We start from the raw sequence: 57,671 nt of genomic DNA on the forward strand, positions 1-57,671 counted from the left end.
CTGCTCGACGCCCTGCCGCTCTCGCCCAACGGCAAGCTCGACGCCCGCGCCCTGCCGGACGGGGATGAGGCCGCGCCCGCCCCACACGTCGCCGACCCGCCGCGCGGCGAGACCGAGACGCGCCTGGCCGCGCTCTGGGCCGCGGTCCTCGGCCTGCCCGAGCCCGGCGCCGTCGCCCGCTCCGACAGCTTCTTCGAGCGCGGCGGCGATTCCATCCTCGTCATGAAGCTCGTCGCCGCCATCCAGGAAAGCCTGGGCCGATCTCTGCCGCTCCGCACGGTCTTCAATCATCCGACGCTGGCGGGCCTCGCCGCGCAGCTCGACGGCACCGACGCCCGGCACGGGACGGCCGATCTCACCGACATGGACCGCTGGCTCGACGAGATCGAGACGTCGGCGGCAGGAGCGACGCGGACATGACCCTCCAGGCCACACAGATCGCACACCGTTTCGCCAAGCTCGCGCCGGAACAGCGCAGGATCTTCCTCGCCAAGCTCGCCGAGAACGGAATCGACTTCGCCACGCTGCCGATCGTCCCGGCGGACGACCGGACCGCGCTGCCGCTCTCGGCGGCGCAGCGCGGCCTGTGGCTGACCTGGCAGCGCGAACCCCGGAGTCCAGCCTACAACCTGACCGGCCTCGTCGAGATCGCGGGCGCCCTCGATCCCGACCGCCTTCAGGCTGCCGTCGACGATCTGGTGCGGCGCCACGAGCCGCTGCGCACCACCTTCAGCCTGGATCCGCAGGGTGAGCCACGCCAGCGCATTCACCCGGCCGCCACGGTTCCGGTCCGGGTCCGCGACGGGCTCGATGCCGGGCGCAGCGAGGCCTTCGCGCAGGCCCTGGCCCGCGCGCCGTTCGATCTGGAAGCGGGTCCCCTGCTGCGCGTCGAGCTGCACCGTCTCGGGGACGGCACCGACCGGATCGTGCTCGGCCTGCACCACATTGCCGCCGACGGGCCGTCGATCCCCCTCCTGCTGCGCGACCTCGACGCCCTGTACACGGCCCGGTCAGGGCAGGCGCAATCCGACGGGCTGCCGCCGCTGACGGTGCAATACGCGGATTACGCCCTCTGGCAGCACGGCCGCCTCGAGGCCGGGGAGGCCGAGCGCCAAGCCGCGTACTGGCGCTCGGAACTGGGCGCGTCTCCGGCCGAGACGCCGCTGCCCCTCGATCGGCCCCGTCGCGCGGAGCGCGGGGCTTCGGGCGGGATCCACGCGTTCCGGATCGCGCCCGGGGTGAGCGCGGCCCTGCGGAGCCTCGCCCGCCGCGAGGGCGCGACGCCGTTCATGGCCGCGCTGACGGGTTTCGCGCTGACGCTGACGCGCTACGGCGACGGCACGGATGTGCGCATCGGTCTGCCGCTCGCCGATCGCGCGCGACCCGAGACGCGAGGCATGGTCGGGCACCTGACGAATATCGGGGTGCTGCGGGCCCGCATCGACCCGCGGGACGGCTTCCGCGCCCATCTCCGGCAAGTCCGCGATCGGCTGCTGGCCGCCCAGGCGCATGCCGATCTGCCCTTCGACCGGATCGTCGAGGCGTCCGCAACGGAGCGCCAGCCCGGATTGCATCCGCTCTTCCAGGTCAAGGTCACCGAGCAGGCCGCACCCCGTCCCGAAGCCCGGTTCGCCAATCTGCCAATGCGGCTGCGCGGCCTCGACGGGGGCGACGTCCACTTCGACCTGAGCCTCGATCTCGTCGATTCCGCCGACGGTCTGGACGGCTGTCTCGCCTTCGCCCGCGACCTGTTCGACCCCACGACCATCGCGGACTTGGCCGCGACCTTCGCGACGCTTCTCGCCGAGGCCGTCGCCGAACCCGACCGCCCGGTCTTCGCGCTGGCGAGCCCCGTACCGGAGGCTGCTGCTCCGCCAAACTCATCCGCGCCCGACGTGCTCGTAGCGTGGCGCGCCCGTGCGGCCGAGGCGCCGGAGGCGCCTGCCCTGCGGCAGGGGGACCGCTCGTACACCCGCGCCGAACTGGACTGCGCCTCGGATCGACTCGCCGCGCAGCTTGCCGCCCATGGGGCCGGTCCGGACACGCGGGTGGCCCTCCATCTCGGCCGCTGCCCTGACTGGGTGCTCGGCCTCCTGGCGGTCCTCAAGTCCGGCGCCGCCTACGTGCCGATCGATCCCGGCCTGCCGGCCAGCCGCCGCGCCGCACTCGTGGCCGAAAGTGCGGCGTGCCTCGTCCTGGGCGATCCGGTCCCCGGTGACCGACCCGATCGGCCGGTGATCGCCGCGCGCTTCGATCCGGCCGCCGACGCGGCGGCTCCGCCCTTCGCGGCCGCGGCGGCGCATCCCGCCTCCGCGGCCTATATCCTCTATACCTCGGGTTCCACGGGGCGGCCCAAGGGAGTCGTCGTGACCCGCGGCGGCCTCGCGCATTACGTGGCCGGGATGCTCGCGCGCGTCAGCCTACCCGCCGGCGGCCGCCTCGCAATGGTGTCGACCGTGGCGGCCGACCTGGGCAACACCGTGCTGTTCGGGGCGCTGTCCGGAGGCGCGGAACTCGATCTCCTTGACCTCGAGACCGCCCTCGATCCCGACCGCTGCGCCGCGGCTGTCGCGGGGGACGCGGCCGAGGGCCGGAGGGTCGATGCCCTGAAGATCGCGCCGAGCCATCTCGGCGCCCTGCTCCAGGCGGCCGAGCCCGCGGCCGTGCTGCCCGACAAGCTCCTCATCCTCGGCGGCGAAGCGTTGCGCTGGCCCCTGGTCGACCGGATCGCCGCGCTGAAGCCCGGCTGTCGGGTGGTCAACCATTATGGGCCCACCGAGGCGACGGTCGGTGCGCTGTGCCAGGAGGTCCTCGCGGGGGCGGGGCAACATGGCCTGGACCGTGGCCAGGAGGACGGGGCCGGCCGGTGGGCCGGCGGCGTCCCCATCGGGACGCCGCTTCCGGGCGTCCGCGCCTATGTGCTCGACGATTTCCTCACGCCGGTCCCGTCGGGCGCCACGGGAGACCTCTACCTCGGCGGACCTCAGCTCGCGCGCGGCTATCTCGACCGGCCCGGTCTCACCGCCGAGCGGTTCGTCCCGAATCCGTTCGCGGGCCCCGGGGAGCGCCTCTATCGGACCGGCGACCGGGTCCGGCGGCTCCGCGACGGCAGCCTCGCCTTCGTGGGACGGTCCGACGACCAGGTAAAGATTCGGGGTCATCGGGTCGAACCCGGCGAAGCGGCCGCGGCCCTGCGCGGCCTTCCGGGTGTGCGCGATGCCGCAATCATCGCGCTCGCCGAGCCAGACGGTGATGGGAATGACGGCCTGCGCCTGGCCGGCTACGTCGTGGCCGATCCGGACCTCGACCTCTCCGCACTCGCCGCGCAACTCGCCGCGCGGCTGCCGGCGGCTCTGGTGCCGACGAGCCTGACCCGGCTCGACGCGCTGCCGCTGACCCCCAACGGCAAGCTCAACCGGCGTGCTTTGGTATCCCTTGCTGTGGGGCGCGGAACGGATGGGAAGGATCCGCCCCGGACAGGCACGGAACGGGTACTCGCCGCTCTCTGGGCCGATCTCCTCGGCCTGGATACGGAGGCGATCGGCCGCAACGACGCGTTCGCGGACCTCGGCGGCGACTCGATCCTCAGCCTGAAGATGCTCGCCCGCATCCGCCGGCACGGCATCGAGGGGGGCAGGACGCTCACGCTCGCCCAGATCCTGGGCGCGAAGAGCTTGGCCGACCTCGCCGAACGCGTCGCACCGGCGGCTTCGCGCGGACCGGAGGTCGTGCATCTTCGCAGCGCGGGCTCGCGGAGCCCGCTCTATTGCATCCCCGGATTGATCGCCAACGCGACCGAGTTCGCCGACCTCGCCGCGCATCTCGGTCCGGAGCGGCCGGTCCACGGCTTCGTGAGCCACGTCTACACGGAGGCGCGCTGGCAGGGATTCGACGTGGCCGCGCTGAGCGGCGCCTACGCGGACTTCATCGCCGCGCACACCCCGGGCGGCCGCTGCGCGCTGGTCGGCTGGTCGTCCGGCGGCGATCTTGCCTTCGAGACCGCGCGCCGCCTCGATGGACGCGTGCGCGTCGACTTCCTCGGGCTCGTGGACGTGTTCGAGTCGGTGCATCTCGCCGCGTCCCGGGTCCTGGACGCGGACGAGCGGGCGCTGGCCGCGCAGCGCCTCGCGGGCTGGCTCGGCGGCTCACGGATGGCCGAGCAATGGCAGGGGCTGATCGCCCGCATGGATACGTCCGAGCGGGAGGCGCTCGATGCCTATCTCGTCGACAACCCGGACTTGCCGTCGGACGGACCCGACCTGACGGCGCGCGAGTTAGAGTTGTGGGCCCTCCTGGACAAGCGCGTGCAGGCCAAGCGTCACGCCTTCGCGCCGCTGGCGCGGCCCGTGCACGTCTTTCAGGCCGCGGATTCGTTGACGCGAACGGAGCGCCTGCGCGACTGGAGCAAGCTCGCGCCGGTCGCCGCCCTGGAGATCATCCCCGGCGCGCGACACCTCGATATCCTGCAGAGCACCGCGTTCCAGGAGGCGATCGCCCAAGCCCTCGACGCAGCCGGCGCCTGACCCGAGCGCGGGCCTTCCGAGAGAGGGCCGCTGCCGATTCCGTTGAGACGGCGGCTCCGCAGCTGCGTTCGGCGGGGTCTGATTCTCGCATGCGGACGTGGTGCGTCGCGCGTGAGAACGGTCAGCGACGGCTCGCTGGTTCATGGCCGTTGATCTGCGCCGTCATCGGATCCGGGGCGACGGCGAGCCCGGGCCTGATCGCCGCCGTCCGTGCATGGCCTGGGCGCGGCGGCCCAAAGGCGCGCGGCTACGCGCCCGCCTTGGGCGTCGGCCTGAAGCGCGAAGCGCGCTCCGTGTCCTGAGCGGGTGCGGAAGCCGGCGAACCGCTCACCACCGGTATGAGAGCGTGCCGAACACGTTGCGCGGCTCACTGTACCGGCAGCCGTTCACCCCGACGCAGGTGACGTAGGAATGGTCGAGGACATTCCGGGCATTGATCTGGGCGCGCCATCCCTTCAGGCTCGGGTCGGCGACGCCGAAATCGTAGAGCGCGACGAGGTCGAACAGCGTGGCCGCGCGCGTGTCGAAGGTCGCGCCCGAGATGTTCGAGCTGCCGACATAGCGCACGCCGCCGCCGAGCCGCAGGCCCGGAATGCCGAACGTGCCCATGTCGTAGGTGCCGAACAGGCCGGCCTGGTTGTAGGGTACGAGGTCGATGCGCTGGTTCAGGTTCGCCGCCACCGTCGTCCGCGTCTGCCGGGCATCGGTGTAGGAATAGGATGCGACCGCCTCCAGGGGTCCGAAATTCGTCCGGGCCTCGGCCTCGAAGCCTTGGGAGCGCACCTGCCCGGCCTGCGTGCTGAAGACCGGGTTGACCGGATCCGGCACCAGCGCGTTCGTCTGGTTGATCCGGTAGAACGCGGCGCTGAGCAGGGTGTCGGCCCCCGGCACCTCCCAGCGCAGGCCGCCCTCGTATTGCTCGCCCAGCGACGGCTGGAAGGGGTTGCCGTTCCGGTCGGTGACCGCGAAGGTCTGGAAGGACTGGCTGTAGGAGACGTAGGGCGCCAGCCCGTAATCGCCCAGATAGAGGAGGCCGAGCCGCCCGCTGAAGGCGCTGTCGTTCTGATCGAGCCGCGCGCCGGTGCGGTAGGTGAGGATCTGCGTGCGCGCGAAGTCCTGACGGCCGCCGGCCAGGAAGACGAAGCGATCGAACCTGACCTGATCCTGCGCGTAGATGCCGACTTGCTCGAGCAGGCTCTTCGACCCAGTGTTGATCGCGTAATTGATCCTCGGGTAGGTGAGGCCGTAGACTGGGGCATATACGTTGAGGTTGCCGACGGTGCCGTTGGTATACCGCTCCGAATTCAGGAAGCTGCGGTAGTAGTCGATGCCGGTCAGCAGGGTGTGGGCGGTCGGGCCGATGACGAACTTCGTCTCGAGCGAGGTGTCCGACGCCACGCCCGTCGCGTTCTCGTTGCGCATGCTGATGCCGCGCGTCGCGACCTGCCGGTTCGCCAGCAGCCCGTTCGGAGTCAGGTAGTCCCAGTCGACCCCGGACTGGAAGTAGCGCAGGGCGTGGCGCAGCCGGACCGAATCCGAGAAGGCGTGGTCGATCTGGTAGCCGATCGCGCCCGATCGGGAATCGTACCGGTCGAAGGCGGGCTCGCCGTAGAACCGGTCGATGGCGAACCGAGGGAATTGTCCGTTGGGCAGCAGCGTGCCGACCGCCGGGAGCGGCGGCGGGAAGCGCGTGTGGATCTCCTGATAATAGCCGAGCAGCGTGACCGAGGTCGCCGTTGACGGTCGCCACGTGATCGCGGGCGCGATGTAGCGCTTGTCGTCGGGCGTGAAGGCGAGATAGCTGTCGCTGTTGCGGATCAGCCCGGTGAGCCGGTACGACCACGTGCCGTCATCCGTGAGCGGCCCGGTGAAATCGCCCGACACTTCCTTGCGGTTGTACTGACCGAAGGTGACGTTCATCTCGTTGAACGGCGTCTGAAGCGGATGCTTGCTGACGGCGTTGACGATGCCGCCGGGCGAGAGCTGGCCGTACAGGATCGAGGCCGCGCCCTTGAGGACTTCGAGGCGCTCCAGCCCGTAGGGCTCCTGCGTCCCGTCATAGACGCCCGATTGCAGCTTCAGACCGTCGCGCAGCAGCCCCGCATTGCCGGTTTCGACGGGAAAGCCGCGGATCGTGAAGCCGTCGGAAACCTTGGCGAAGCCACCCACGGCCTGGCTGCTCAGGCCGGGCGTGTAGGCCAGGGCCTCGGCCAGCGTCGTGGCACCTTCATCGCGGATTTGACGGGCGCCGACGACGTTGATCGTCTGCGGCGTTTCGAGGATCGGGGTGTCCGTCTTCGTACCGGACGCGCTCGCCTTGGCGACGTAACCGTTGACCGGCCCGGTCGCCGTGCTGGGCGAAGGTCTGCCCTGCCCGACCACCTGGATCTCGTCGAGGGTGACAGACGTCTCGCCCCCGCTCAGAGGCTGTGCGGCCAGTTCGTCGGCCGGCAGCGAGAAGCCGACGGCAGCGGACAGCAAGAGCGGCCCCCAATACAGAGTGCGCCTCTGTGGTCGATCGGAATAGGCGGAAGCGATCTCGACGCACATGCAGTGAACTCTTGGGCGCTGCAGCCGCCGCGATCGGATTCGGCTGCGAGGCTTCCATCTGCGGGGTGGCGACTTACGAACGCAATAGGTTGCAGCGGCGTGCGAGCCTATAAGATCAGTTCAGTTGCAGATGAGCGACAATATCAATATGTAATAATTCTAATTTGCCAGATTTTCCCGGGTCTCACCCTCGCACCGCGACAAGAAAAATGGACCTGAAAAGCATTGCGCACAACCGCAAGATTGCGCGTTGCTGTCGCTCGCACGAGGATCGAAGACTGAAATGACCCCACCTCATGGCGCGTCGAAGGAGGCCTGCGACGCGGGCGAGAACGCCTCAGCGCAGGCGGCAACGGTCCGCCCCACCTTGGGCCTCCCGTAGAGACGCGCGATGATTGTGCCGTGGATGCTGCGCCACGAGCGGGCCTCTCCGACCGCAGTCGTGCCGATTGCGATCGACCTGCCGGCCGACGAGAGCGGCGGAAGACGCGTCGGCGTGCCCTCGCTCGGCCCGGGGCTCGCTCCTCAGATCGCCCAGTCCGCCGCCAACGCCGCGGCCGCGTATCGGGCGCGGGCGGCGGCGTCGCGCGGGAGGCCGGCGCGCTCACACCACGCCGTGAAGATCTCCGGCTCGATCGGCACGCGAACGACCTCGACGCCGCTGCGCTGCACCTCCCGCTCCATCTGCTCGGTGGCGACGCGCCAGGTCTCGTATTCCGGCGGCAGCTTGGCACCGTCCGCGAGACAAGCGCGCAACGCTTGATAATGCTCCGGGGGGTACCAGGGCAGGCCGACGCGGCGGGGACGGTCCATCAGAACTCTTCGAACGGTCACGCTGAACAACCATCAACGGCCAGAGGCGGCCTCTGGTTCGACGGGCGTTGGCAGCGCGGCGCCCGTCGGTGCGCAAGCCCGGGCCCTGTTGAGGAGAAGTCGTGCGTCCGGCGGACCCGAACGGGATCGCCGCCCACGGCCCAGAGGTTGTGACCGTTGATGGCAAAAAGGGCCGGCCCGGCAGGATGGCGGCGAGTTCGGCCCGATTGCCTCCCGGCGGAAACATGTCGACGCACCGGCCGAAGCCGCGGATCGGTCCGGTCGGATGCACGATGGCGTTGCCGCGCATCGCGACCGCGTCGGCCCAGGGTGCAGGCCCCGCCATGGTTCAGACGGGACCATTGTGGAACACGACGTCGGCCGGCGCCGCGGCTGCCGGAATGCTCCTGCCCTGGTCGGCACGAGTCCGTCGGCAGCAAGTCCAACGGCAGGGCCGTCGCGGTTCTGGCCGCGCCCGACCGCAGCACGGACCGGCGATCGAAACCCTCCTCCGCTCCCGAATTCTTGGAAATGGGGCACCCAATCGCACGCGCTTTACACACAAGCCCCGGAAAAACAGCATTTTATCGGCAAAAATTGTTTTTATTGTTTCAGAGATTTTGCTGAGCTTTCTTAGCGATTAGCCAATGCTTGACCGGCTAGCTTTCCACCGGCCGATCATGACGTTCAGCCTGAACCGACCGAATCGGCGGCGAGGTTGGCATACGCGCTCAGACCAGAGCGCGACGACATCAGCGTTTAACCGAGGCGCGAAGGGCGTCACGAGCGATCCGCGCACGCGCGCCCGCCGACCCACTGGAATTTCTGCGCGAAATCGAAACAGTATCAGTCAGCCAGATTGTGGTGGCTCGTAGAGTCGGCCTGATCAAATCTGGGCACCAAGGGCACCGGCCAATGACGGATGCCGCCGCAACGTTTCACGCGCTCACGACGACGGGAGGTACCATGACCCGAATCCGCTTTCGCCCCGTAGGCTTGGCCCTGCTGAGTCTGGCCGTTCCCGCCGCGCTCGCGGCACAGCCCCTGGCGCCCGACCAGACCGGCACCGGCGGCGGCCCGGCCTCGACGATCACGGCGCCGAACACCAACAGCCTCGGCGTCACCAAGCCGCCCGGTACGTCGCTGGGCCCGGGCGAAGTACCGCCGCCCGCCGTGCAGCAGCGTGAGCGCGCCCGGCTCAACAAGATCGAGAACAGCATCTGCAACGGCTGCAACTGAGCGCGGCCAAGGCGGACAACGTCACAGGGGATAGCGCATGGCCACGTTGCAGCGGGCATAGCGTCGGCCGAACCGGTCCATGATCTCCGGGTCGTGCCGGAACCCGACCTTCTCGTACAGGTGCACGGCGGCCTCGCACTGGGTGTTGGTCAGCAGGTAAAGCGTCTCGATCCGCATGGCCTCCGCACGGGCCAGCACTGCCCGCAGGAGATGTTCGCCGGCCTTGCGTCCCCGGGCCCGCTCGGACACGGCCATCTTGGTCAGCTCGAAGCAGCCCTCGTCCATCCGCATCAATGCGCAGGTGCCGACGATCCCGAGCCCCTCCGCCTCCACGAAGAGGATGAGGCCACCACGGTCCAGGATCTGGCCGCTTGGATCGGAGAGGATCCGGCGGTCATTCTCCTCCAGCGAGAACATCGCCTCGATCCATTCGGCGTTGATGTCACGGAAGCAGCCTGCCAGCGCATCCGTGTACTCACGGATCGTCAGGGCCGTCGCTGCATCGCCGGCGTCGGTTTCGTGCCGGATGCGGGCCGCGAACGGGACGGCGTCGAGCCGGCGTTCCAGCGCGCCGATCTGCTCGAGCAGCGGTCCCGACAGACCGGCGCACAGGCTCGACACGACCTTGTCGACGCGCGGCCAGAGCGTGGCCTTGGCTTGCCCCATCAGGTCCCTCCCGGCGACGCTGAGCGACAGAACCTTTTGGCGAAGGTCGGTATCCGACCGCGTCTCGTCGAGAAGTCCGAGTTCGACGAGGCTGGCCGCGGTGCGGGTGGCCGCCGGCTGGCTGACCCCGAGGGCCGCAGCCGCATCGTTGATGGTCAGGGGGCCGTAGCGGTCGATGGCGGCAAGGAGCGGGAATTGCGCCGGTTGGATGCCGAGCCCCTCGTCGCGCAGCACCCTGGCGGCGTCCGCCTGGAAGCGGTCAGCGAGGCGCTTGAGCCGGCTGCCCAGGAACAGCGGTCCGAGTTCGTCGAGGATGTCCGCGGCCATGTCGTCCTCCCGGAACGCAGTTGTATAACACGTTATGTTTCGCGCAAGCCCTCAGCGGCTTCCCTTCGTTGAGCTCTCGGGCCAAGCGTCGTTGATCAACGGCAGCCGGTCCCGGCCGTCCCATGGACGCCGGCAACTCGCACTTGCGGGACGACGCTCGTGCGCGATCGCCGATTGTGTCCCCGCGGGAACTGCCTGGAGGCGCAACGTGAGGTAAAGTTACCGGCCAACGTGAAATCCCGTGATGCCGTGACCTTCGTAGCCCGGTCCCTCTTCACAACCGATGCCCTGCCCGAGCGCGACCGCTTCGCCGCGTGGCGCGCGCTGTTCTCCGCCCATGACCTCGATGCCGACCCGCAGGGATTCTCCGGCCGGATCGAGACGACCCTGATCGGCCCGATGGCCCTGCGCGTCATGGACGCGGCCCCGCAGGGGCCTGCCCGGTCCAGGTCTCAGATCCGGCGCGACGGCCAGGACGGCTTCGTCCTGCATCTGAGCCGGCACCCCTACAGCGTCGAGACCGAGCAGGGCGTCGTGGAGGTTCCGGCGGGCGCCGTGAGCCTCAACGATCTGTCGCAGCCGTATCGCCGCAGCCGGGTGTCGGAGACGCATTCGCTGATCCTGGCCGTCTCGCGTGCGTGCATGGCCACCGTGCTACCCGATGAGGATTCGATGCACGGGCTGATCCTGCACGGCGGTGCGGGCCGTCTCCTTGCCGACCACATCCGGAGCCTGGCCGCGCACAGCGACGCGATCACCACGGCCGATGCCGCCGCTATTGCCCAGGCCACGCTCCACATGGTCGCAGCCTGCGCGCGCCCGAGCCTGGAGGGGGCCGCACGCGCCGCCGCACCGCTCGATGCCGCCCGGCTCAGGGCTGCGAAGCGGCTCCTGCGCCACCAGCTCTCCGCGCCGCCCCGGATCGACGCGATGGCGCGGACTCTCGGCATGTCGCGCTCACAGCTCTACCGCCTGTTCGAACCGGAAGGCGGAGTGGCCCGCTACCTCGCACGGCAGCGCCTCGCCGCGGTGCGGGCGGCCCTCGACAATCCCCTCGATGGGCGGTCGATCAGCGCGATCGGTGAGGCTTACGGCTACGGGAGCAGCGCCCACCTCAGTCGTGCGTTCCGGGAGGCCTACGGCCTGAATCCGCGCGACTACCGGGCATCCGGCGGCGTCTGAAGCGATCGGGGACGCGACCGCGAACCGCGTCGCGCGATGCCCGGATCGCGGGCCGGCTACGTTCCGGAGGCCGACGGGCCCGGCGGCTCGCGTCGGCGAGGGTCGGCATACCCCGCGACATTCGGACCCACGTGCTGACACGTGCGGCCTGAGCTGTACAGCCGCGCAGCGGACGGTTCAGGCCCGAGAGGTCCCCTATGCCGGCTCCGGACGCGACAGGCCGAGATGCGCGCGCAGGGTCGTGCCCGCATATTCCGTCCGGAACAGGCCGCGCTCCTGCAGCAGCGGCACGACCTCGCGCACGAAGTCGCTCAGGCCGTCGGGGAAGAAGGGCGGCATCACGTTGAAGCCGTCGGCGGCGGCGCCCTCGAACCACGCCTGCATGCGGTCGGCCACGTCCGCCGCCGTGCCGACGATCATGTGGTGCCCGCGCCCCGCAGCCACCCGCAGGGCGAGTTGGCGGATGGTCAGGCCCTCCCGACGGGCCAGCGCGGTGAGGAGTTCGGCCCGGCTGCGGAGCTGGTCAGAGACCGGCAGGTCGGGCAGGGGCCCGTCGAGGTCGTAGGATGCGAGCGAGTGGCCGAGGCGCTCCTCCAGGAGCGGCATCGCGCTGGCGATGGGGGTCCACTGGTCGAGCTCGATCAGCTTCGCGCTCGCCTCCGCCAGCGTGCGGCCGATCACCGGCAGGAAGCCCGGCATCACCGCCACCGTCGCCGGATCGCGCCCGAAGCCGGCGGCCCTCTGCTTGAGGCTCGCGTAGAAGCTCTGCGCCTCCGCGATGTCCTGCTGGGCGGTGAACACCACGTCGGCCCGGCGCGCCGCGAGGTCCTGCCCGGGGCCCGACGAGCCGGCCTGGATCAGGATCGGATGGCCCTGCGGCGAGCGCGGGATGTTCAGCGGCCCCTTCACGCGGAAATAGCGGCCCGCGTGATCGAGGATCCGCACCTTGGCGGGGTCGGCGTAGACCCCGCGGGCCTTGTCCTTGACGAAGGCGTCGTCGTCCCAGCTGTCCCAGAGGCCGCAGACCACGTCCACGAACTCCTCGGCGACCGCGTAGCGCTCGTCGTGCGCCGGGTGCTCCTTGGAGAAGTTGTTGGCGGTGCGGGCGTAGGAGGTGGTGACGACGTTCCAGGCCGCCCGGCCGCCGCTGAGGTGGTCGAGCGACGCGAAGGCGCGGGCCACATGGTAGGGCTCGCCGTAGGTGGTCGAGGCGGTCGCCGCGAGGCCAATCCGCTCCGTCACCATGCTGAGCGCGCTGAGCAGCGTCAGCGGCTCGAACCGGGCGATCATGGACGGGTGCGCGTCGACCGCGCTGGTGAGCCCGTCCGCCAGGAAGACCATGTCGAACTTGGCGGCCTCGGCCATCTGGGTGACCCGGCGCAGGAGGTCGAAATTCTCGCTGCCGGCTTCCGCGCTCGGGTGGCGCCAGCCCGAGACGTGGTGGCCGGCCCCCTGGAGGAACAGGCCGAGATGCATCTGGCGCGGCGCAGTGGCGTGCGTGGTCCGGTCGGTCGTCATGGGGCGGCTCACGGCTGGGCGAGGAGCTGGAGGAGGCGCGCGAGATCGCCGGCATCGCGCATGCTGCGCACGAGATCCGGCACTCCCTCGAGGATGTCGGAGCCCGCAGCGGCGTCCCGGAACTTGGCGTCGGCGTCGTCGAGCCCAGGGAGGCCGTCGACGCGCCGTCGCGCGGTGCGGCCCTGCGCGTCGGCGATCTCCACCACCACGAACCGCGTCGCCGGATCGGAGGACAGGCGGGGCGCGGATCCGTCGTGCCGGCGCGCGACTCGCGCAGCCATCACGGCGAGGTCGGCGCGGACCGGACGCGCGTCGAAATGGTCGAGGCGGACCGCGCCGTCCACCAGGGCGGCGGCCAGGATGTATTCGGGGCTGAACCGGGCCTCGATGCCGGTGCGCGGCGTCCGGATCACCAGGGCGGCGTCGCCCCCCGGCGGGAAGGTGATCGTCGCCCGCGTCAGGTCCCGGAAGCCCTCGCGGTGGAAGGCGAGGCCGGCCAAAGCCACCGGGTGGGCCGCCGTGCAGCAGGGAAACGCCTTCAGGGTCAGGCCGGGGCGGAGGATCTGCCAGGGCGCGCCCCAGCCCTCGAGGACGCGCTCGCGCCGCGCCTCGCCGAAGCCGTAGGCCTCCAGGAAGCCGTTCGCACCGTCGAGGCTCTCGGGTGCGCCGGACAGGCCCGCCTCGGCGAGGCGGGCGGCGATCAGGCCGTTGCGGGCGGCGAACCCGGCATGGAGCGGCTTGGCGTCGAAGCCGAATTGCAGCCGCAGCCCGGCGGCCTGCGTGGCACCGAGGCCGAGGGCGATCCCGGTGGTCTCGGCCGAGAAGCCGCGCAGATGCGCGATCGCCGCGGCGGCACCGAGCGGACCCAGCGTCGCGGTGGCGTGGAAGCCGCGCTCGTAATGGGCGGGCCCGATGGCGCGGCCGAGATGCGCCATCGTCTCCAGGCCGACCAGATAGGCGGCGAGGAAGGCCTCGGCGGAGGGCGGCGCCTCAGGGTCGAGGGCCGCCAGAAGCGCCGGCACGATCACCGTGGTGGGATGGCCGCGCACGCTCGCATGCACGTCGTCGTAGTCGAGCACGTGCCCGGCATAGCCGTTGAGGAGGGCGGCAAGCTGCGGATCCGCCGGCCGGGCGGACCCGATGACCGGGGACCGGCCTTGCGTGTCGCCCAGGGCCGCCCGTAGGATCGCCACCGAGGGATCCCGGCTGCCCGCGAGTGCGCAGGCGAAAAAATCCACGCAGGCGAGGCGCGCGGCCGCCATCGCGGCGGCCTCCGCGTCCGGACGGGATGCCACGATGGACTCCGCCAGCGCGGCGGTGAGCGAATCCGGCATCAGATGCCCTCCCGGTCCTGCACCGCGTCCCGGAACCCCTGGAAGCCGCCGATGAATTGGCGGATGCGCGGATTGTCCGATCTGTAGAACAGCTCCGCGGGCGGCGCCTGCGCGACGATGCGGCCATTCTCGGTGAACGCGATCGTGTCGCTGATCTCCTCGGCGAAGCGCATCTCGTGAGTGACCAAGATGCTGGTCAGTCCCTCGCGGACGAGTTCGCGGATGACCGCGAGCACCTCGCCGACCATCTCGGGATCGAGGGCCGAGGTGACCTCGTCGAACAGCACGAGCTCCGGCCGCATGGCCAATGCCCGGGCGATGGCGACGCGCTGCTGCTGGCCGCCGGACAACGCGCTCGGATAGGCCGACACCTTGTCGGCGAGGCGGACCCGGGCGAGCAGGTCCCTCGCGTGGCGCTCCGCCTCGGCGCGGGGCACCTTGAGGATCCGGACCGGCGCGAGGGTGATGTTCTCCAGCACCGTGAGGTGCGGGAACAGGTTGTATTGCTGGAACACGACCCCGATGCGCTTGCGCAGGGCGATCCGCTCGGCCTCGCTGCGCAAGGCATCGACCCGGATACCCGCCACGGTGATCCGGCCCGCCTGCGGCTGCGCGAGCCCGTTGATACAGCGCAGGATCGTGGACTTGCCCGATCCGGACGGGCCGATGATCGAGACGGCGTCGCCCTTGGCCACGGTGAGGTCGATGCCCTTGAGCACCTCGACCGCTCCGAAGGACAGGTGGACGTCCTGGAGATCGACGAGGATCGGGCGGTTTGCGGGGTTCTCGGCCATGGGCCTTCGGTGTCAGAGCGTCGCGAGGCGGCGTTCGAGCCGCCGCGTCAGGCGCGAGATCGGATAGCAGAACAGGAAGAAAGCCAGCAGCACGGTCAGGTAGATCGCGACGGTGAAGTCGTCGCGCCGCACGGCGGTGCTGGCATCGGTGGCGGCGTGAAGCAGCTCGTGGACGCCGACCAGGGAGGCGAGCGCCGTGCTCATCGTGATCGACGCGGCGAGGTTCATCCAGGGCGGCAGCGCGCGGCGCAGACACTGGGGCAGGATGATCCAGCGCAGGGTCTGTCCCCGCGACAGGCCGATGCCCTTGGCGGCGTCCCACTGTGTCGTCGGGACGGACAGGATCGCGCCCCGCGCGATCTCGGCCACGTAGGCGGCGGCGGGAATGGCGAGCCCGAGCACCGCCTTCAGCCAATCGGGGAACGGCAGGTAGTTGCCGGCCACCACGATCTCGAAGGGGAAGATGTAGGTGGTGGCGAAGATCAGCACGAGGTGGGGCGCATTGCGGAAGACCTGCACGTAGGCCACGGCCGGGGCGCGTACGAGACGCGCGGCGGACAGCTCCATGGCGCCGAGGACGACGCCGCCCAGCGTCCCAAGCGTCATGGCGAGGACACTGATCACGACGTTCATGACGAAGCCCGAGGCGAGGTAGGGCAGCCAGTCCAGCAGGTCGCGGGTGAGCCGCGCGTCGAGGAGCAACCCGAGCAATCCGGCCCCGCAGGCGGCGGCGAGCCACGGCCAGGCCGCGCGCAACGGCCCGCGGGCCGGGAGCGCGGCGGCGCTCATACGCCGTATCCCACGCCGTATCCCGGTACGGCGAGGCGGCGCTCGACGGCGCGGCCGATCCGCGACACGGTCAGGTTGATGAGCCCGAAGAACAGCAGGATCACGATCATCAATTCGAGCACGTTGTCGCGCTGCGTCCAGATCATGATCGACGCGTAGGTCACCTCGTTGACGGCGACCGCCGAGCCGATGGTGGTCAGCTTCACGAGGTTGACGAGGTTGTTCACCAGGGCCGGCAGCGCCGTGCGGAGCGCCAGCGGCAGCGTCACGTAGCGCAGGATCTCCAGGCCCGAGAAGCCGGTCGCCTGGGCGGCCTCGACGAGGGGCGCCGGCACGGCCTCGATCCCGCCGCGCAGGGCCTCCGCGTGGAAGGCCGCGACGTGCAGCCCCGTCACCGCCACCACCCAGAAGACGGGACTGAACGGGTTGTGCGCCGCGCCGCCCAGCGCCCGGGACAGGAGCATGTTGAGGGCGAAGAACGCGAACATGAGCTGGACCAGCGTCGGCGTGTTGCGCGTCAGCTCGACATAGGCCCGCACCGGCCCGGCGAGCCACGGCCGGCCGGACGTCAGGGCCGCCGCGAAGGCGGTCCCGGCCAGGAGGCTCAGCGGGATCGCCAGGACGACGAGCAGCAGGGTCATGGCCATGCCGGCCAGCCAGGAGCGGACCTCGCCGCCGCTCAGCAGGAAGTCGTAGTGCAGCCCCAGGGCGGCCGCGCCGGCGATGAAGCGCTGCAGGGCCGCGTCGATCATGCTGTGTGCGACCGGGTCACGACATCGATCACGGCTTGGCCTGCGCGGCGAACTTGCGCTGCTCCTCCTCCAGGAAGGTCGGATCGACCAGCCGGTTCGCCTTGGCCATGGCCAGCATGGCCCCCGCGCCGTGCAGGTCCCGCACCGCCGCGTCGAGGGCCGCCGCGGCGTCGCGCTCGCCCTTGCGCAGCCAGATCACGGAATCGGCCGGCTCCAACTCGGTGGGGATGACGATGGCGTAGTCTTTCCAGTCGTCCGGCCGGTCGGCGAGCAGGAGCTTGAGCGTCGGCGCCACGTGGACCGCCACCACGCAATTGCCGCCCTGGAGCGCCAGCATCGACTCGGGCTGGCTCGGGATCCCCTTCACCACGGCGCCGTAGGTGTCGGCGAGCGGCTGCGCGTAGTTCGAGCCCTGCGAGATGCAGACCGGCTTGCCCTTGAGGTCTGCCCAGTCGTGGATGCCGCTGTCCTTGCGGCCCAGCGCGGCGCCCCCGGCGCGGTCGTAGGGCGTCGGCACGTGGTCGAGGATCTTCGCGCGGTCCGCCGTGTACTGCATGTTGGCGATCAGGATATCGACCTTGCCCTGCTGCAGGAACTGGACGCGGTTCGGCGGCGTGACCGTCACCAGCTCGACCTTGACGCCGAGCTTGTCGGCGAGCGCACGGGCGAGGTCGATGTTGAAACCCTTCTCGGCGCGGGTCTGCGGGTCGATGTACCCGAACGGGGCCCCCGACAGGATGATGCCGACCGTGAGCTTCTGGCGGCCCTTGATCCGGTCGAGGGTCGCGTCCGCCCGGGCCACCGTCCCCACGACCAGGCTGAGCGACGCCAGCGCGAGCGCGCCGAGGCAGGATTTCAACGAGGGGGTGCGCGCCATGACAGGTCCGGTGCAATCAGCGAAGCGGGCTCCTCCATACGGGGCGCCGGCACGCACGGGAAGCCGGATCAACCCGCGGTGGAACCCTCGCGCCGGAAACGGGAAAGCCCGAAGGTCGGAACCGTCCGGCGATCGTGCGGCCCTCAACCCGGGCCGGCGTGATCCGGATGAGCCCGCGCGTCGTCGCCCTCGGGCATGATGAGGTGCAGGTGGCCGTAGCGGACGCCGCGCTGCGTGACGACGGCGTCGGCGTAGCTCAGGGCCCCCGTAGCAGACCTCCGATCCAGTCCCGGCGGCGCGGGTGGGCACCAGGGCCTCGCGGACGATGTCGCGCACCGCCTCCGAGCGGCTGCCGTAGCCGCGCCGCGCGCTGAGACCGTCGACCGTCGTCAGCAGGGCGTCGTCGGTGGTGATGCGCTGCATGCGCGCCCAGCCGCTTCCGTGGCCTTCCGGTACGGGGACGCGGGGGCCGTGACCAGCCGCAGGGCCCACATCCTCAGGGGCGGAACGGTGTGAGCTCAGGCAACCTCGGACGATCCGCCGAGGCCGGCGCAGCAGGAAAAGAGCCCCGAGGGCCGCACCCCGGGGCTCAAGTTCTGGATCTCGGGGATATGTCCAGCGTGCGCTTGGGATGGACCGCGCTGAAACGCCTGGGCCGAAGGATCAAGGGCGTGAAAATCGACGACGCAGGCGCGACCGACTCGTATGCCGGCCAATCCATTCTGCACAGATGCAGTCGAAGCGCATCCGATATATGTCAGACTCCGAGAAATATTTTGAATTAATTCGTCGCACCTGGCTCCGGATACCGGTTCAATTTTATCATATCGGCTTGCGATCTCCCGGTATCCGCGTACCGGACCGGGCCTGATCCTGCCGGGCATGCCCCACGATCGGGATCCCAGCGGCCTTCGCGGGGCCGCGGGACGCTCCGCCGCGCCGCGCGGTCGTGCGGACCGCGACGAGGAGAAGGGCGGCGAGCGCCAGCATCGCGCCGTCGAAGGCGAGGAAGACCGGCTCGACCGGCGCGTCCCCGCCGAGCCGGCGCGCGACGAGGCGCCCGACATCCGCGGCCGCGACGGCGCCGAACAGCCCGGCCGCCGCCGTCAGCGTCTCCGGCCAGACCCGGCCGGCCGGGCGCAGGAATGCCGCCACGGCGACGAGCAGCCAGACGGCGAAGAAGCCCCCGACCTCCCAGTCCGCCCGCGCGGGCAGCGCGGCGGGGAGCAGGCGGTTGGCCAGGAAATAGGCGGCGACGGCCGCGGGCAGGCCGGCGATCGTCGCGACGTTCAGCCCCTGGACGAGGCGCAGGCCGAGGCCGCGGGACGCGCCCCCCTTGGGCAGGCGCGCCACCGACCAGAGCAGCAGCCCGGTCGCCACCATGGCGCTGCCGGCGAGGCCGCACAGGAAGAACAGCACCCGCAGGGCGGGCCCGGCGAAGTGCGCCTCGTGCAGGCCGACCATCGTGGTGAAGGTCTTGGTCGCCGGCTGCAGGCCGCCCGCGCGGACCTCCAGGACCGCGCCCGTCACGCCGTCGAAGGCGATCTGCGGATGCTCGTGGGAGAGGCCGTGCGGCTCCTCGAACACCGCCACCGCGGTGGCGTGCGCGTCCTTCGGGTTGACGATCGTGATCCGCTCCAGGGGCTCCGGCCGCATCGCCAGGGCGCGGACCACCAGCGGCCCGACCGGCGCCAGCGTGCCGGGCTGGCCGGCGGGCGGGCGCGGCGCGGTGATCTGGCCGGATTCGGCGAAGTAGCGCTGGCTGTCGCCGCGATAGGCCGTGCTCAGCCCCCAGGGCACGTACATCACCATGAGCGTGGCGAGCCCGGTATAGGTGATCATCAGGTGGAACGGCAGGGCGAGGACGCCCGTGACGTTGTGCGCGTCGAGCCAGCCCCGCTGGGCGGACTTGTCCCGGCGGAAGGTGAAGAAGTCGGCGAAGATGCGCCGGTGCGTGACGACGCCCGAGATCAGCGCCACCAGCATGATCATCGCGCAGGCGCCGACGATCCAGCGGCCCCAGAGCGGCGGCAGGTTCAGCTCGAAGTGGAAGCGGTAGAGGAAGTCGCCGCCGCGCGTCGCCCGCACCGCCGCCGGCGCGCCGCTGTCGGGATCCAGGAGGACGTGGCCGGGCGGGCGGCCCGGCCCCGTCCGCCAGAACAGTTCCAGCACCGGCCTGTCCGGCCGCGGCAGCGCCAGGAACCACGTCCGCGCGCCGCCCGCATGGGCCTGCAGGTAGGCGACGCCGCGCTCGGCCGCCGCCGCGAGATCCGCCGGCGCGAAGGCCCGGTCGGTGCGCAGTTCGGGCCGCATCCACTGCGAGATCTCGGCCCGGTAGTAGCTCGCCGTGCCCGTCACGAAGACGGCGAACAGCACCCAGCCGACGACGAGGCCCGACCAGGCGTGGAGCCACGCCATCGACTGCCGGAAGGTCTTGCCCACGGCGACCGCCTCACCAGCGGTAGCGCAGGGTCGCGTAGACCGTGCGCGGCAGGCCGTAATAGCAGCCTGAATAGGTGAAGCAGCCGGTCACGTAGCGCTCGTCGAGCAGGTTCTGCACGTTGATCTGCGCCGTGAGCCCCGTCAGCCGCGGGTCGAGATGCTTCATGTCGTAGGAGGCGACGGCGTCGAGCAGCACGCTCTCCGGCACCTTGAAGGTGTTGGCCGGATCGCCCCAGGACGGCCCGAGATAGCGCACGCCGCCGCCGAGGCCGAGGCCGAGCAGCGCGCCCTCGGTGAAGCGGTAATCGACGAACAGCGAGGCCGTCGTGTCCGGCACCTGCACCGGCCGCAGGCCCTGGAGCGGCACCTGCCGGCGGGTCAGGTCGTTCGCCGTGAAGCCAGTGTCGCGGACGTTGCGGATGTCGAGGAGCGAGAAGCCGCCGATCAGGCTGAGGCCCTCGGCGAGGGTGGCCCGCGCCTCGAACTCGACACCCTGCACGCCGACTTCGCCGGTCTGCACGACGAAGCCGGGATTGACCGGGTCGGTGGTGGTCGCGTTCGAGCGGCGGATGTCGAAGAACGCGGTGGTCAGCAGGATGTCGGTACCGGGGGGCTGGTATTTGATGCCGGCCTCGTACTGGTTGCTGGCGATCGGGACGGGGATGCGCCCGGCCGAGCCGAAGGCCGCGTCGAAGATCCGCCCGTTGACGATCGGCTCGAACGCCTCGCTGTAGGAGACGTACGGGGCGATGCCGCTGTCGAACAGGTAGAGCAGGCTGGCGCGGCCGGTGAAGGCCTCGGCCGGCACGTCCTGGATGGTCAGCCCGTTCGGCGCGAAGGTGCGGGTCGGGCCGGTCTGCCGGGCGGTGTCGTAGCGGCCGCCGAGCGTCAGGATGAAACGGTCGACCTTCGCCTGATCCTGGAAGTACACGCCGGTCTGCTGCGCGTCGATCCGCGCGGTCGACGTGAAGGCAGGGAACCGGATCGGCAAGTCGTGGTCGGGGGCGAGGGCGTTCAGGCCCGTCGTCGCCGGGAACGGCCCGGTGACCGACCGCGTGCTGAAGGTCCGGTGGTCGACGCCGAGCAGTGCCGTGTGGGCGATCGGGCCGGTGTCGAAATCGGCGATGAAGTTGTTGTCCATCGTGTAGGCTTCGATGTCGACCTGGGTGCCGCCGACCGAGCGGCCGATGGCCGGGCCGCTCGTGTACGGCCCGTTGACGTCGCCGAAGGTCGTGAACACGCTGCGGTAGTCGCCGTTCGAGCGCAGGTAGCGGCCGGCCGAGTGGAAGCGCAGGTTCTCGGTGATCCGGTGGTCGAACAGGTATTCGACGGAGGCCTGGGTGCGGTCGGAGCGCTCGATGTTGCGGTCGCCGTCGTAGAAGTTCACCGGCAGCCGGCCGAAGACGCCGTTGCCGAAGTTGCGCGGGAACACCGTGCCGACGGCCGGGAAGCCGCCGTAGAAGCCCGAGAACGGGTCGCGCTGGTAGTTGGCGATGATCGTGAGCGACGTGTCGGCGGAGGGCCGCCACGTGAGGCTCGGGTTGATGAAGGCGCGCTCGACCTTCGTGGTCACGGCCGGCCCGTCGCCGTTCCAGCCGAGGCCGATGACCCGGTAGGCGAACTGGTCGGCGAGCCCCGGGATGTCGGATTCGATCGGCCCGCCGATATCGAAGCCGCTGCGGACTTCACTGAAGCCGCCGCCCTGGACGAAGATCTCGCCGTGGCGAACGAATTGCGGGACCTTCGAGACGAGGTTGACGAGGCCGCCCGGACCGGACTGCCCGTAGAGGACCGAGGCCGGCCCCTTGATGATGTCGACCCGCTCCAGGCGGTAGGGATCGACGCTGGGGAAGGCGTCGCGGTTTGAGGGCAGCGCCATGTTGTCGAGGAAGATCGGGGCGGTGAAGCCCCGGATGTAGAACTGCTCCAGGCGCGTCGAGCCGGCGCCGCCCCGCTGCTCGGTGGTGACGCTCGGCGTGTAGCGCAGCGCCTGATTGATGCTCAGCGCGTTCTGATCCTCGATCTGCTGGCGCCCGATGACGGAGACCGACTGCGCCGTCTCGACGATGGGCGTGTCGGTCTTCGTACCGACCGTGCTGCGGCTGGCGACGTAGCCGGGAACCGGTCCGGTCGGTCCGCCGCGCCCGTAGAGATCGCTGTTCAGGCTGCGCCCACGTGGCTCGCCCATGACGCTGAGTTCGGAGAGTTCGATCTCCGTGACCGGCGCTGGTTGGGCGATCGCGGCCGCCCCCAGGGCAAGTAGAGATGTCGACGATATATACCCGACTCGGATTAGCCTCTCCGCATGATCGGACGCGCAAGACGCGAACCGGCCATCAACATATCTCGACATTACACTGACTCTAAACTGGAATTACTAGGCGAAGATACGTGCCAATTCCCAGCTATCACGGATCCGTGAGCGGTATGTGCCTCTAATGACACATCCTCCAGAATCGTATTTTGGTATTGATCTAATGAAAATATGTGACGCCAAGCGGGGCCGATCGGTGCAGCCGCCGCGGCGATGGCTGCCGGTCCAGCGTGGTCCTCAGCCTCGTGCCAGGGACAGCCTCGCCGGCCATCGCGGTTCCGCCGCGAGCAATCGGCGATCTGGAAGCCGAGAAATCGCCGGTTTCAGCGCCTGGCTTCGTGCAGTCGATCAATACGGGACGACACGCGTTGCAGCGCTCGCTTTGTTTCGCCCGTGCGACACGCCTGTCCGCAGGGATGATGCGGATCCGGGGCTTCCCGGAGCCGCCGCATCGTCTGCGACTGAGATCGGGGCAGGGCGTCACGCCGCACAGCCGAGATACCGGCGGCCGATCTCCGCTGTGCGCCTTTGCAGACCCGACGCCTCATGGTTGTATGGGGCGTGCGGCAGCATCTGCAGACCGGTGGCGATGCCCGGTCGCCGGCACGGCAGGGGAGGAGCCGCCATGGCCGCCGAGACCGAGGGCGCCAAGAACGAGGTCGCCAAGAACACGGTCTGCCTCTGGTACGACACGGAGGCCGAGGCAGCCGCCCGCTTCTACGTCGCGACCTTTCCGGACAGCACCATGGGCGCGGTTCACCGGGCGCCGGCGGATTACCCGTCGGGCAAGGCGGGAGACGTGCTGACGGTCGCCTTCACGGTGGCCGGCATCCCCTGCATCGGCCTGAACGGCGGCCCCGTCTTCCGGCACAGCGAAGCCTTCTCGTTCCAGATCGCCACCGACGACCAGGCGGAGACGGACCGGCTCTGGAACGCCATCGTCGACAATGGCGGGCAGGCGAGCGCCTGCGGCTGGTGCAAGGATCGCTGGGGCATCGCGTGGCAGATCACGCCGCGCGTGCTCACCGCCGCGCTGGCGGCCGGCGGCGCGGAGGCAAAACGCGCGTTCACCGCGATGATGACCATGGGTAAGATCGATGTCGCCGCGATCGAGGCGGCCCGGCGCGGATGACGCCCCGTCGGATTCGAACCTGATCACGCATGACCGAGCCCCCATCCGCTGCGGCCCACGCCCGCACCATCCTGGCCGCGCACGAGCATCGCCGTCCGATCGCGCCGCTGACCGGCTGGGATCCGACCCTCGACCTGCCGGCGGCCTACCGGGTGGCCGAGGCGATCCGGGCCCTGCGCGCGGAACGCGGCGAGCAGACGGTCGGCTACAAGATCGGCTTCACCAACACGACCCTGTGGGAGCGGTACGGCGTCCGGGCGCCGATCTGGGGGCATGTCTACGACACGACCTTACGCGACCGGGCCGCGCTGTCGGGACCGGTGCCCCTCGCGGCCTTCGTCGAGCCCCGGATCGAGCCGGAGATCGTGTTCGGGCTGGCACGCGCGCCGGAGCCCGGCATGGATGCGGAGGCGCTGATTGCATGCCTCGACTGGGCCGCGAGCGGCTTCGAGATCGTGCAATCGCTCTATCCGGGCTGGCGCTTCACAGCGCCCGACACCGTCGCGGCCTTCGGGCTGCACGGGATGCTGGTGGTGGGCGAGCGGGTGCCGATTCCGGCGGGCGCGCGGCGCGCCTGGATCGGCGACCTCGCGAACTTCACCGTCGACCTGCTGCGGGACGAGGCCGTCGCAGACCGGGGCGGCGGTCGCAGCGTCCTCGGGACGGGGCCCCTTGCCGCCCTCGCGCACCTTGTCGATGCGCTGGCTAACGATCCGGCGGCGCCGCCGCTCGCGGCCGGCACGATCGTCACCACAGGCACGCTGACGGATGCGCTTCCGGTCGCCTCAGGTCAGCTCTGGCGCACGCGGCTCGACGGGCTCCGGCTTCCCGGCATCGACCTTGCCCTGATCTGAAACGTCCCGCGCGGGTTAACGTGCCGGGATAATGCGGTTTCCCGGACCGGCTCCGGGACTCAGGCATTGGTGATGGTTAGCCGACATGCCAAATGCTGAACCATGCCTGGACGCCTGCGGCGACGCTACACGACCTTCCTCGTCTCCGTCACCGCGCAGGGCTCCGGCCCGTCCTCCGGCGCGACGGTCTACGCGGTGATGAAGCCCAGTGCCGAGGATGCGCTGGAGGCCGTCCGCGGCCTGGCCGACCCGTCGGCCACCCTTGCCATCGTGGGCAGCCTGTCTACCCGGATCGCCAAGGCCCTCAAGCTGAAGCCCGACGAGCCGCGGCCGGTCTGAGCCGCTCGGCTCAATCCACCGCGAGCCGGTAGCCGACGCCCCGCACGGTCTGCAGGAAGACCGGGTTGGCGGGATCGACCTCCGTCTTGCGGCGCAGGCGGTTGATCTGGACGTCGACGGTGCGCTCCGCCGCGGCCCCGTCGGGACCGGCGAGCTGCTCGCGCTCGACATTGGCGCCGCCTGCCATGGCCAGGATCGTCAGGATCTCGCGCTCGCGCTCGGTGATGCGGATCAGCTCGTCGTCCCGGCGCAGCTCGCCCCGGTCGACCCGGAATGCGAACGGCCCGAAGGTCACCGCCTCGACGGCCGCGGCGCCGGGCCGCACGCTGCGCTTGATGATGTTGTTGAGCCTCAGGGTCAGCTCGCGGGGCTCGAAGGGCTTCGGCAGGTAATCGTCGGCGCCGATCTCCAGGCCCATCACCCGGTCGTTCGGGTTGGAGCGGGCGGTGAGCATCAGGATCGGCACCCGCGAGGTCTCGCGCACGCTGCGGGCATAGTCGAAGCCGTTCTCGCCGGGCATCATCACGTCGAGTACCATGGCGTCGAACACGACGCTCTGGGCCCGGGCCCGCGCCTCCGCGGCGCTCGCCGCCGCGGTGACCCGGAAGCCCTGATCGGTGAGGTAGCGGGCGAGCAGCTCGCGCAGGCGGCGGTCGTCGTCGACCACGAGGACGTGCGGCGCCTCGTCGGGCAGATCGGCCCGGGCAGCATGGCTCACGCGCGCTCCTCCCCGCCCCCGCGCCGCGCCATCAGGCGCTGGACCGCCGGGCGGTCCTCCGGCTCGATCATCGCCATCAGGAAATCCTCCGGGGAGCCCCGGGCATCCGGCGCCGCGAGCGCCCGGGCGAGGCGCCGGGCCTGGACCCGCGTGAGGTCGGCCGCGAGCCCGGCGCCGGCCTCGGTGCAGTACAGGAGGCGCTGGCGCCGGTCGCTGGAACCGGGCTTCTGGGCGACGTAGCCCTGCCCGATCAGGTCCTTGAGCACTCGGTTCAGGCTCTGCTTGGTGATGCGCAGAATGTCGAGGAGTTCGGCGATGGTCAGGCCCGGGTAGCGGTCGACGAAGTGCAGCACCCGGTGGTGGGCCCGGCCGAAGCCGTAGGCGGCCAGGATCCGGTCGGGATCGCCCACGAAATCCCGATAGGCGAAGAACAGGAGTTCGATCAGGTCGTCACTGCCGAGGGCGGCCGGCGCGGCGCCCGGGACGGGTTTCGCCGCGAAGATCGCCTCGTGCGGGGCTGTCCGTGTCACGGCGCGGCCGCTCCCAACGGTGATAGGTCAGTCCCCGTGACGTTTCTCAAGGCGGCTCCGGCCCGTCAACCCTGGCCGGTCCGGCCGGGGCGCCGGCCGCCGGTGATCCGTAAGCGGGATCGAGCGGGATTGCCGGCGGCCCGACCCCTCCGCTACGCAGGATCATCGAGCGACGGGAGCGGACGCGCATGGCCGAGGCAGCTGAACCGGGACCGCGCCGCCTCTGGATCCGCGATCCGCGCGCGATCCTGGCCGAGGGCGCCGGGGGCGGGATCGTCGTGGCGGGCACCCGGATCGTCGAGTGCGTCGCGGCCGGCGCGAAGCCCGCCGGGCCCGTGGACGAGACCTTCGACGCGTCGCGCCACGTGGTCATCCCGGGGCTGATCAACACCCATCACCATGCCTTCCAGACGCTGACCCGCGCCCATCCGCTGGCGATCAACAAGCCGCTCTTCCCCTGGCTGAAGGCGCTCTACACGGTCTGGGGACGGATCACCCCGGAGGCGTTCCGGCTCGCCACCCGGGTGGCTCTCACCGAGCTGCTCCTCTCGGGCTGCACCACGGCGGGCGACCACCACTACCTGTTCCCCAAGGGGCTGGAAGAGTCGGTGGATATCCAGGTCGCGGAGGCCCGCGACCTCGGGATCCGGGCGGCGATCACCCGCGGCTCGATGAGCCTGTCGGATCGGGAGGGCGGGCTGCCGCCCGAGAGCCTGACGCAGGACGACGACACGATCCTCGCCGATTGCGAGCGGGTGCTGAACCTGTTCCACGATCCCGCCCCCGGCGCGACGGTGCAGATCGGCCTCGCCCCCTGCTCGCCCTTCGCGGTGACCCAGCGCCTGATGCGCGAGAGCGCGGAGCTGGCCGCCCGCCACGGGTGCCGCCTGCACACCCATCTCGGCGAGACGCTGGACGAGGATTCCTACTGTCAGTCGATGTTCGGCTGCCGCCCGGTGGATTACCTGGAGGAGGTCGGCTGGCTGAACGATCGGGTCTGGCTGGCGCACGGCATCCACTTCAACGATGCCGAGGTGGCCCGGCTCGGCAAGGCGGGCGTCGGCATCTGCCACTGCCCGACCTCGAACATGACCCTGGCCTCGGGCCGCTGCCGCACCTGCGAGCTGGAGGCGGCTGGCTCGCCCGTGGGGCTCGGGGTCGACGGCTCGGCCTCGAACGACAGCTCGAACCTGATGGAGGGCGTGCGCCACGCCCTGATGATCAACCGGCTGACCTACGGGGCGGAGGCCGTGACCCATCGCGACGTGCTCCGCTGGGCCACCGAGGGCTCGGCGGCGTGCCTGGGCCGCTCCGATATCGGCCGGATCGAACCGGGCCGCGAGGCGGATCTCGCCCTGTTCACCCTGGAGGAGCTGCGCTTCTCCGGCGCCCACGACCCGCTGGCCGCGCTCGTCCTGTGCGGTGCCACCCGGGCCGACCGGGTGATGGTGGCGGGACGCTGGCGGGTGATCGACGGCCAGCCGCTCGGGGTCGATACGGGGATGCTGCGCGAGGCGCATTCCCGTCTGGCGTTGGATCTGTTCGGAGGAGCGTAGGGAGCTGACTTCAGCAGGGTGACGGTGAGCCTGACCCGACCCGTTCCGTCCTCGCGAGCGCAGCGATCCGGGGCAGCGGGACATCCGCGAGCGTGACGCCCCTGGATTCCTTCGCTGCGCTCGCAGAGACGACGGGGCGGCATTCGGAAGCGGCCGCCGAACGGAGGACGCAGTCCCAGGGACGGCGTCTTCCCGTCCGACCCCAGCATGGGCGCCCGTCGCACCGCACGCGCGACGGGCTTGAACATCATGGCCCGGTAAGGGCGCGCCAGCGCGACAATTCTCAGAACAGCCCGTCGATCTGCCCGTTGGCGTCGAGGCGGATCGTGTCGGCGGCGGGCACCCGGGGCAGGCCCGGCATGGTCATGATCTCCCCGCAGATCGCCACCACGAAGCCGGCGCCGGCCGAGAGCCGGACGTCGCGCACGCCGACGATATGTCCCTCCGGCGCACCCATCAGACTCGGATCCGTGGAGAACGAGTATTGGGTCTTGGCCATGCAGATCGGCAGGTGGCCGTAGCCGTCCTTCTCGAACGTGGCGAGCTTGCCCGCCGCCTTCGTCTCGATCTGGATGTCGGCAGCCCCGTAGAGCTTGGTGGCGATCGCCCGGATCTTGTCGGTGAGCGGCGCCTCGGTCTCATAGGCGTGGTGGATCGGCGCCGGCTCGGCCTCGGCGAGCTTCACCACCGCGCGGGCGAGGTCCTCGGCACCGGCGCCGCCCTCCGCCCAGTGGCGGCAGGTGATCGCCTCGACGTCGAGCCGCTCGCGGCACAGCTCCTTGAGCCGGGCATGCTCAGCATCGGTATCGGCGTGGAAATGGTTGACGCCGACCACCACCGGCAGGCCGAAGCCGCGGAGGTTGGTGACGTGCCGGGCCAGATTCGCGAACCCCTTCTCCAGGGCGTCGATGTTCTCGCCCCCGAGGTTCTTCTTGTCGACGCCGCCATGCATCTTGAGGGCGCGGATGGTCGCCACCACCACGACCGCCGAGGGGCTCAGCCCCGCCTGCCGGCACTTGATGTCGAGGAACTTCTCGGCGCCGAGATCGGCACCGAAGCCGGCCTCCGTGACCGTGTAGTCGGCGAGCCGCAGGCCGGCCCGCGTGGCGATCACCGAGTTGCAGCCATGGGCGATGTTGGCGAAGGGGCCGCCGTGGATCAGCGCCGGGTTGCCCTCCAGCGTCTGCACGAGGTTCGGCTGCAGGGCGTCCTTGAGCAGCACCGTCATGGCGCCGGTCGCCTTCACGTCCTTGAGGGTGACGAGCTTGCGGTCGCGGGTCTCGGCGATGACGATCCGGCCGAGGCGCTCCTCCAGGTCGGCGAGGTCCTTGGCGAGGCAGAACACCGCCATCACCTCGGAGGCCACGGTGATGTCGAACCCGTCCTCGCGGGGGAAGCCGTTGGCGACGCCGCCCAGCGACTGGGTGATCTGGCGCAGCGCCCGGTCGTTCATGTCGACGACGCGGCGCCAGTGGATGCGGCGGACGTCGATGTTGAGCTCGTTCGCCCAGTAGACGTGGTTGTCGATCAGCGCAGCCGCGAGGCTGTGGGCCGCCGTGATGGCGTGGAAGTCGCCGGTGAAGTGCAGGTTGATCTGCTCCATCGGCACGACCTGCGCCTTGCCGCCGCCGGCAGCTCCCCCTTTCATACCGAAGCACGGCCCGAGCGAGGGCTCGCGCAGGCAGATCATGGTCTTGGCGCCGATGCGGTTCAGCGCGTCGCCGAGGCCCACCGTGGTGGTGGTCTTGCCCTCGCCCGCGGGCGTCGGCGAGATCGCGGTGACCAGCACCAGCTTGCCGGGCTTCCGGCTCTCCAGCCCGGCGATGTAGCCGTGGTCGATCTTGGCGATGTGCTTGCCGTAATTGTGGAGCGCGTCATCCGGGATGCCGAGTTTCTCGGCGACTTGCGCGATCGGCTTCAGGGTCGCGGCGCGGGCGATCTCAATGTCTGACGGCATGGGCCTTCCTCCCTGACTCGCGGGCACGATGCCCGCCCGCCGGCTCTTGCCGTGCGAAACTCTTGCCGTGCGGGCTGCGGCGCGGCCGCCCGCGAACGGCTGCGCACTGTGCGTCAAAGCCCGCGAAAATGCGCGTCGATTTTTATGAGCTGGCCGACAAAATACTCTTGTCGATCCGGAGAGGGACCCACTCTGCGCCGAAGCTCGAACCCGCCAGCGTCCTTGCGAGCGGAGCGAAGCAATCCAGCAACGCCACGCTCCTTGAGGTCGCCCTGACCTGGGTCGCGTCGCTGCGCTCGCGATGACAGGGTGGCACGTGGAAGCCGGCTCAGCCCCCCGATTTCTTGGCCTTGTCGGCGGAGCCCGGCGCCTCGTGCGGCTGAGGGGCGCCCTTGGGCAATTCCGGATTCTCGGCGTTGTGCGGGGCGGCGACCGGGGCCGGCACGGTCTCGGCGGTGGCGGTGGGCTTCTCGATGTCGGGCAGCCCGTCCTTCAGCTTCGCGTTGATCTGCGCGAGGTCGTCCGGCTCGGGGTTCAGGTCCTTGGCGTGCTGCCACTGGAACTTGCCCTCGAGGCGGCGGCCCGAGCGCCAGTAGGCGTCGCCCAGGTGGTCGTTGATGGTCGGATCCCCGGGCTTCAGCTCGACCGCCTTCTCCAGCTCGCGCACCGCATCGTCCCAGCGGCCGAGGCGGTAATAGGCCCAGCCGAGGCTGTCGACGATCATGCCGTCCCGGGGGCTCGCGTCGGCAGCCTGCTGCAGCAGCTTGAATGCCTCGTCGATGTTGGTGTTCTGGTCGACCCAGGAATAGCCAAGATAGTTCATGACCTGCGCCTTGGCGGCCGGCTGGCTGGCCGGCACAAGCGACAAGGCCTTCTTCAGGTCGGCCTCGGCCTTCGGCCACTGCTTGGCGCGCTCGTAGGCGGTGCCGCGGAAATAATAGGTCGTCCAGTAATTGGATTGCGGCCGGTCGCCGATCAGCCCGATGGCGCGGGTGTAGGTGGCCGCCGCCTCCTCGTATTTCTTGCGCGCGCGTTGCACGTTGCCCAGCGCCGTGATCACGTCGATGTCGTCGGGATGGGCCTTCATCGCCGCGTCGAGATGGGCCAGGGCCTCGTCGCCCTTGCCCATCTGCTCCAGGTTCAGCCCGATCTGGATGTCGGCGTTGAGCTTGAGCGGCGAACTGGCCGGGATCTGCGCGTAGGCCTCGTTGGCGCGCTCGGGCTGCTTCATCCGGTCCAGCGTGTCGGCGAGGGTCAGCCGGGCGAGTGCATGGTCGGGGGCGAGATAGAGCGCCAGCCGCAGGTAGATCACCGCGGGCAACTCATCGCCCTGCGTCGAGCCGGCGGAACCGAGCCCGTACAGCACCTCGGCGGCGCCTTCCTGGGCGGTGCCGATCAGGCGGGTCAGCGGCTTGCCCTCCTTGAGCTTGTCGAGGGCGTCGCGCACCAGCGGGTGGCGGGGCGAGAGCTGGTCGAAGTCGGAATAGGCCTGGATCGCCAGGTCGGTGCGGCCGAGGCTCGCCTCCATCCGGGCATAGGCGTCGACGATGCGCAGTGTGTTGCGGTCGGCCTCGTAGGCCGCCTTGAGGCGTCGCTCGGCCTCGGCATTGTCGCCGGTCACCGACGCGATCAGGCCGGCATGGTAGTCGCGGAAGGTGTTGTAGTAGCGCTCGCCGCGGAGCTTGTTGACCGTCTCCAGCGCCTTCTTGCCGTCGCCCGCACCGGCATACGACCAGGCGGTGAGCAGCGTCGCGGTGAGATCGGTCGCCGCGCCCCGGCCGCTGCGGGAAAAGTTCTGGCGAGCGGCGGCCCATTGGCCGGCCTTGATCTGGCGCACGCCGAGGGAGAGGTTGGCGAGGCCGTTGGTCGGATCGCGGGCGATCAGCTTCTCGGCGGTGCGGAACGCGTCCGGCAGGGCGCCGTCGGCGAGCAGCGAGATGAAGGCGCGCTCGACCAGCTCGGCGTTGCGCGGGTCGGCCTTGACGGCCTCGCGGTAGAAGGTCGCCGCCGCCGCCGTGTCCCGGGACGCGCCCGCGATGTAGGCAGAGAGGAAGTTGCCTTCGAGCGAATCCGCGGGCTCGTAGTCGAGCACCGGGGTCGATTCCTTCGGCTGCGCGGCGAGCCCGGTCTGCGGGAGCCCGGCGGCGAGCAGCAGGGCGAGCGCCGAAACGCTCCGGCGGGCGCGTGTCATCATCATGAACCGATCGCGGCTCCTGGGCGCCGGCTCGCAAGAGGGCCGGGCGCGAGAATGGCGGGGCATCCCCGAAAAAACGCTGGGGACACTGAACCCATCCCGCCAGCCCCGCAAGGCGAAAGGATGGCGCGAAGCGGACGACCGGGTCGTCCGCCCTCCCGTCATCGCTCCGCCGCGCTCACGAAGACGGCGCGTCTCGGCTCTTGAGCCAAGACCTGTCCTCACATGTTCGGGTAGTTCGGCCCGCCCGGCCCCTCCGGCGTCACCCAGTCGATGTTCTGGTTCGGATCCTTGATGTCGCAGGTCTTGCAGTGGACGCAGTTCTGGGCGTTGATCTGGTAGCGCACCCCGTCGCTGGCGGACGCGTCCTCCACCCATTCGTAGACGCCCGCCGGGCAGTAGCGACCCGAGGGCCCGCCATAGACGTCGTGCTCGGAGCGCTTCTGCAGCTCGAGATCGCGGACCTTCAGGTGGGGCGGCTGGTCCTCCTCGTGGTTTGTGTTCGACAGGTAGACCGAGGAGAGCCGGTCGAAGGTCAGCTTGCCGTCCGGCTTGGGGTAGACGATCGGCGTCACCTCCGAGAGCGGCTTGAGGCAGGCGTGATCCGGCTTGCCGTGCTTGAGCGTGCCGAACGGCGAGGCGCCCAGGATGCTCGTCGCCCACATGTCGATGCCGCCGAGGCCGACGCCCACCAGCGTACCGTATTTCGACCAGAGCGGCTTGACGTTGCGCACGGCCTTCAGGTCCTGCCCGATCGGGCTGTCGCGCCAGCCGGCCTCGTAGGCGGTGAGTTCGTCGCCCGCGCGGCCCGCCTTCAGGGCGTCCGCGATGGCGTCGGCCGCCTGCATGCCGGAGAGCACCGCGTTGTGCGAGCCCTTGATCCGCGGCACGTTGACGAACCCCGCCGAGCAGCCGACCAGGCAGCCGCCGGGGAAGACCAGCTTCGGCACCGATTGCCAGCCGCCCTCCATGATGGCGCGCGCGCCGTAGCCGATGCGCTTGGCGCCCTCGAAGGTCTCGGCGATCAGCGGGTGGGTCTTGAAGCGCTGGAACTCCTCGAACGGCGACAGGGTCGGGTTCTCGTAGTTCAGGTGCGTGACGAAGCCGACCGAGAGCAGGTTGTCGTCGAAATGGTAGAGCCAGGAGCCGCCGCCGGCCTTGTTGGGCAGCGGCCAGCCCATCGTGTGGCGCACGAGCCCCGGCTCGAACTTGCCGGGCGCGAGCTGCCAGAGCTCCTTCACGCCGAGCCCGTACTTGAACACGTCGCTGTGCCGGTTGAGTTCGAAGCGCTGGATCAGCCCCTTGGTCAGGTTGCCGCGGGCGCCTTCGCCGAACACCGTGTACTTGGCGCGCAGCTCCATGCCGCGGGTGTAATCCTCGCGCGGCTCACCGGACTTGCCGATGCCGAGATCGCCCGTGGCGATGCCCGCCACGGCGCCGTTGCCGTCGAACAGCACCTCGGAGGCGGGAAAGCCCGGATAGATCTCGACGCCGAGCGCCTCGGCCTGGGCGCCCAGGTACTTGCACACGTTCGAGAGCGAGCCGACGAAATTGCCGTGGTTCGACATGAGCTTGGGGAAGAACAGGTTCGGCAGGGTGATGCCGCTGTTCTTGGTGAGCATCATGAACTCGTCGCGCTGAACTTCCGTCTTGAGCGGGCGCTCCGGATCCTGGCGCCATTCGGGCAGGAGCCGGTCGAGACCGATCGGGTCGATCACCGCACCCGACAGGATGTGGGCGCCGACTTCCGAGCCCTTCTCGACGACGACGACCGAGATCTCCTCGCCGATCTCGGCGGCGCGCTGCTTCAGGCGGATCGCGGTGGCGAGGCCGGCCGGGCCGGCGCCCACCACGACCACGTCAAAATCCATGCTCTCGCGTTCGGGCAGCGCCATCCTCAGCCTCCTTTTCTTGTTCCGGTTCTTCTTCCAGCACCCGCCTCGTCGACGGGCCGGCCTTCCCGATGCCGTCTCAAGCGATTCCAAGCTAGAAAGGCAAGTTGCCGACGCCCAGGGTTATGGCAAAGTTCCCTTTGCTGCACGGCTCGGTTTCACGGGACGAGCCATGCGGGTCATCCCGCCCTCGCCCTCATCCTGAGGTGCCGGAGCGCAGCGGAGGCCTCGAAGGAGGGCTCCAGGGATCTCGGGGTCCGCTGGAGGCCTCCTTCGAGGCCCGCTGACGCGGTCACCTCAGGACGAGGGGGTGGGTCGGACGATGGGTGTCCCCGCGCCGTGGGCACCGCGCTGTTCGGTCACGCAAGTCCTTGGCGGCGGGCCGCTTTCAAGAGTTGTCCACAGGCCTCGGCCGCCCCACATGCTTGATCCCATGCCGAGCCCCACCGACGCGCAAGCCGACCTGATCGCCTATCTCGACTTCCACGTGGAGGCCGGGGCCGACGCGGCGCTCGACGAGCAGCCGCACGACCGCTTCGGCGAGGCGGATTCGCCGGCGCCGACCCTGCGCGTCGCGCGCCGGCCCGCCGTTCAGGCCGATGCGACCGCCAACACGCTCGTTCCGCCTCCCGGATCGCCGCCCGCAGGATCGCCGCCGGCCGCGCCGTCGCGCACCTTCGGCCGCGCCGCCAGCGCCCAGCCCGACGAGGCCGCGAGCGACGCCCGCGCCCGGGCGCGCCAGGCCAAGACGCTCGACGAGCTGGAACAGATCCTGGCCGAGTTCGACGCTTGCCCGCTGCGCTTCACCGCCAGGAACCTCGTCTTCGCCGACGGCAATCCGCAGGCGCGGGTGATGTTTCTCGGCGAGGCGCCCGGCGCCGACGAGGACCGGATCGGCAAGCCGTTCATGGGCCGCTCGGGCCAGCTCCTCGACAAGATGATGAAGGCGGTCGGGCTCGACCGGACCAGCGCCTATATCGGCAACATCGTGCCCTGGCGGCCGCCGGGCAACCGCAACCCGACCCCGCAGGAGGTGGCGGTGTGCCGCCCCTTCGTGGAGCGCCAGATCGAGCTCGTCGACCCGGACATTATCGTCTGCCTCGGCGCGCCCGCGACCCAGACGCTGACCGGCACCAAGGACGGCATCCTCCGGACCCGCGGCCGCCTCTTCCCGTACAAGTTGCCGAACCGCGAGGTGAAGCTGCTCGCCACCCTCCACCCGGCCTTCCTGCTGCGCCAGCCGGTGCAGAAGCGCTTGGCGTGGCGGGATTTCCGCGCCCTGCGGTCGCTGCTGGACGGGAAAGCTTGACCGCGCGGGCGGAACCGGGTCTCCCCTCTCGCCATTAGAGCTTCGTTCCCGCTGCTGGTGCGCCACCGGCCGGACAGAACGACGCACAGCCAATCCCAGCCTGCCCGAGGCGGCCGGCGCAGAATCGATGGCGGGACCCAACCATGCGCTGGGAAGATCTACGCAGCTCCGACAATGTCGAGGATCGTCGTGGCGAAGGCGGCGGCGGCGGCATGGGCTTCCCCGGCGGCGGCGCCGGCGGCCTCGGCATCGGCACCATCGTGGTGCTGCTGATCGTCAGCTACTTCACCGGCATCAACCCGGCGATCCTGATCGGCGGCGCCGAGCGGATCGGCGGCGGCCGCGGTCAGCAGGAACAGCCCGCGGACCCACAGACGCAGGCGAAGCGGCGGCAGGCGCCGACCGACGAGAGCGGGCGGTTCGCCTCCAAGATCCTGGGCAACACCGAGGACGTTTGGAGCCAGATCCTGCCGCAGCAGACCGGCAAGCAATACACCCCGACGACGCTGGTGCTCTATACCGGCGGCACCCGTTCCGGCTGCGGCTCGGCTCAAGCCGCCATGGGGCCGTTCTACTGCCCGCTCGACAAGAAGGTCTATCTCGATACCGGGTTCTTCAAGGAGATGGCCTCGAAGTTCGGCGTGAAGGGTGACTTCGCCTACGCCTATGTCATCGCCCATGAGGTCGGCCACCACGTCCAGGACGTGTTGGGCATCCTCGGCAAGGTCCAGGCCCGTCAGCAGCAGGCCTCGAGCAAGACCGAGGCGAACGCCCTCTCGGTTCGGATCGAGCTGATGGCCGATTGCCTCGCCGGCGTCTGGGCCAAGAACTCCAACGACAAGTATGCCGAGCTCGATCAGGGCGACATCGACGAGGCGCTGAACGCCGCCGCCCAGATCGGCGACGACGCCCTCCAGCAGCGCTCGCGCGGCTACGTGGTGCCGGATTCCTTCACGCACGGTTCCTCGGCCCAGCGCCAGCGCTGGTTCATGGCCGGCTACAAGAGCGGCCAGACCAAGGCCTGCGACACGTTCCGGACGGCGAACAACTGAAGCCGGAGCAGGGCTTCAAGAGCTGCTCCCGTCACCGCGAGCGCAGCGAAGCGGCCCAGGGCAGCGTGACATCGACGGATGTGGCGCCGCTGGATTGCTTCGCTGCGCTCGCAAAGACGGCGTGCCGAAACCCAGCGGGCACAAGCCTCAGCCCCGGCTCAGCCGCCTCGCATTGGCCTGGACCTTCCGCCGGTAGCTGCGGATCACCTTGCCGTTCGAAGCCCCCGTGGCCAGCATCATGGCCGCCTCGCCGGCGGCCAGCATCTTCTCGGTCACCATGAGCTGCGCCTCGGCCTGGGCCGCCGGGCCGCCCAGGGCGAACATCGCCATGCGCTGGGCGATCACGCCCTGAGCCTCCAGGCCGAGCATGGCCATATCCATCCCCGTCATCCACCAACCGAACAGCATCGCATTCCTCGTGTTGCGCGGGGTAACGGCCGAGCCTCGGCTTCGGCTCCCCGGGTCTGGCTTCGCCTGCACGCAGCGCAAGCCCGTCCCGCGAGGCCCATCCCGTCTTTGCGCCGTCCCGATCCATGCCGTAAGCGCCGCGGGAGATTCCTTCCGGATACCGCGCCCGCTCTCCATGATACGCCTGGACAAGATCACCAAGCAGAACGGGCGCCAGCTCGTCTTCATCGAGGCCTCGGCCGCGCTTCAGCGGGGCGAGAAGGTCGGGCTCGTCGGCCCGAACGGGGCCGGCAAGACCACCCTGTTCCGGATGATCATCGGCCAGGAGCAGCCCGACGAGGGTCAGGTCGCCGCCGACCGGGGCATCACCATCGGGTATTTCAGCCAGGATGTCGGCGAGATGTCCGGCCGCAGCGTCGTCACCGAGGTGATGGACGGCGCCGGCCCCGTGAGCGCGGTGGCGGCCGAACTCGCCGATCTCGGCGCGGCTCTGGCCGACCCGGACCGCGCCGACGAGATGGATGCGTTGATCGAGCGCTACGGCGAGGTCCAGGCCCGGTTCGAGGAGCTCGACGGCTACGCCCTGGAGGGCCGGGCCCGCGAGGTGCTCGACGGCCTCAGCTTCAGCCAGGAAATGATGGACGGCGATGTCGGCGCCCTCTCGGGCGGCTGGAAGATGCGCGTGGCGCTCGCCCGCATCCTGCTGATGCGCCCGGACGTGATGCTCCTCGACGAGCCGTCGAACCACCTCGACCTCGAGAGCCTGATCTGGCTCGAATCCTTCCTGAAGGCCTATGACGGCGCCCTGCTGATGACCTCGCACGACCGCGAGTTCATGAACCGCATCGTGACCAAGGTCATCGAGATCGACGGCGGCGCGCTCACCACCTATTCGGGCGACTACGCCTTCTACGAGGGCCAGCGGAAGCTCAACGAGGCGCAGCAGCAGGCCCAGTTCGAGCGCCAGCAGGCGATGCTGGCGAAAGAGATCGCCTTCATCGAGCGCTTCAAGGCCCGGGCCTCCCACGCCGCCCAGGTGCAGAGCCGGGTGAAGAAGCTCGACAAGATCGAGCGCGTGGAGCCGCCCCGGCGACGGCAATCGGTCGCCTTCGAGTTCCAGCCGGCGCCGCGCTCGGGCGACGATGTCGTGATGCTGAAAGGCGTCCACAAGCGCTACGGCAGCCGTACGATCTACGAGGGCCTCGACTTCTCGGTACGGCGCCGCGAGCGCTGGTGCGTGATGGGGATCAACGGCGCCGGGAAGTCGACGCTGCTGAAGCTCGTCACCGGCACCACCACACCGGACGACGGCTCGGTCACGGTCGGCGGCAGCGTCAAGCTCGGCTACTTCGCCCAGCACGCCATGGATCTGCTCGACGGCGACCGCACCGTCTTTCAGACCCTCGAAGAGGCCTTCCCGCAGGCGGGCCAGGGGTCGCTGCGGGCGCTGGCCGGCTGCTTCGGCTTCTCGGGCGATGATGTCGAGAAACGCTGCCGTGTGCTTTCGGGCGGCGAGAAGGCCCGGCTGGTCATGGCGCTGATGCTCTACGATCCGCCGAACTTCCTGGTGCTCGACGAGCCGACCAACCACCTCGACATGGGCACCAAGGAGATGCTCATCACGGCGCTGGCGAATTACGAGGGGACGATGCTGTTCGTCTCCCACGATCGGCACTTCCTGGCGGCCCTGTCGAACCGGGTGCTGGAGGTGACGCCGGAGGGCATTCACCAATACGGCGGCGGCTACACCGAGTACGTGGCCCGCACCGGACAGGAGGCCCCGGGCCTGCGGAGCTGAGGCGCCGTCATCGCGAGGGCAGCGAAGCGACTCCGGCGGCGACGTCTCCAGACCTCACGCGCCGGATCGCATCGCGTCGCGCGAAAGGGTGAGCACCGTCCGGCCCCCCTGCGACTGGCGCGCCGCTATCTCCCCGGAACGCCCCGCGCTAGGCTTCGCCGAAACGGCCCGGGTGAGACGCCGTGCGACGCCTGCTGAAATTCCTGCACACGATGGGGTCCGCCGGACTGCTGGGCGCGATGGCGTCCCTGGTGGTCATGCTGAGCCTCGCGCCCGCGCCGTCCGCCCTGGCAGGATACGCGGCGATGCGGGGGGCGATGGGGGCCGTGGCCACCTGGATCTTCCTGCCCGCCCTGGCCGTGACGCTGATGTCCGGCCTGCTGGCGATGGCCCTGAACCGCGCCTTCCTGAATGCCGGCTGGGCGTGGCTGAAGCTCGCCACCGGGGTCCTGATGTTCGAAGGCGGCCTGGTCTACATACAGGGACCCATGAAGCAGGAGGCCGAGCTGAGCGCCCGCGCGCTGGCCGGTCTCGTCGATCCTGCCCTGCTCGCCATGTCGCTTCCCGGCGAGCGCGGCACGCTCTGGGTACTCCTGGCGGTCGCGACCGCGAATGTCGCGCTCGGGATCTGGCGGCCGCGGATCCTGCGAATTCCGCAGTAGGTCAGACGCGCCGAGAAACGCTGTCTTTTGCCGGCAACATAACTATTTTCCGATACAGAAGCCGCTGAACAGCCGGTCGAGCACATCCTCGACCCCAACATGGCCGGCGACCTCGCCCAGCGCCCGGACGGCGAGCCGCAGATCCTCCGCTGCCAGCTCCGGCAGACCGCCTGCGCCCGTGAGGAGGCGGTCGAGATGGGTGACGCAGGCTTCGAGCGCGGCCCTGTGCCGGGCGCGGGTGATCAGCGCGTCGCCGGTGCCGAGGCCGGATTCGGCCGCGGCTTGGATGGCATCGAGCAACGTCGCCAGCCCTTCGCCCGTGCGGGCCGAGACGGCTAAAAAGTCGATGCACTGCGCAACTTCTGAGCCGGCAAAAAGATCGGCCTTCGTATGGACCCTCAGGATTGGATTGCGGGTCGGCCCCAGCTCGGGGACCGTCCCGTCGGGGGGCACCAGCGCGATTACCAGATCGGCCGTGTCGATCCGCGCCCGGGTCCGCGCGATGCCCTCCGCCTCGATCGGCTCCGCGGTTTCGCGGAGGCCGGCCGTGTCGACCAGGAGGACCGGAAGGCCGCCGAGATCGAGCCGCACCTCGATGGCGTCGCGCGTCGTTCCGGGACTGTCCGAGACGATCGCCACGTCCCGTCGACTCAGCGCGTTCAGCAGGGTCGACTTCCCGCTGTTGGGCGCCCCCGCCAGGACCACGGTGAATCCCTCGCGCAGGCGTTCGCCCCTTTGCCCATCGTGCAACGTCGCGGCGATTGCCTCCCGAAGGCGCGCGGCGCGGTCGAACAGGGCAGCGTCGAGCCCGGCATCGTCCACGTCACCCTCATCGGCGAAATCCAGGGCCGCCTCCGCGGCGGCGAGGCAATCGATCGCCTCCGTACGCCACGCCGCGACCTGCCGGCTGAGGGCGCCGTCGAGCTGGCGCAGGGCCTGGCGGCGCTGACCCTCTGTCTCGGCATCGATCAGGTCGGCGACGGCTTCGGCCTCAGCCAGATCCATCCGACCGTTGAGAACGGCCCGGCGCGTGAAGGCACCCGGCTCGGCCGGGCGGCAGCCCGGAAGCCGGGCGAGGGTGGCGAGAACGCGCATCCGCACCGCTGCGCCGCCATGGAGGTGCAACTCTCCCATATCCTCGCCGGTATACGTATCCGGCCCGGGAAACCACGCCACCAGAGCCCGGTCGAGTTCGGCGCCGTCGGACGGATCGCACAGGCGGCGCAGCGACAGCCGTCGGGGTGCCGGCAGCCTTCCGCCGAGGGTGACCAGCACGTCGCGCGCGGCAGGGCCGCTGATGCGGATCACCGCGACGGCGGCCCGGCCGAAGCCGCTGGCCGGCGCGAAGAGAGTCTCGGTTGCATTCATGGTCAGACAGGGCCGAGCGGAAGGGCAGAGTTTCACGTGAAACAAGCGCCGGTGCCCTATACCATCCCGGCGTCGCGGTGCTGCGCCGGGTCGAGGCGTCGCGACATCGAACCGGGATGCGTCATGCTTTTCAGGACCCGCCGCGCCGTCAGCTTCGGCCTGCTCGCCGCGCCCTTCGCTCTCCCCGTCCGCGCCGCCGAGGCGGAGCCGGATTGGGGCGCCATCGAGCGTCGGCTCGACGGCCGGCTGGGGATCTCGGCAGCCACCGAGGACCGCGTCCTCAGCGCCTACCGTGCGGACGAGCGGTTCCCGATGTGCAGCACCTTCAAGGTTCTGGCTGTGGCGGCGGTACTGGCACGGGTCGATGCCGGCCGCGAGACCCTCGACCGGATCGTCGCCTACGGTCCCGGCGACCTCCTGAGCTATGCGCCGGTGACCCGGGCGGCGCTGGAGGCCGGCGCAGGACACGGGCAAATGCGGGTCTCGGACCTCTGCTCGGCCGCGATCGTATGGAGCGACAACACTGCCGCCAATCTGCTCCTGGCAAGCCTAGGCGGCCCGGAGGCGCTGACCGCATGGCTCCGTGGGACCGGCGATCCCGTCACGCGCCTGGACCGGACCGAGCCGACCCTCAACACGGCGCTCCCCGGTGACCCGCGCGATACGACCACGCCGGGCGCCATGCGGACGACCCTGGGCCGGATCCTCCTGGGCACCGTTCTGTCATCGGCCTCGCGCGGCCGGCTGGACGCCTGGATGGGCGCCTGCGAGACCGGTCGCAAGCGGTTGCGGGCGGGCCTGCCGTCCGACTGGATCGCGGGTGACAAGACCGGGAGCGGCGATAACGGTTCGGTCAACGACGTGGCGATCCTGCGGCCGCCCGGGCATGCGCCGGTGTTGGTGGCGGTCTATCTCACCGGATCGACGGCCTCCGCGGAAAACATCGCGGCGGCCTACGCGGAGATCGGCCGGATCGTCGCCGCGCGAGCCCATTCCGCCTGACCGGACCACCCATGAAGACGCCCGCCAAGACGACCCGTGCGACGCTCGCCCTCGACAGAGCCGGCATCCGCCACAGCCTCCATGTCTACGCCTACGATCCGGACGCCCCGCGCATCGGCCTGCAGGCCGCGGAGGCGCTCGGGGTCGCGCCCGGACGGGTCCTGAAGACCCTGATGGCCGCCGTGGACGGGCGGACAATCTGCCTGCTCGTGGCCTCCGACAAGGAGGTGTCAATGAAGCGGGTCGCCGCCGCCTTCTCGGGCAAGGCGGCCGCTATGCTCAAGCCCGCCGATGCCGAGCGGCTGACCGGCTACCATGTCGGCGGCATCAGCCCCTTGGGGCAGAAGCGGCCGATCCCGACTGCGATCGATGCCGGGTCCCTGACGGAGCCGGGGGCCGACATTCATGTCAACGGCGGCGGCCGGGGATTGCAGATCCGCCTGACCGAGGGCGATCTCGTCGCCGTCCTGAAGGCCCTCGTCGTGCCGCTCACGTGACGGCGCAGTAATCTTCCGTTTACCCTGCCGTCGCACGGTGCCGCCTTTCGACGGAGACGAGGCGGCATGCGGGCGACAGGGCGCAAGGCGATCACGGCGCTCGGATTCGTTCTGCTGCTCGCGGGAGCCGGCCGTGCGGCGGATCTCGACATCCGCGGCACCGCCGAGATGGGCGTGCGGGCCAGCCCGCGCTTCTTCCCGCGCAATGACGGGCTCGACCGTCGCCCGGTCTACGCCATCCGGTCCCGTGTCGTGCCGGTGGGCTGCACGCCCAGGCGGGTGCCGGTGCCCACCAACGCGCCGGACGATCCGAGCTATGTCGGCTCCGAATACGGCCTCGGGCATCCGAGCTATTACGGCTTCACGCCGCCGCTGGGCGTCGACGATCCGTTCGGGCGCTCCCTCCTGCCCTACTGCCCCTGACGCCGAGACGCGCGGCGCGCCAGATCTCGCGACGCTCCCAGGCCGTTGCCGCGCAGGCCGTTCCCGGATTGCCGGATTCCACCTGTCCGCATCATGCTCTAGACCGGCCCTGCCCTCCCCCGGAGCCCGTCCCGTGTCCGAGCCGACCCTTCAGTCCTTCCGTGACCTCGCAGCCCTGCGTGGATGCGTGGCCGCGTGGCGCGCGGCGGGCGAACGCATCGTCCTGATCCCGACCATGGGCGCCCTGCATGATGGGCATCTCGCTCTCGTGGCCGAGGCGCGGCGGATCGGCCGGCGGACGGTGGCGAGCATCTTCGTCAATCCGACCCAGTTCGGCCCCAACGAGGATTTCTCCCGCTATCCGCGCGATCTGGAGACCGATCTGGCCCTGCTGGCGCAGGCGGGTGCGGATGCGGCCTGGACGCCCGGGATGGAGACCATGTACCCGCCGGGCTTCGCCACCCGGATCGAAGTCGCGGGCCTGACTGAGGGATTGTGCGGACCGTTCCGGCCCGGCCATTTCGCCGGCGTCGCCACGGTGGTGACCAAGCTCCTCAACCAGGTCCGGCCGGATGTCGCCCTGTTCGGCGAGAAGGATTTCCAGCAGCTTCGCGTGATCCAGCAGGCCGTGGCGGATCTCGACCTCGCGGTGGAGATCCGCGGCGTGCCGACGGTGCGGGAGCCCGACGGCCTCGCCCTGTCGTCGCGCAACCGCTACCTGTCGGCCGAGGAGCGCGCCGTCGCCCCGAAGCTTCAGGCCGTGCTGGCCGAGATCGCGGCCGCCTCCCGCAACGGCACCCCCGTGGCCGGCCGGATCGCCGCCGGGCGGGCCGCGCTCGAGGCGGCAGGGTTCCGGGTCCAGTATCTTGCGGTCTGCGACGCCCGGACCCTGGCGGCGGTGGAGCGGGTGGACGGCCCGGCCCGCGTGATCGCCGCCGCCTTCCTGGGTCGGACCCGGCTGATCGACAATCTTGCCGTGTAGGCCGGCCGGGCCCGGGCCGGGCAGGCAGGGCCGGCCCAACCATGCCCGGGCATGATTGCGCCTCAGCCCTCGACCCGTTCGTCATCCTCCTCCGTCATCCGGCCGCTCACCGGAGGTTGTGGCCGCCGGGTCACGGCGCCCCGGCGTTTCGGATTTTGCTACGTCATGTGATTGGCGCCGCCCCGCCAACCTGCTCTCTGCTGGTGCCGTGATCGGAACGCGCACCGCACCGGCCATCCTGGCCGCATCCCTCGCCTTGGCGGTCCCCGCCGGCGCCGGGGAGGACGCGTTCGAGGGCATGGCCGGTCCTTACGGCGAGCGCCTGCGCTACGACGCGAAGGGGCTGACCCTCACTTTCCCCGAACCGGACGTGGGGCTCCAGATCGGTGGCCGGCTGCACATCGACGGCGGCACTGCCGGTTTTAGCCGGCCGAACCTGCCCGAGGCCTTTCCCGACAACGTCGCCGTGCGCCGCGCCTGGATCGAGCCGACGCTCACCATCGGCCGCGACTGGGTGATCGCCTTCCAGTACGATTTCGCCGACCCGATGCTGCCGATCAACGATGCGTTGGTCGCCTGGAAGGGGCTGCCGGACACGATCCTGACCCTCGGCAACATGAAGGAGCCGTTCAGCCTGGAATGGCTGCAGAGCAACAACGACACCCTGTTCGTCGAGCGTTCGGTGGCCAATGCTCTCGTACCGGAGCGCCGATTCGGCCTCGCGGCCGGGCATCACGGGCAGGCCTGGACCGCGGTGGCCGGCGTGTTCGGCAACGCCGCCAGCAACGGAATCGCCGGGGACGGCGTCGCGGTGGCGGCCCGCGCCACCGTCGCGCCGATCATGACCGCCGACGAGACCCTCCATCTCGGCCTCGCCGGGATCGTCCGCAGTCGGTCGCGGTCCGACGGCGCCTTCAGCTTCTCAAGTCCCGCCGGAGCCTTCCTGTTCACACGCCCCCTGGTGGATACCGGCGATCTCCCCGACGCCGCCACGGTATCGCGGCTCGGCGCCGAATTGGCCTATCGCCGCGGTCCGTTGCTGGTGCAGGCGGAATATATCCGCGCCGCGTTGCAGCCATTCCGCGGCCCCGGCCAATCCGGCTCCGGGCTCGACTTCCAGGGCGGCTATATCGAGGCGGCCCTGGTGCTGAACGGCGAAGGCCGCGGCTATGCGCTGACGCCTCAGAGCGGCACGACCTACGCGACCTTCAGGGGCGTAACGGTCCCGGAGGCGCAGCGGGTCTCCCGGGGCGGGATCGGCGTGTTCGAACTGGCCGCGCGCTACAGCGCCGTCGACCTGAACGCCCGCGGCTTCCGCGGAGGCCGCGAGCGCGACGTGACCCTCGGCCTGAGCTGGTATCCCGAGCCGAATCTGCGGCTGATCGGGAACGTCATCCACGGGCGCGTGCAACCGGGAGAGGCCCAATCCGAGACCCTGGGCACGGCTCCGTTCTCGGTCGACACGGTGATCGCGCGGCTGCAGATCTACTGGTGAGGGGCGAACGGGCCGGCCGCTTCCTCGTCCGACGGCCTTACACGGCGCGGCGCAGAACCGATCGGAACGGGCGCCGCTCGGGCTCCGGGGGTGGCGTCGGCTCCTCGGAAGGCGGGGTCGCCAAGACCTCCGCCCGCACCGGCCGCGGTGCCGCGAAGGCCGTTCCCTGCGCGAACGGCACGTCGAGGTCGATCAGGTCCGGAACGTCGGCCTCGTCGGCGACGCCGGTGGCGACGACGCGGATCCCGGCCCGGCCGAGGGCCGGTGCGGTGTCCTCGATGGCGATGTCCGACAGGCGGCCCCGGTTCGCGCCCGGCCGCAGCAGCATCTCCGCCGGCACCTTGACCTGACCGATGCCGAGCGCCGCGAGTTCGGCCGCTTCGAAGCGCAGGTCGTCCGGGCGGTCGAGGCTGAACCCGATCCGGCCCTGCAGGGGCGCAAGCAGGCCCCGCTGGCCGGCGTCGAGGCGGCGCCAGCTCTCCTGCGGCAGGGCGATGGTCAACCCCGCCAGGGCCGGATCGTCGGCGGCCGTGCGGGCCAATTCGCGCAGGAGGCCGGGCTCGAACAGCGACAGCGGCGACAAGCTGTAGGTCAGCAGGGTCTCGCTGCCCCGTCGGGCGAGGTGACGCGTCACGATGGAGGCGCGCTGGAGCATGCGGCGATCGAGTTCGGTGGTGCGGCCGTAGCGCTCAAGCACCGGCAGGAAGGCGTCGGGTTCGGCCGGCGGCGTCCCAGGACCGCCGATCCGCAACCGGGCCAGCGCCTCGTAGGCCACGACCTTGCGCTGGGGCAGGGTGACGACGGGCTGCAGGTGGATTTCCAGGCCCTCCCCTTCGAAGGCCGCGATGATCGCGGCCTCGTCGAGCGGGGTCGCGGTGGGCCGGGGCGGGATCGGGCGCGGCGGGATCGGGCGCGGCGAGACGGACGGCGCCGGATCCTGGACGGTTTGCCGGTCCGTCGCGGCCGGCTGCGGCACCGACGGGATGCGCTCGGGCAGAGCGGCCGGCGCCTGGGGATGCGCCGGCGCTTCTGGGAGATCCGCGGCCGGCATCGGATCGGGCTGATGCCGGAGCGCCTGCGCCGGCGCGATCTCGCGCGGAGCCTTGAGGCTCGCGATCTCGGAATCCTGGTTGCTCACCACCGTGGTGAGGTCCCGCACGATGCCGCTGAGGAGCCCGAACTCGACGGTCAGTTCCTCGATCTGCGCCCGGAGGGTGGCCTCGGCGACCTCGGGCCGCGGCTGAGCCGCCGCGGCGGCCGCCGCCGTCTCGACCTTGAGCAGGCGCCGGGACAGCAGATCGACCTCGCCGGACAGCTTCTCGCAGCGCGCCTTCAGGGTGGCGATACGGGTCAGGGCGAGAGAGCCGGCCGCGGCGGCCGCGGCGCCGAGCGTCAAGGCGCTCCAGAGCGGCAGGAACACCGCGAGCGGCCCGAACACGACGAGCCCGATTAGGCCGACCGTCAACAGCCCCGCGTACCGGCCGAGGACCGGGACCATCGTCTGAACACCTGCCAGGAACGCGCGCCGGTCGCCGGGGAATATCCCGAGCGAACCCCACCGGGCGCGAACCGAATCGCAGGATCATTGGCCGGGCACACCCCGGCCGGCAAGGCTCAGGGAGGGTGATGGTGCGATGCCGCCTGTTAATTTCGGGGGGTGTGACGCCGGCGCCCGCTGGAACGTTGCGGAATCATCACGGCGGGTCCGATTGCAAGGCCCTCCGGGGAGGGTTGCGCGGCTTGCGAATGCGGCGGGGATGAAAAAGGATCATAAAGCGTGGCCATGACGCCCGTCCCCACGCGTACTCCCCGATTTCGCGCTGTTCTCGGCGCCGGCACGCTGCTCGCGGCCTTCGGCACGACAGCGCTGCAGGCCGCCGATCTCGGCGCGGACCTTGCGCGCCCGACGCCGACCTTCGCGATGGTCGATCCAAACACTTGGATCGTCACGCTGAGCGGCTCGATCCAGGCCGTGCCGCGCTATCCGGGCGCCAGCGACTACACCGCCGTCGGCTATCCCTCGATCGACATCCGGCGGGTGGGCGAGCCGCGCCGCTTCTCGACGCCAGATGACGGTTTCAGCTTCTCGCTGTTCGACTCCGAGTCGTTCCGGATCGGCCCGACCGCGCGCTTCGTGCCCGGGCGCTATTACGGCGACGACCGGCGCCACCTGTACGGCTTCCGCGACGCACGCTTCGCGGTCGAGCCGGGCGTGTTCGCCGAATTCTATCCGGTCTCCTTCATCCGGACCCGCGTCGAGGCCCGCCAGGGCGTTTACGGCCATCACGGCACCGTCGGCTCGGTGGCAGCCGACTACCTGATCCCGGCAGATAAGCTCCTGTTCTCCATCGGGCCGCGCTTCAACATCGGCGATGCCAGCTACGCCCGGAAGTATTTCGGGGTCTCCCCGATCGAGGCGGCGCTGAACGGGCGCGTCACCCCCTACGACCCGCGCAGCTTCTACTCGGCGGGCGTACTCGGCGGCGTCACCTACACGCAGAGCGAGACATGGGCCTATACGGCCTATGCCGGCTACACCCGGATCCTCGGCGCCTCCGGCGACAGCCCGCTGGTGCGCCGCCCCTTCGGCAACCCCAATCAGTACCAGTTCGGCCTGCGCATCGATTACGCCTTCCGGATGCCGGCGCCGTTCTAGGCCGCCGCGGCGGCTTGCACCGGTCCCACCGGCTCCCGACATTGCGGCGACACGGATATGGAGGCCCGGATGGACGAGACGCGCGCCGACCTGCTGATGCGGGTGGAGGGCATGACGTGTGACGGCTGCGCCGCCGCGGTGACCCGCGCGGTGAAGCGGATCGATCCCGCGGCGGATGTACAGGTCGATCGGGACGGCGCACGGGTGGCGATCCGCACCGACGCGCAGGCGCTCACCATCGCCGAGGCCCTGACCCAGGCCGGCTACACCGCGACGGCCATGACCGGCTGAGACGGCCGGGATCGGCTGAAGTCGCTCAGTCTCCGGATCTGGGCCGGCAGGCTGCGGCAGCTAATGTCGCGGCGCCCCACATCGGTGCAAGGAGCGCGAGCAACGCGGGCACGCGCGACGCTTGTGCGCGTAGCGCAACTGGGTTGCTGCGCCCCGCTCGCAGGGACGGCGACCTTGCTGGGCTGGATTCGGGACGATGGTTGCCACCGTGCCGAGAAGGACCGCTCAGGAGCGGCTCAGGAACATCCCGGTGAGCAGCAGGGCGAAGCCCGCGAGGCCGAACAGGCCCTCCTTGCGCTGGGTCCTGTCGAGGAAATGAGCGGCGGCGCCGGCCGCACAACAGGCGGCCCCCAGGCCGATTGTCAGCGAGGACATCTCGAGTCTCCTCATCCCGCGTCGCCCCGCGACGCGGCGAAACAGCCCCCCTCATGGGCCTGCCGGACGGCGCTGTCCGTTCAGGATGGAGTCACGGCGCAAGATTTGCACGGTCCGGCGAGACTGGCAAGCGATCATCATTAAGTTCTCGCCGATCCTGCGAGAGCAATGCTTGAGGGACCGATAGATCTTTGCGGCGCGGTCGCGCTGAATACCGTATTCACATTCACCGCATCGCGCGACGGCTCCGCGCGGGACGCCGGTCCGGTGCGGCTGCGGACGGAATGCGTTGACCGCCGCGCCCACGCCCGCTTAGACCACCCGGCGGAACCATGGGCCTACGGGTCCCTCCCGCACGGAACGCGGGTGCGCACCGACCCGCAGCTGCGGCGGGACTTCTGCGAAAGGCTGCTCGTCAACCTATGCTCACCACCTCCCCCGTCCGGTTCGACGTTGCGGTCGTCGGCGGCGGCCATGCCGGCGTCGAGGCCGCCGCCGCGGCCGCACGCTGCGGCGCGCGCACCGCGCTGGTCACGCACGATCCGACGACGATCGGGGCGATGTCGTGCAACCCGGCTATCGGCGGCCTCGGCAAGGGCCATCTCGTGCGCGAGGTCGATGCTCTGGACGGCCTGATGGGCCGGGTCGCGGACGCCGCCGGAATCCAGTTCCGCCTGCTCAACCGCCGCAAGGGCCCGGCGGTACGCGGCCCCCGGACCCAGGCCGACCGCAAGCTCTACGCGGCCGCCATGCAGGAAGCGGTGGCCGAGACCGACGGGCTCACGGTGATTGCGGGCGCCTGCGAGGATCTCACCTTCGGCGCGGAGGGCCGCCTCAGCGGCCTCGTCCTGGCGGATGGGCGCACCCTCGCCTGCGGGGCCGTGGTGCTGACCACCGGCACCTTCCTGCGCGGGCTGATCCATATCGGCGAGCGGCAGATCCCGGCGGGCCGCGTCGGCGAGGCGCCGGCGATCGGACTGGCGCAGACCCTCGACCGCCTGGGCCTCCGGCTGGGTCGGCTGAAGACCGGCACGCCCCCGCGTCTTGACGGACGGACCATCGATTGGGCCGGCCTGGAGATGCAGGAGGCCGATGCCGAGCCGGTGCCGTTCTCGACCCTGACCGAGCGGATCACGACGCCGCAGATCCGCTGCGGCATCACCCGGACGAGCCAGGCCGTCCACGACCTGATCCGCGCCAACCTGCACCGCTCGCCGATGTATTCCGGCGGGATCGCCAGCCGGGGGCCGCGCTACTGCCCGTCGATCGAGGACAAGGTGGTGCGCTTCGGCGACCGGGAGGGGCACCAGATCTTCCTGGAGCCCGAGGGCCTGGACGACCCGACGATCTACCCGAACGGCATCTCCACGGCCCTGCCGGAAGAGGTGCAGCACGCGCTCGTCCGTCTGATCCCCGGGCTGGAGCGGGCCACGATCCTGCGCCCGGGCTACGCCATCGAGTACGACTACGTCGATCCGCGGGAACTCGATAGCGGCCTCCAGGTGAAGCGCCTGCCGGGCCTGTTCCTGGCCGGCCAGATCAACGGCACTACGGGCTACGAGGAGGCTGCCGGCCAAGGGCTGGTGGCCGGTCTCAACGCCGCCCGGCACGCGGGCGGACTCGGCATCGTGGGCTTCGACCGGGCCGAGTCGTATCTCGGCGTGATGATCGATGACCTCGTGACCCAGGGTGTCAGCGAGCCCTACCGGATGTTCACCTCGCGCTCGGAGTACCGGCTGTCCCTGCGGGTCGACAACGCGGATGCCCGCCTCACGCCGCGCGGGATCGCGCTGGGCTGCGTCGGGGGATATCGGGCAACCCGTTTCGCGGCCGGGCAGGCGGCCCTGGACGCGGCCCGCGCCCGCCTCGAATCCGTGAGCCTGACGCCGAGCCAGGCTGCTTCCCACGGGATCAACCTGAACCGCGATGGCATCCGCCGCACCGGCTTCCAGCTGCTGGCCTATCCGGAGATCGCGTGGTCTACCCTGGCGGCGGTGTGGCCGGATCTCGCCGATGTCGCTCCACGGATCGCCGATCGGATGAAGACCGACGCGACCTATGCGGTCTATCTCGACCGGCAGAACGCCGACATCGCAGCCTTCCGCCGCGACGAGGCGGTGCGCCTGCCCGCGGGTCTGGATTACGCGGCGATCAGCGGCCTCTCCAATGAGATGCGGGTGAAGCTCGAGACCGTGCGCCCCGGGACCCTGGGACAGGCGGCACGGATCGAGGGCGTGACCCCGGCCGCGCTGACCCTGCTCGCCGCGCATGCGCGGCGCGGCGCGCGATCGACGCCGGCCCTGGATCAGCTGTCGGCATGAGTGACCCGGATCGCGCCCGCATCCTGGCAGCCTCCCGTGTTTCACGTGAAACAGCCGAGCGGCTGGACCTCTACGTGGCCCAGCTGCGCCGCTGGCAGCCGATCAAGAACCTCGTCGGCCCGGCGACCCTGACGGAGGTCTGGAGCCGCCATATCGACGACGCATTGCAGCTGCTCGATCTGGCACCCGGTGCCCGCACCTGGCTCGACCTCGGCTCCGGAGCGGGCATTCCGGGCCTGATCCTGGCCATCGCCGGCCGGGAACGCGGCATTCGGGTCGACCTCGTGGAGAGCAACGCGCGCAAATGCGCCTTCCTCACCGAGACGGCTCGCCTCACCGAGGCCCCGGCCCGGGTGCGCAACGCCCGGATCGAGGCCGTGATCGACGAGTACGTCGGCACCGAGGTCGTCTGCGCCCGCGCCCTCGCGCCGATGGCACAGCTCCTCGCCTGGACCGAGCCTCTGTTGAAAACGGGCACCACCGGCCTGTTTCCGAAGGGCCGGGACGTACAAGCCGAATTGACCCAGGCCGGCGCGCAGTGGACAGTCGTTAACGACCTCGTGCCGAGCCGGACCGATTCCGATGCCCGGATCGTGCGCGTCACTGCCCTCGCCGCCCCGAGCCACCGATGAGCGAAGCGATCCTCGGCGATCCCGCCGACCGGTCCATGGATTCATCCATGCGACGCCCTCTGCGCGTTCTGGCGCTCGCCAACCAGAAGGGCGGCGTCGGCAAGACCACGACGGCCATCAACCTCGGCACCGCCCTGGCGGCGATCGGCGAGGACGTGCTGGTGATCGACCTCGATCCGCAGGGCAACGCCTCCACGGGTCTGGGCATCGACCGCGCCAAGCGCCGGGTCTCGACCTACGAGGTCATGGCGGGCGAGGCCTCCCTGGCGCAGGCCGTGGTCCCGACGGCGGTACCCCGGCTGTCGCTGGCGCCCTCGACCATGGACCTCCTCGGCCTCGAGCTGGAACTGGCCACCCTGCCCGACCGTGCGCATCGGCTGCGCGGCGTCCTGAAGAGCCTCACCCAGGCGCCGAGCCTGAGCCGGATCAGCTACGTGCTGATCGACTGCCCGCCCTCGCTCAACCTGCTGACCATCAATGCGCTGGCGGCCGCCGACGCGGTGCTGGTGCCGCTGCAATGCGAGTTCTTCGCCCTGGAGGGGCTCAGCCAGCTTCTGCGCACCGTCGAGCAGGTCCGCGGCGCGCTGAACCCGAAGCTGACGATCCAGGGCATCGTGCTGACGATGTTCGACCCGCGCAACAACCTCTCCGCCCAGGTCGTGGCGGATGTGCGCGGGTTCATGGGCGACAAGGTCTACGAGACCGTGATCCCCCGCAACGTCCGGATCTCCGAGGCGCCCTCGCACGGCAAGCCGGCCCTGCTGTACGACCTGAAATGCGCGGGCAGCCAGGCCTACCTGCGCCTCGCCTCGGAAGTGATCCAGCGCGAGGGCCGGGTTCCGGCCGCGGCCTGATTGATTTGAGCCCCCTCCGGTTCGAAGAGGGGGGATGTGGAGCGTGACACGGGTGGCGATCATGGCGGAGGAGGGGGCGAAGCCTCGACTGGGGCGCGGGCTCGCGGCGCTGATCGGCGATTTCAACGAGGCCGGCCGCGCGTCGGCCAAGGCCGAGGAGCAGCGCAAGGTTCCGGTCGAGTTCCTGCGTGCCAACCCGCGCAACCCGCGCCGGAGCTTCGCCGAGACGGAACTGTCCGAACTGGCGGCCTCGATCGGCCAGCGGGGCATCATCCAGCCGATCGTGGTCCGCCCGATCGGCGACGTGCCCGGGACCTTCGAGATCGTGGCCGGCGAGCGGCGCTGGCGGGCTGCCCAGCGCGCCGGCCTCGACGAGGTGCCGGTGGTGGTGGTCGAGATCGACGACCGCGGCTCCCTGGAATTCGCCATCCTGGAGAACGTCCAGCGCACCGATCTCAACGCGATCGAGGAGGCGTCCGGCTACGAGCGCCTGATGAAGGATTTCTCGTACACGCAGAAGGAGTTGGCCGAGATCCTGGGCAAGAGCCGCAGCCATCTGGCCAATACGCTCCGGCTGCTCAACCTGCCGCTCTCCGTGCAGGAGCGCGTCTCCGCCGGCGAGCTGACCGCCGGACACGCCCGCGCCCTGCTGGCGGTGCGCGATCCCGAGGCGCTGGCGCGCCGCGTCGTGGCCGAGGGCCTGTCGGTCCGGGATGTGGAGGCCATCGCGTCCGCGGAGGCTGCCCCGGCCGAGACGCCCCGCCCCGGTCGCCCGCGCCTCTCAGCCGAGCGCCCCGCGACTGTGCGCGATCTGGAACTCCGGATCCACCGGGCGCTCGGCGTCCCGGTCTCCTACAAGCCCAAGGATGCCGATTCGGGCGAGATCCGCATCCGCTACGAGTCCCAGGACGAGCTGCAGGCCCTGCTCAACCGGTTCAAGGTCTCGGACGCCTGAGGCCGGCTCCGGCCGCACGGTCGGGTCTCGCGGGCTGTGCGAACGGTGTGACGCGACCCGGACATGGCAGGCGCGATCCGGGATTGGGACGGCGCTCCGGATCGCTTTGCCGCGCGCGATGATGCGGAAGGCTGCCGGGTAGTCTCACCTCAGTGAGCCCGGCGCAGGCTCGGCACAAAGGCGGCGAGCCGGTCCCGAAGGGCAGGTACAAGCGGCGGTGGCGCCGGAGGCCAGCTCAATCCGAGCGGCCCCGGGGCTGACCGCCGGGCCCCCGTCCCGCTTCGACCCGGCTGCGGTCAACCCCGAGCACCAGCGTGGCGCGGTGCCGGTCGCCCTCTCCTGCACGGCGCAGAAGGCCCGCCGGCCGGGAGACCGGGCCGCCGCAAGGGCCTCGCTGCTGTTGATCACGATCCGCTCGCCGCTGCGGCCCCACAGGCCGGGACCTGCGTGTCGAGGAACTCGCTCAGCGTGTTGGGAAAGTAGATCTGCCCGGTGAGCATCGTGCGCCTGTCGAGGAACGCCTTGACGTGGATATGCTCGGCGCGACCCACGTACCAGCCGGGATAGATCGTCTCGAACCGGACCCGCCCCGTCATGTCGGTCGTCTGGCCGCCGCGCAGGCAGGTCCGGCCCCGTATCGACATTCCCCGCCCCCTGCCCGGGGAGCCGGACTACCGGCCCTCGGCGTCGCAGTGCCAGACGTCGACCCGCCTCCCCGGCAAGGGCGCAGTTCGCTGCCTCGATCACCCGCCGGGCGAGCAGCAGCGGGATGCCGGGGCGGCCCTCGCGGATATCGGCGCGCACGAGCCTCAAGTCCCGGTGGAACGGGCCTTCAACGGCCTGTGGCATCCGAAGGCAGGCGTAGGATCCCGCCCCGGACGCGACGGCACACGGCACATCGCGGAGGCACCGAGAACGCCCAGCAGGCTGCGGCGCGAGGCGGGAAAGGGCATGGCGGCGCGATCAGGGCGGGTGGTCCGGATCGGGCGGCAGAGGGCCGCGATCTCGAAATTGTGTCCGGCCGCCTGTCGACACCGGCGCGCGTCCGGGCGCGGACCGAAGAGGGCGTGCCGTGCGTATGGCGCGCGGCTCCGGGCCAGTGTCGCTCCGGTATCCTCCGCCGCGGAGAGGCCTCCGCTGCCGCAGATCCTGTCTACCGCCGCCGCCGCGCCCCCGCCTCCGCGACCCGCAGGAGGGCCGCCGAGGCCAGCGCATGGGCTAAGTCGGGCTCGGCCCTCCGGCAGGCGAGGACCGCCTCCTGCAGGGCCGCGACGGCCTGCCGGAGGGTGCCGGGCGGCCACGCGCCGAGCTGGCCCTCGATGCTGCCCTTGCGCTTGAAATGCAGGCCCCGCCACGTCGCGACCATCATGGCGGGGGTCTTCTCGGGATTGTCGAGGCGGGTGGTGAGCAGCGTCAGGGCGTGCCGCAGCGCCGAGCCCAGCACCACCCCCGGGTCGAGGCCCTCGTGGCGGAAGCGCCGGTAGTCGCGCTCCACCGCGTCGCGGCGGCCGTCGAAGGCGGCGTCGATCAGGGTGTTGAGCACGCTCGCCGCGACGTCGCTGGTGACGGCCTCGACATGGTCGAGGGTCACGGTCTTGTCACCCTCCCCCGCGGCGTAGAGAGCGAGCTTCTCGATCTCCATCAGGCTCGCCCGGCGGTCGCCGCCGAGGCTGCGGGCCAAGACCTCGCGGGCGGCCCGATCGATGCGCAGGCCGCGCTCCTGAAGGGTCCGCTCGATCAGGTCCGAGAGGGTCCGCTCGTCGTCGGCATAGCAGGGAATCGCGAGCGCCTTGGGAGAGCGTTCGCACAGGGTGCGCAGCGGATTGTTTCTGGCGAGGTCGCCGGCCTCCACGACGATGCGGGCGTCGGCGACGGTCGCGCCGAGCACCGCCTCGACGGCGGGCGCGTAGTTGCGGGTGCCGGGCCGGACCCAGATCGATCGGCGGCCGCCGAACAGGCCCATCGTCCCGGCCTCGTCGCATAGCCGGCCCGGATCGGCCGCCAGGATGTCACCGTCGATCCGCACCAGTGCGAAAGGATCGGCCGGATCGTCGACGAAATCCTCGGCGAGCTTCCGAGCCCGCTCGGTGACCAGACCGGTATCCGGCCCGAACACGAGGATGACGGGGATGCGCGGATCGGGACCGCGCCGGATCAGCCCCTCGATTTCACCGGCCTTGACCGCCGTCACGTCGGATTACGGCTTCGTCGAGAGCACGGCGGCGAGGCGGCTCTTGATCTGATCGGACAGCACGCCGGCCAGACGGATCTCGGCGTCGCGCGCGGCCCGCTGGCTGGCGAAGCGCTGGACCGAGCGGTCGTAGGTGGCGGTCGAGGTGGCAACGCCCTCGGTGTAGACCTTGGTGCCGCTCATATCCTCGAGGCTGTACTTGATGTTGGCCACCAGGGTACCGGCCTCGGCGCGGCCGGTGGTGGAGGAGACGATCGGGGTCTGCACGATTTCGGAGCCGGAGAGCTTCAGCCGGTAGCGCTTGGTCGCCGGATGGCCGGACCCATCGAGGTCGAAGATCAGCTCGCTGCGCAGGTAGTGGCCGAGGCGCTCCTGGCCCTGGGCCATCGCGACGTCGTCGACCTGGACCGAGGCGAGCAGCGCCTGGACGGATTCCCCCGAGGCGGTCGGTCCGTAGAGCGGCCGGAAGCAGGCCGAGAGGCTCAGCGCCAAGCCGGTCGCGCAGGCGAGGCGGGCGATCCGCCCCGCAATCGTAACCTTCGAACCCACCATCACGCCGCCGTTCCGCCCCCGCTTGCCGGATCGTTCTAGCGCGGACACGGCGTGCCGCGCCACGACGCTAGGAGCCAAGTGTTACGATTCCCCTGTTGCGCGCCCTCTGCGGCAAGAGCGTGGTCGCGCGGTTTCGGATTGTCACGCCGCGGCAGGAGAGGGATCCGGCGGTCCGGCCGGAGTGCCTAGGCAATCGCCGCGAGGTAGGCCGAGACGGTCACGACCGCCAGCACCGTGGAGAACAGGACGACCCGGGCGGTCAGGTCGGCCTCGCGCCGGTAGAATTCCGCCAGCATGAACGGCCCGGTGCCGGTGGGCAGCGCCGCCATGAGCACCGCCGTGTGCAGCAGGAGCGGGGGCAGCTCGAACAGGTAGCGGCCGAGCGCGTAGGCAAGCAGGGGATGGAGGCCGAGTTTCAGGCCGACGAGCAGCGCCACGACCTGTCCCTGCCCGCCTCCCGGGCGACGCTTCTGGGCCAGGAAGAGGCCGAGCGCCACCAGGGCGCAGGGCGCGGCCGCCCCGCCCAGGAGCTTGAGGAACGTCTCCGCGGAGGCCGGCAGCGTCAAGCCGGCGCTCGGTACCAGGGCGCCGAGCGCCGGCGCCACCAGCAGCGGGTTGCGCACGAGCGAACGGCCGACCGACCGCCAGACGGGATCACGGGCGGAGACCCGGCCCGTCGCGGGGGCCTCGCGCCGCAGGCCGGTCTCGATCAGCACGATCGCGACCGCGAACACGCCGCAGACCGTGAGAATCGCCGCCACCGTCGTGGGCGCGAGCGCCTCCGGCCCGAAGGCGACCAGCGCCAGGGGGAAGCCCATGAAGCCGGTATTGGCATAGCCGGCGTTGAGCCCGTCCACCGCGGCATCGGCCAGCGGCCGCCCCTCCCCGCGCCGGATCAGCACCGTGAGGGCGAAGACCGCGAGGCTGCTGAGGCCGAAGGCGCCGATGAAGCCGGGCCTCCAGATGGCACCCCAATGGGCGTGGGCGGTCACGTCGAACAGGAGCGCGGGCAGAGCCAGGAAGACCACGAACCGGTTGAGTTCGGTGGTGGCGGCGGCCCCGAGCACGCCGATCCTCCGGGCCAGCCAGCCGGCGAAGATCAGCGCGAAGATCGGCAGCACGACCAGAAGGGTCGAGAGCATGGCGGGCCCGGATCGAAGGACGACGTCCCGGCCTTAGGACGGTTTTCGATCCCGGCTCCAGTGCCGGGGGCGGGGACCTGCCATGCCGCCGCCCCGCGCAAGTCGGCTACCAGCGATAGATCAGGCTGCCGATGACCGTCGCGGGCGCACCGCGAAAGCAATTGCCGAACGCGCAGGTGTTATAGGTCCGGTCGAAGATATTGTAGGCGTTGATCTGCGCGCGGAGACCTTGATACTTCGGGTCGATCGCCGCGAAATCATAGGCGACCAGGGCGTCGTAGAGTGTCACGGTCGGATTGCGAACCGTGTTGTCGTCATCGGCGAAGCTCGTGCCGATGTAGCGGATGCCACCACCCACCGTCAGCCCGCGCAACGGTGAGGAGGTCGGGAACGCGTAGGTCAGGAACGACGTGTAGGTGTCGCTGGGAATGCCCGACACCCGATTTCCATCCTGCGTCGCTCCCGTGAACGAGGTCTGGCTCAGGAACCGGAAATCCAAGTGCGTGTAGGCGATGGTCAGGTTGGTGCCCGGCGCGAGATTGGCCGTGGCCTCGGCCTCGAAGCCGCGGGAGCGCACGGAGCCGGTGGCCGCCTGGAAGGCGATATTGGTCGAGTCCGTCCGCAGGATGCTCGACTGCACGATGTCGAACCCCGCGAAGGCCGTCTGGATGTTGGTCCCGGGGATCAGGTACTTGACGCCCGCCTCGATCTGGTCGCCCGTCGCCGGCTTGAAGGCCTGGCCGCGCACATCCGTGCCCACCTGCGGCGTGAAGGTCGTGGCGTAGCTGGCATAGGGCACGAGGCCGGGGGCCAGGAGGTAGTTCAGGCCGACACGGCCGGTGAAGGCGGAATTGTCCTGGCTCGTCACCGCGCTGACGGGCGAGGTCCGGTTGTCCTGGAAGACCCAGTCGTGACGGCCGTTCAGCGTCAGCACGAAGTCGCCGAACTTGGCCTGATCCTGCAGGTAGACGCCGATCTGGTCCTGGGCCTGGCGCGTCGGGCTGGCGAGGACCGGGGTCGGGATGAATTGCTGGCCGTAATTCTGAGTGATCAGGTTGAGGGCGGGTGCGGGCCCGGCGCCGAACCGGTTGCTCAGGCCGTAATGGGCGTAGTCCACACCCGCCACCAGGGTATGGGCGACCGGGCCGGTGGTGACATGCGCTTCGATCTGGTTGTCCAGGGTCTGCTGAACCAGCCCCTCGCGGATGTAGCCGGTAGAGCGGGCACCCAAGGTGCGCGCCTCATTGATCGAATCGATCCCGGTGTACTTCGCGCTCAGGAAGACGCCGTAATGCCGGAAATTCTGGCGGACGATTAGGTCGTCCGAGAAGCGGTGCTCGAAGGCGTAGCCGACGCGGTACTGCGTCTGGTCGAGACCGGCGAAGCGGGGGTCGCCGCTATAATACTTGGTCAC

Annotated in this window: 48 protein-coding genes and 1 pseudogene (1 of these 49 running past the window's edge); 23 read left to right on the plus strand and 26 right to left on the minus strand. The window is 70.3% G+C overall.

Going from position 1 to position 57,671, the window contains the following annotated elements:
* A partial coding sequence (locus BLT59_RS23915) for a phosphopantetheine-binding protein (RefSeq protein ID WP_210185987.1) occupies positions 1–420 on the plus strand: 420 nt, incomplete at its 5' end.
* Positions 417–4,523 carry a non-ribosomal peptide synthetase gene (locus BLT59_RS23920; RefSeq protein WP_091786630.1) on the plus strand — a complete coding sequence of 1,369 codons (4,107 nt, stop codon included), beginning with the start codon at positions 417–419 and terminating at the stop codon, positions 4,521–4,523. The genes BLT59_RS23915 and BLT59_RS23920, both read left to right, overlap by 4 nt.
* 327 nt (positions 4,524–4,850) lie before the next feature.
* On the opposite strand, the gene BLT59_RS23925 is transcribed toward BLT59_RS23920, so the two are convergent.
* Positions 4,851–7,004, minus strand: coding sequence for a TonB-dependent siderophore receptor (locus tag BLT59_RS23925; RefSeq protein ID WP_244514129.1), 2,154 nt, complete (start codon positions 7,002–7,004; stop codon positions 4,851–4,853).
* A gap of 594 nt (positions 7,005–7,598) precedes the next feature.
* Positions 7,599–7,886 carry a hypothetical protein gene (locus BLT59_RS23930; RefSeq protein ID WP_091786633.1) on the minus strand — a complete coding sequence of 96 codons (288 nt, stop codon included), beginning with the start codon at positions 7,884–7,886 and terminating at the stop codon, positions 7,599–7,601.
* A 966-nt stretch (positions 7,887–8,852) separates the two neighbouring features.
* Here BLT59_RS23930 and BLT59_RS23940 point away from each other — a divergent pair.
* Positions 8,853–9,125, plus strand: a complete 273-nt coding sequence (locus BLT59_RS23940; RefSeq protein ID WP_091786636.1) for a hypothetical protein — start codon at positions 8,853–8,855, stop codon at positions 9,123–9,125.
* A 21-nt stretch (positions 9,126–9,146) separates the two neighbouring features.
* On the opposite strand, the gene BLT59_RS23945 is transcribed toward BLT59_RS23940, so the two are convergent.
* Positions 9,147–10,118, minus strand: coding sequence for a bifunctional helix-turn-helix transcriptional regulator/GNAT family N-acetyltransferase (locus tag BLT59_RS23945; protein WP_091786639.1), 972 nt, complete (start codon positions 10,116–10,118; stop codon positions 9,147–9,149).
* A 231-nt stretch (positions 10,119–10,349) separates the two neighbouring features.
* Between BLT59_RS23945 and BLT59_RS23950 the strand changes: the two genes are divergently transcribed.
* A complete protein-coding gene (locus tag BLT59_RS23950) occupies positions 10,350–11,300 on the plus strand; it encodes a helix-turn-helix domain-containing protein (RefSeq protein WP_244514130.1) in 951 nt (316 codons plus the stop codon).
* Between the two features lie 195 nt (positions 11,301–11,495).
* Here BLT59_RS23950 and BLT59_RS23955 read toward each other — a convergent pair whose 3' ends face one another.
* From BLT59_RS23955 to BLT59_RS23995, 9 genes and pseudogenes are all read right to left on the minus strand, one after another.
* On the minus strand, positions 11,496–12,818 hold the full coding sequence (locus BLT59_RS23955; RefSeq protein ID WP_091786646.1) for an LLM class flavin-dependent oxidoreductase: 1,323 nt from the start codon (positions 12,816–12,818) through the stop codon (positions 11,496–11,498).
* Between the two features lie 8 nt (positions 12,819–12,826).
* Positions 12,827–14,152 (minus strand): MmgE/PrpD family protein, encoded by a 1,326-nt coding sequence (locus BLT59_RS23960; RefSeq protein WP_091786649.1) that lies wholly within the window; start codon positions 14,150–14,152, stop codon positions 12,827–12,829.
* Positions 14,152–14,946: an amino acid ABC transporter ATP-binding protein gene (locus BLT59_RS23965; RefSeq protein WP_091786652.1), complete on the minus strand. Its 795-nt coding sequence runs from the start codon at positions 14,944–14,946 to the stop codon at positions 14,152–14,154. The genes BLT59_RS23960 and BLT59_RS23965 overlap by 1 nt, the downstream gene beginning before the upstream one ends.
* 12 nt (positions 14,947–14,958) lie before the next feature.
* Positions 14,959–15,735, minus strand: coding sequence for an amino acid ABC transporter permease (locus BLT59_RS23970; protein WP_091786655.1), 777 nt, complete (start codon positions 15,733–15,735; stop codon positions 14,959–14,961).
* The gene (locus BLT59_RS23975) at positions 15,732–16,487 is read right to left on the minus strand and encodes an amino acid ABC transporter permease (protein WP_091786657.1); all 756 of its coding nucleotides are present in this window, start codon (positions 16,485–16,487) and stop codon (positions 15,732–15,734) included. Before BLT59_RS23975 ends, BLT59_RS23970 begins: the two co-directional genes overlap by 4 nt.
* Before the next feature lie 28 nt (positions 16,488–16,515).
* The gene (locus BLT59_RS23980; protein ID WP_091786660.1) at positions 16,516–17,364 is read right to left on the minus strand and encodes a transporter substrate-binding domain-containing protein; all 849 of its coding nucleotides are present in this window, start codon (positions 17,362–17,364) and stop codon (positions 16,516–16,518) included.
* A 143-nt stretch (positions 17,365–17,507) separates the two neighbouring features.
* Positions 17,508–17,787 (minus strand): annotated as a pseudogene (locus tag BLT59_RS31960) (hypothetical protein).
* Positions 17,788–18,186: 399 nt separating this feature from the next.
* A complete protein-coding gene (locus BLT59_RS23990; RefSeq protein ID WP_091786665.1) occupies positions 18,187–19,806 on the minus strand; it encodes a PepSY-associated TM helix domain-containing protein in 1,620 nt (539 codons plus the stop codon).
* Positions 19,807–19,816: 10 nt separating this feature from the next.
* On the minus strand, positions 19,817–22,159 hold the full coding sequence (locus BLT59_RS23995) for a TonB-dependent siderophore receptor (RefSeq protein WP_091786668.1): 2,343 nt from the start codon (positions 22,157–22,159) through the stop codon (positions 19,817–19,819).
* Positions 22,160–22,745: 586 nt separating this feature from the next.
* Here BLT59_RS23995 and BLT59_RS24000 point away from each other — a divergent pair.
* From BLT59_RS24000 to BLT59_RS24010, 3 genes are all read left to right on the plus strand, one after another.
* Entirely contained in the window at positions 22,746–23,252 is a 507-nt protein-coding gene (locus BLT59_RS24000) for a VOC family protein (RefSeq protein WP_091786672.1), read from the plus strand.
* Positions 23,253–23,281: 29 nt separating this feature from the next.
* Positions 23,282–24,106, plus strand: a complete 825-nt coding sequence (locus BLT59_RS24005; RefSeq protein ID WP_091786676.1) for a 2-keto-4-pentenoate hydratase — start codon at positions 23,282–23,284, stop codon at positions 24,104–24,106.
* A gap of 102 nt (positions 24,107–24,208) precedes the next feature.
* A complete protein-coding gene (locus BLT59_RS24010) occupies positions 24,209–24,445 on the plus strand; it encodes a hypothetical protein (RefSeq protein WP_091786679.1) in 237 nt (78 codons plus the stop codon).
* Positions 24,446–24,455: 10 nt separating this feature from the next.
* On the opposite strand, the gene BLT59_RS24015 is transcribed toward BLT59_RS24010, so the two are convergent.
* Entirely contained in the window at positions 24,456–25,163 is a 708-nt protein-coding gene (locus tag BLT59_RS24015) for a response regulator (protein ID WP_091786682.1), read from the minus strand.
* Complete coding sequence (locus BLT59_RS24020; RefSeq protein WP_091786684.1) at positions 25,160–25,693, minus strand: MarR family winged helix-turn-helix transcriptional regulator; 534 nt, start codon at positions 25,691–25,693, stop codon at positions 25,160–25,162. The genes BLT59_RS24015 and BLT59_RS24020 overlap by 4 nt, the downstream gene beginning before the upstream one ends.
* Before the next feature lie 188 nt (positions 25,694–25,881).
* Here BLT59_RS24020 and BLT59_RS24025 point away from each other — a divergent pair, with 188 nt between their 5' ends.
* Positions 25,882–27,249 carry an 8-oxoguanine deaminase gene (locus BLT59_RS24025; protein WP_091786687.1) on the plus strand — a complete coding sequence of 456 codons (1,368 nt, stop codon included), beginning with the start codon at positions 25,882–25,884 and terminating at the stop codon, positions 27,247–27,249.
* Positions 27,250–27,532: 283 nt separating this feature from the next.
* Here the strand turns inward: BLT59_RS24025 and BLT59_RS24030 are convergent, their stop codons facing one another.
* The 3 genes from BLT59_RS24030 to BLT59_RS24040 all read right to left on the minus strand — a co-directional run bounded on the left by BLT59_RS24030 (position 27,533) and on the right by BLT59_RS24040 (position 33,295).
* Positions 27,533–29,206 (minus strand): formate--tetrahydrofolate ligase, encoded by a 1,674-nt coding sequence (locus BLT59_RS24030; RefSeq protein WP_091786690.1) that lies wholly within the window; start codon positions 29,204–29,206, stop codon positions 27,533–27,535.
* A 328-nt stretch (positions 29,207–29,534) separates the two neighbouring features.
* Positions 29,535–31,403 (minus strand): tetratricopeptide repeat protein, encoded by a 1,869-nt coding sequence (locus BLT59_RS24035; protein WP_091786693.1) that lies wholly within the window; start codon positions 31,401–31,403, stop codon positions 29,535–29,537.
* A gap of 218 nt (positions 31,404–31,621) precedes the next feature.
* The gene (locus tag BLT59_RS24040; protein ID WP_091786697.1) at positions 31,622–33,295 is read right to left on the minus strand and encodes an electron transfer flavoprotein-ubiquinone oxidoreductase; all 1,674 of its coding nucleotides are present in this window, start codon (positions 33,293–33,295) and stop codon (positions 31,622–31,624) included.
* Between the two features lie 430 nt (positions 33,296–33,725).
* Here BLT59_RS24040 and BLT59_RS24045 point away from each other — a divergent pair, with 430 nt between their 5' ends.
* The gene (locus BLT59_RS24045) at positions 33,726–34,601 is read left to right on the plus strand and encodes a uracil-DNA glycosylase (RefSeq protein WP_244514131.1); all 876 of its coding nucleotides are present in this window, start codon (positions 33,726–33,728) and stop codon (positions 34,599–34,601) included.
* A gap of 143 nt (positions 34,602–34,744) precedes the next feature.
* Positions 34,745–35,653, plus strand: coding sequence for a KPN_02809 family neutral zinc metallopeptidase (locus BLT59_RS24050; protein WP_091786703.1), 909 nt, complete (start codon positions 34,745–34,747; stop codon positions 35,651–35,653).
* A 147-nt stretch (positions 35,654–35,800) separates the two neighbouring features.
* On the opposite strand, the gene BLT59_RS24055 is transcribed toward BLT59_RS24050, so the two are convergent.
* Positions 35,801–36,061, minus strand: a complete 261-nt coding sequence (locus BLT59_RS24055) for a hypothetical protein (RefSeq protein ID WP_091786706.1) — start codon at positions 36,059–36,061, stop codon at positions 35,801–35,803.
* A 175-nt stretch (positions 36,062–36,236) separates the two neighbouring features.
* Between BLT59_RS24055 and BLT59_RS24060 the strand changes: the two genes are divergently transcribed.
* Positions 36,237–37,859, plus strand: a complete 1,623-nt coding sequence (locus BLT59_RS24060) for an ABC-F family ATP-binding cassette domain-containing protein (protein ID WP_091786709.1) — start codon at positions 36,237–36,239, stop codon at positions 37,857–37,859.
* 182 nt (positions 37,860–38,041) lie between these two features.
* On the plus strand, positions 38,042–38,521 hold the full coding sequence (locus BLT59_RS24065) for a hypothetical protein (RefSeq protein ID WP_091786712.1): 480 nt from the start codon (positions 38,042–38,044) through the stop codon (positions 38,519–38,521).
* 42 nt (positions 38,522–38,563) lie between these two features.
* On the opposite strand, the gene mnmE is transcribed toward BLT59_RS24065, so the two are convergent.
* Positions 38,564–39,889, minus strand: coding sequence for a tRNA uridine-5-carboxymethylaminomethyl(34) synthesis GTPase MnmE (gene mnmE, locus BLT59_RS24070; protein WP_091786714.1), 1,326 nt, complete (start codon positions 39,887–39,889; stop codon positions 38,564–38,566).
* 123 nt (positions 39,890–40,012) lie between these two features.
* Here mnmE and bla point away from each other — a divergent pair, with 123 nt between their 5' ends.
* The 5 genes from bla to BLT59_RS24095 all read left to right on the plus strand — a co-directional run bounded on the left by bla (position 40,013) and on the right by BLT59_RS24095 (position 44,288).
* On the plus strand, positions 40,013–40,891 hold the full coding sequence (gene bla / locus BLT59_RS24075) for a class A beta-lactamase (protein ID WP_091786717.1): 879 nt from the start codon (positions 40,013–40,015) through the stop codon (positions 40,889–40,891).
* An 11-nt stretch (positions 40,892–40,902) separates the two neighbouring features.
* Positions 40,903–41,388: a YbaK/EbsC family protein gene (locus BLT59_RS24080; RefSeq protein ID WP_091786721.1), complete on the plus strand. Its 486-nt coding sequence runs from the start codon at positions 40,903–40,905 to the stop codon at positions 41,386–41,388.
* A 66-nt stretch (positions 41,389–41,454) separates the two neighbouring features.
* The gene (locus BLT59_RS24085; RefSeq protein ID WP_091786724.1) at positions 41,455–41,811 is read left to right on the plus strand and encodes a hypothetical protein; all 357 of its coding nucleotides are present in this window, start codon (positions 41,455–41,457) and stop codon (positions 41,809–41,811) included.
* A gap of 133 nt (positions 41,812–41,944) precedes the next feature.
* Positions 41,945–42,793, plus strand: a complete 849-nt coding sequence (gene panC, locus BLT59_RS24090) for a pantoate--beta-alanine ligase (protein WP_091786728.1) — start codon at positions 41,945–41,947, stop codon at positions 42,791–42,793.
* 208 nt (positions 42,794–43,001) lie between these two features.
* Positions 43,002–44,288 (plus strand): OprO/OprP family phosphate-selective porin, encoded by a 1,287-nt coding sequence (locus tag BLT59_RS24095; protein WP_091786731.1) that lies wholly within the window; start codon positions 43,002–43,004, stop codon positions 44,286–44,288.
* Between the two features lie 37 nt (positions 44,289–44,325).
* Here BLT59_RS24095 and BLT59_RS24100 read toward each other — a convergent pair whose 3' ends face one another.
* The gene (locus BLT59_RS24100; protein WP_091786734.1) at positions 44,326–45,786 is read right to left on the minus strand and encodes an EAL domain-containing protein; all 1,461 of its coding nucleotides are present in this window, start codon (positions 45,784–45,786) and stop codon (positions 44,326–44,328) included.
* Between the two features lie 279 nt (positions 45,787–46,065).
* Here BLT59_RS24100 and BLT59_RS24105 point away from each other — a divergent pair, with 279 nt between their 5' ends.
* Positions 46,066–46,944: a MipA/OmpV family protein gene (locus BLT59_RS24105; RefSeq protein ID WP_091786737.1), complete on the plus strand. Its 879-nt coding sequence runs from the start codon at positions 46,066–46,068 to the stop codon at positions 46,942–46,944.
* A gap of 69 nt (positions 46,945–47,013) precedes the next feature.
* Positions 47,014–47,235, plus strand: a complete 222-nt coding sequence (locus tag BLT59_RS24110) for a heavy-metal-associated domain-containing protein (RefSeq protein WP_091786813.1) — start codon at positions 47,014–47,016, stop codon at positions 47,233–47,235.
* A 225-nt stretch (positions 47,236–47,460) separates the two neighbouring features.
* Here the strand turns inward: BLT59_RS24110 and BLT59_RS31470 are convergent, their stop codons facing one another.
* Positions 47,461–47,610 carry a hypothetical protein gene (locus BLT59_RS31470; RefSeq protein WP_164706362.1) on the minus strand — a complete coding sequence of 50 codons (150 nt, stop codon included), beginning with the start codon at positions 47,608–47,610 and terminating at the stop codon, positions 47,461–47,463.
* A 422-nt stretch (positions 47,611–48,032) separates the two neighbouring features.
* Here BLT59_RS31470 and mnmG point away from each other — a divergent pair, with 422 nt between their 5' ends.
* The 4 genes from mnmG (at position 48,033) to BLT59_RS24130 (ending at position 52,372) form a co-directional block, all read left to right on the plus strand.
* The gene (gene mnmG, locus BLT59_RS24115; RefSeq protein ID WP_091786740.1) at positions 48,033–49,931 is read left to right on the plus strand and encodes a tRNA uridine-5-carboxymethylaminomethyl(34) synthesis enzyme MnmG; all 1,899 of its coding nucleotides are present in this window, start codon (positions 48,033–48,035) and stop codon (positions 49,929–49,931) included.
* Positions 49,928–50,563 carry a 16S rRNA (guanine(527)-N(7))-methyltransferase RsmG gene (gene rsmG / locus BLT59_RS24120; protein WP_091786743.1) on the plus strand — a complete coding sequence of 212 codons (636 nt, stop codon included), beginning with the start codon at positions 49,928–49,930 and terminating at the stop codon, positions 50,561–50,563. Before mnmG ends, rsmG begins: the two co-directional genes overlap by 4 nt.
* Complete coding sequence (locus BLT59_RS24125; RefSeq protein WP_012321019.1) at positions 50,560–51,417, plus strand: ParA family protein; 858 nt, start codon at positions 50,560–50,562, stop codon at positions 51,415–51,417. The genes rsmG and BLT59_RS24125 overlap by 4 nt, the downstream gene beginning before the upstream one ends.
* 61 nt (positions 51,418–51,478) lie before the next feature.
* The gene (locus BLT59_RS24130) at positions 51,479–52,372 is read left to right on the plus strand and encodes a ParB/RepB/Spo0J family partition protein (RefSeq protein WP_091786816.1); all 894 of its coding nucleotides are present in this window, start codon (positions 51,479–51,481) and stop codon (positions 52,370–52,372) included.
* A gap of 404 nt (positions 52,373–52,776) precedes the next feature.
* On the opposite strand, the gene BLT59_RS30780 is transcribed toward BLT59_RS24130, so the two are convergent.
* From BLT59_RS30780 to BLT59_RS24155, 5 genes are all read right to left on the minus strand, one after another.
* Complete coding sequence (locus tag BLT59_RS30780) at positions 52,777–53,016, minus strand: peptidase associated/transthyretin-like domain-containing protein (RefSeq protein ID WP_139174105.1); 240 nt, start codon at positions 53,014–53,016, stop codon at positions 52,777–52,779.
* A 509-nt stretch (positions 53,017–53,525) separates the two neighbouring features.
* Entirely contained in the window at positions 53,526–54,563 is a 1,038-nt protein-coding gene (holA, locus tag BLT59_RS24140) for a DNA polymerase III subunit delta (protein WP_091786746.1), read from the minus strand.
* Between the two features lie 6 nt (positions 54,564–54,569).
* Positions 54,570–55,115 (minus strand): LPS assembly lipoprotein LptE, encoded by a 546-nt coding sequence (gene lptE / locus BLT59_RS24145; RefSeq protein ID WP_091786749.1) that lies wholly within the window; start codon positions 55,113–55,115, stop codon positions 54,570–54,572.
* Positions 55,116–55,300: 185 nt separating this feature from the next.
* Entirely contained in the window at positions 55,301–56,257 is a 957-nt protein-coding gene (locus tag BLT59_RS24150) for an AEC family transporter (protein ID WP_091786752.1), read from the minus strand.
* 106 nt (positions 56,258–56,363) lie between these two features.
* Positions 56,364–57,671: the 3' portion of a TonB-dependent siderophore receptor gene (locus BLT59_RS24155; RefSeq protein WP_091786756.1), read on the minus strand. The gene runs 924 nt beyond the window's last position; only the last 1,308 of its 2,232 coding nucleotides appear in the window; its start codon lies beyond the right edge, outside the window; it ends in the stop codon at positions 56,364–56,366.

The organism is Methylobacterium sp. UNC378MF (genome assembly GCF_900103195.1).
GTDB lineage: Bacteria > Pseudomonadota > Alphaproteobacteria > Rhizobiales > Beijerinckiaceae > Methylobacterium.

Coding starts and splice junctions, on each gene's coding strand:
- BLT59_RS23920 (WP_091786630.1), top strand. CDS start 417: ATGACCCTCCAGGCCACACAGATCGCACACCGTTTCGCCAAGCTCGCG.
- BLT59_RS23930 (WP_091786633.1), bottom strand. CDS start 7,886: ATGGACCGTCCCCGCCGCGTCGGCCTGCCCTGGTACCCCCCGGAGCAT.
- BLT59_RS23940 (WP_091786636.1), top strand. CDS start 8,853: ATGACCCGAATCCGCTTTCGCCCCGTAGGCTTGGCCCTGCTGAGTCTG.
- BLT59_RS23945 (WP_091786639.1), bottom strand. CDS start 10,118: ATGGCCGCGGACATCCTCGACGAACTCGGACCGCTGTTCCTGGGCAGC.
- BLT59_RS23955 (WP_091786646.1), bottom strand. CDS start 12,818: ATGACGACCGACCGGACCACGCACGCCACTGCGCCGCGCCAGATGCAT.
- BLT59_RS23960 (WP_091786649.1), bottom strand. CDS start 14,152: ATGCCGGATTCGCTCACCGCCGCGCTGGCGGAGTCCATCGTGGCATCC.
- BLT59_RS23965 (WP_091786652.1), bottom strand. CDS start 14,946: ATGGCCGAGAACCCCGCAAACCGCCCGATCCTCGTCGATCTCCAGGAC.
- BLT59_RS23970 (WP_091786655.1), bottom strand. CDS start 15,735: ATGAGCGCCGCCGCGCTCCCGGCCCGCGGGCCGTTGCGCGCGGCCTGG.
- BLT59_RS23975 (WP_091786657.1), bottom strand. CDS start 16,487: ATGATCGACGCGGCCCTGCAGCGCTTCATCGCCGGCGCGGCCGCCCTG.
- BLT59_RS23980 (WP_091786660.1), bottom strand. CDS start 17,364: ATGGCGCGCACCCCCTCGTTGAAATCCTGCCTCGGCGCGCTCGCGCTG.
- BLT59_RS23995 (WP_091786668.1), bottom strand. CDS start 22,159: ATGTCGAGATATGTTGATGGCCGGTTCGCGTCTTGCGCGTCCGATCAT.
- BLT59_RS24000 (WP_091786672.1), top strand. CDS start 22,746: ATGGCCGCCGAGACCGAGGGCGCCAAGAACGAGGTCGCCAAGAACACG.
- BLT59_RS24005 (WP_091786676.1), top strand. CDS start 23,282: ATGACCGAGCCCCCATCCGCTGCGGCCCACGCCCGCACCATCCTGGCC.
- BLT59_RS24010 (WP_091786679.1), top strand. CDS start 24,209: ATGCCTGGACGCCTGCGGCGACGCTACACGACCTTCCTCGTCTCCGTC.
- BLT59_RS24025 (WP_091786687.1), top strand. CDS start 25,882: ATGGCCGAGGCAGCTGAACCGGGACCGCGCCGCCTCTGGATCCGCGAT.
- BLT59_RS24030 (WP_091786690.1), bottom strand. CDS start 29,206: ATGCCGTCAGACATTGAGATCGCCCGCGCCGCGACCCTGAAGCCGATC.
- BLT59_RS24035 (WP_091786693.1), bottom strand. CDS start 31,403: ATGATGATGACACGCGCCCGCCGGAGCGTTTCGGCGCTCGCCCTGCTG.
- BLT59_RS24040 (WP_091786697.1), bottom strand. CDS start 33,295: ATGGCGCTGCCCGAACGCGAGAGCATGGATTTTGACGTGGTCGTGGTG.
- BLT59_RS24045 (WP_244514131.1), top strand. CDS start 33,726: ATGCCGAGCCCCACCGACGCGCAAGCCGACCTGATCGCCTATCTCGAC.
- BLT59_RS24050 (WP_091786703.1), top strand. CDS start 34,745: ATGCGCTGGGAAGATCTACGCAGCTCCGACAATGTCGAGGATCGTCGT.
- BLT59_RS24055 (WP_091786706.1), bottom strand. CDS start 36,061: ATGCTGTTCGGTTGGTGGATGACGGGGATGGATATGGCCATGCTCGGC.
- BLT59_RS24060 (WP_091786709.1), top strand. CDS start 36,237: ATGATACGCCTGGACAAGATCACCAAGCAGAACGGGCGCCAGCTCGTC.
- mnmE (WP_091786714.1), bottom strand. CDS start 39,889: ATGAATGCAACCGAGACTCTCTTCGCGCCGGCCAGCGGCTTCGGCCGG.
- bla (WP_091786717.1), top strand. CDS start 40,013: ATGCTTTTCAGGACCCGCCGCGCCGTCAGCTTCGGCCTGCTCGCCGCG.
- BLT59_RS24080 (WP_091786721.1), top strand. CDS start 40,903: ATGAAGACGCCCGCCAAGACGACCCGTGCGACGCTCGCCCTCGACAGA.
- BLT59_RS24085 (WP_091786724.1), top strand. CDS start 41,455: ATGCGGGCGACAGGGCGCAAGGCGATCACGGCGCTCGGATTCGTTCTG.
- BLT59_RS24100 (WP_091786734.1), bottom strand. CDS start 45,786: ATGGTCCCGGTCCTCGGCCGGTACGCGGGGCTGTTGACGGTCGGCCTA.
- BLT59_RS24110 (WP_091786813.1), top strand. CDS start 47,014: ATGGACGAGACGCGCGCCGACCTGCTGATGCGGGTGGAGGGCATGACG.
- BLT59_RS31470 (WP_164706362.1), bottom strand. CDS start 47,610: ATGTCCTCGCTGACAATCGGCCTGGGGGCCGCCTGTTGTGCGGCCGGC.
- mnmG (WP_091786740.1), top strand. CDS start 48,033: ATGCTCACCACCTCCCCCGTCCGGTTCGACGTTGCGGTCGTCGGCGGC.
- rsmG (WP_091786743.1), top strand. CDS start 49,928: ATGAGTGACCCGGATCGCGCCCGCATCCTGGCAGCCTCCCGTGTTTCA.
- BLT59_RS24125 (WP_012321019.1), top strand. CDS start 50,560: ATGAGCGAAGCGATCCTCGGCGATCCCGCCGACCGGTCCATGGATTCA.
- BLT59_RS24130 (WP_091786816.1), top strand. CDS start 51,479: ATGGCGGAGGAGGGGGCGAAGCCTCGACTGGGGCGCGGGCTCGCGGCG.
- BLT59_RS30780 (WP_139174105.1), bottom strand. CDS start 53,016: ATGTCGATACGGGGCCGGACCTGCCTGCGCGGCGGCCAGACGACCGAC.
- lptE (WP_091786749.1), bottom strand. CDS start 55,115: ATGGTGGGTTCGAAGGTTACGATTGCGGGGCGGATCGCCCGCCTCGCC.
- BLT59_RS24150 (WP_091786752.1), bottom strand. CDS start 56,257: ATGCTCTCGACCCTTCTGGTCGTGCTGCCGATCTTCGCGCTGATCTTC.